The sequence below is a fragment of the Methylobacterium sp. 275MFSha3.1 genome (genome assembly GCF_900108435.1).
GTDB lineage: Bacteria > Pseudomonadota > Alphaproteobacteria > Rhizobiales > Beijerinckiaceae > Methylobacterium.
Window position 1 is genome coordinate 1 of sequence record NZ_FNWP01000028.1, and the last position, 56,028, is coordinate 56,028.

Sequence of the window (56,028 nt, forward strand, 5' to 3'; positions counted from 1 at the left end):
CGCTGGTCTTGTTGTCGAGCACCAGGTCGCCCCGGTCGGTGATCAGGGTCAGCACGGCGTGGCCCTCGCCCTTCTCGTCGATCACCACGGTCATGCGCATCGCCCGCCGCGGCAGGCCGGCCTCGGCCAGCATGTGGCGCTTGAGCAGCTGGAAGTCCTCGCAGTCGCCGATGCCGTCCTCGGCCAGGTCCCAGCGGTCGGCCACGTGCAGGTGGTCCTGGTCGGTCATCGGCTCGATCGCCTTGTTGACCCGCCGGTTCACCGACACGATCGTCGCCCAGGTCGCCGGCGTCAGGCTGATCCGGGCCGGCTCGCCCCGGTCCAGCGCGCACTCCGCCGCGTAATTCTGACAGAACGTCACCCACGCCGCGATCGGCTTGGCGTCGCCCAGGATCTTGGCGCCCACGTCCGCGGGCAGGCTCGCCAGCGTCTGCGCCTGAACCGGAGCGGCGAGGCCGAGCAGCGTCGCCGCTCCGACCAGCATCCCCCGAACCGTCCTGAGAAGCGCCGCGCCCATCGAACCCGTCCCCGTTGTTGAGGACAGGATTGCGCCGCAGAGCCTCCGCGGCGCTGAAGCGGATGCGCGCAATTTTACCGATCCGCCGGCGCGGGCCCGCTCACGCGCGACAGCGTCGACGGGAGACTTGAGAACCCCTGTAAATCGGCGGCTTCGGCTTCGGAAACCGGAAACCTTGAGGGTTCGTCACCCGGGGACCCGAGCCTTCAGGAGCGCCGCCGCCATCGCGGGCGCAGCGGGGCGCGCCAGGACTGCGCTAGGCCGACCGATGTCGCGCTGCCCTGTGTCGCCTCGCTGCGCCCGCGATCACAAGGTGGAAACGCTCAGCCCGCCGTCTGGTCGAGCTTGCGCTCGGCCTCGCCCTTCAGCTCCGGGAAGTCCGCCTGCGTGTAGGCGCGGCCCCGGTGCGGGTCCTCGGTGATGCCCTCGTGCTCCAGGCGGCGCAGCTGCACCCGCCGGATCTTGCCCGAGATCGTCTTGGGCAGATCGGTGACGAATTCGAGCCCGCGCAGGCGCTTGAAGGTCGCGAGCCGGGCGTTGGTGAAGCGGAAGATGTCGAGCGCCGTCTCGGGTCCGGGGCTCGCTCCGGCCACCAGGGACACGTAGGCCTTCGGGATGGTGTGACGCATCGGGTCGGGCACCGGCACCACCGCCGCCTCGGCCACGGCCGGGTGCTCGATCAGCACGCTCTCCAGCTCGAAGGGGCTGATCCGGTAGCCCGACGACTTGAACACGTCGTCGGCGCGGCCGACGAAGGTGTAGCAGCCCTGCTCGTCCACGAAGGCGACGTCGCCGGTGTGGTAGAGGTCGCCGGCCGCGCCCGACAGGTTGCCCTGGCCGTCGTCGTAGCCCTGCATCAGGCCGGCGGGCCGGTGGGCCCCGAGTTCGAGGCAGACCTCGCCCTCGGTGGCCGGCTGACCGTCGAGGTCGAGGACGCGCACCCGGTAGCCCGGGAGAGGCCGGCCCAGGGCGCCCGGCACCACCGGCTGCCCCGGCGTGTTGGCCATGAGCGCGGTGGTCTCGGTCTGGCCGTAGCCGTCGCGGATCGTGAGGCCCCAGGCGCTCTTCACGCGCTCGATCACCTCGGGATTCAGGGGCTCGCCCGCCGCGCAGACCTCGCGCAGGGCGAGCCGCTTCCCGGACAAGTCCTCCTGGATGATCATCCGCCAGACGGTCGGCGGCGCGCAGAGCGTGGTGGCGCCGGTGCGCTCCAGCTGCGCCAGCAGCGCGGCCGCGTTGAACGGCGCCTGGTTGATCACCAGGATCGTCGCGCCGGCATTCCAGGGCGCGAAGAACGAGGACCACGCGTGCTTCGCCCAGCCCGGCGAGGAGACGTTGCAGTGCACGTCCCCCGGCTGCAGCCCGAGCCAGTACATGGTCGAGAGCGCGCCCACCGGGTAGGAGCGGTGGCTGTGGCGCACCAGCTTCGGCTTCGCCGTGGTGCCGGAGGTGAAGTAGAGGAGCAGCGGGTCGTCGGCGGCGGTCGGGGCGTCCGGCGCGAAGCTGTCCGAGGCCGTGAAGGCGTCGTCGTAGGCCGCCCAGCCCTCCGTCGGAGCCCCGATGACGAGGCGAACGGCGCCGCCCGTGTCGAGGCCGGCGAACCGTGCGATCTGCTCCGGCCCGGCCACGATCGCCCGCGGGCGGCCGCGGGCGAGGCGGTCGGCGAGCTCGTCGGCGGTGAGCAGCGTGGTCGCCGGGATGACCACGGCGCCGAGCTTCATCGCGGCCAGCATGGTCTCCCACAGGGCCGGCACGTTGCCGAGCAGAAGGAGCAGGTGGTCACCGCGCTTCAGGCCGAGCTGACGCAGGTGGTTGGCCACCTGATTGGACCGTGCCGCGAGCTCGCCGAAGCTGAGGCTCTGCTCGGCCCCGCTGCCAGCCTCGACGATCCGCAGGGCGGCGCGGTCGCGGCTCTCGGGGCCGGCGAGGACGGCGTCGAACCAGTCGAGCGCCCAGTTGAACGGCACCGGGTCCGGCCACGCGAAGGCCGCGACGGCGGCGGCGTAGTCGGTGCGATGGGCCAGCAGAAGGTCGCGGGCCTCCCGGAAGCTCGGCATGGTCGTTCCCCCTCGTCCTCGTTGACCGATCCCGACCCGGCGTCTTCAGGCCGGGATCAGATCCTCACCGGCCTCGCCCTGCGCGAGACGCTGAACCATGGCGGCGTGGAAGTCGCGGATCTGCCCGGCAATCGCCCCAACACTGCGGTCGTTGCGGGCGAAATCGTCGGCGTTCAGCGCGATCAGGCCGGCCGTGTAGCCGGCCTCGTTGTGTTCGAACGGATCCGCGTAGAGCCATGCCCACCAATCGCGGGGCGGGATCAGGCTGGCGCCGGGCTTGACCCGCAGCGCCGCCAGGAAACGGAAATGGCGCGTCAGCTCTTTCCGCCAGACCGACCGCGTCCGTTGGGGCACGAAGGCGAGCAGCTTCACGAGGTGCTCGTTGATGGTCTCCTCGCGCCCGCGCGCCTTCTGGGCGACGATTGCGCGCGGGAAGGCCATCTCGAACCGGACTTCGTCGTGGTCCAGCACATCCATCGCCTGGTCCCCGCTCAGGTGTTCTCGAACCGGGGCGGCCGCTTCTCTACGAAGGCGGCCATACCCTCCTTCTGGTCCTTGGTGGCGAACATGGCGTGGAACACCCGCCGCTCGAACCGGATGCCCTCGGTCAGCGTGGTCTCGTAGGACCGGTTGACCGCCTCCTTGGTCATCATCGCGATCGGCAGCGACATCGACGCGATGGTCTCGGCCGCCTTCAGTGCCTCGTCGAGGAGCTGGTCGGCCGCGATCACGCGCGAGACGAGGCCGGCACGCTCGGCCTCGGCGGCGTCCATCATCCGCCCGGTCAGGCACATCTCCATGGCCTTGGCCTTGCCGACGAAGCGGGTCAGCCGCTGGCTGCCGCCGATCCCCGGCATCACGCCGAGCTTGATCTCGGGCTGGCCGAACTGCGCCGTGTCGGCCGCCAGGATGATGTCGCACATCATGGCGAGTTCGCAGCCACCGCCGAGCGCGTAGCCCGCCACCGCGGCGATGATCGGCTTGCGCACGGCGACGAACCGGTCCCAGTCGGCGAACCGGTCGCCGGAATACATCTCCGCGTAGGTGGCGTGCTGCATCTCCTTGATGTCGGCGCCGGCCGCGAAGGCCTTCGCCGAGCCGGTGAGGACGATGCAGCCGATCCCCGGATCCGCATCCGCCTCGGTCGCCGCCCGGATCACCTCGCGGGTGAGCTGCGCGTTGAGGGCGTTCAGGGCCTTCGGCCGGTTGAGGGTGATCAGCAGGACGCGCCCGCGCGTCTCCGTCAGGATCGTCTCGTACGTGTCGCTCACGACTCGCCTCCCTGCCCGCGGAGCATACGGATGATCGCGGAAAAGTCCTCTCCCCCGTGGCCCGCGCCCTCGAACAGGCCGTAGATCTGCGCGGCCTCCGCGCCCAGCGGCGTCGCCGCCCCCGCGGCGATGGCGGCGGCCTGGGCGAGTCGGAGGTCCTTGAGCATCAGCGCGGCGGCGAAGCCCGGCTTGTAGCCGTTGTTGGCCGGCGAGGTCGGCACCGGGCCCGGCACCGGGCAGTAGGTGGTCAGTGACCAGCACTGACCCGAGGAGACCGAGGCCACGTCGTAGAGCGCCTGGTGCGACAGGCCGAGCTTCTCGCCGAGCGCGAAGGCCTCGCTGACGCCGATCATCGAGATGCCGAGGATCATGTTGTTGCAGATCTTGGCCGCCTGCCCGGCGCCGGCATCGCCGCAATGGAACACGTTCTTGCCCATCACCTTCAGCAGCGGCTCGGCCTTGGCGAAGGCGGCCGCGGCGCCGCCGGCCATGAAAGTCAGCGTCCCGGCCTTCGCGCCGCCGGTGCCGCCGGAGACCGGCGCGTCCACCGACAGGCAGCCCTGCGCCTCGGCGAGGGCGTGGGCCTTGCGGGCGCTCTCGACGTCGACCGTGGAGGAATCGATCAGGAGCGTGCCAGCGGGCAGGGCCTCGGCGAGCTGCGTCCAGACCTCGACCACGTGCCGCCCGGCGGGCAGCATGGTGATGACGGCGTCCGCCCCTTGGGCCGCCTCCAGGGCCGAGCCGGTGACAGCGACGCCTCCGGCGCGCGCCGCCTCCAGCGAGGCCGGCACCAGGTCGAAGCCGCGCACGGTGTGGCCCGCCTTCACGAGGTTGGCCGCCATGGGCCCGCCCATGTTGCCGAGACCGATGAACCCGATGGTCTGCGCCATCCTGCTTCTCCCTTGATTGCTGTCGTTCGCGTCTTCCACCCGCGTCCTCATCCTGAAGTGACCGGGACGCGGGTCTCGAAGGAGGGCTCCAGGAATCACGGCGGCTTCTGGAGCCCTCCTTCGAGGCCTACGCTACGCTTCGGCACCTCAGGATGAGGGTGTGGGTGGGAACGAGCGACGCGTCATCACACCGGCCCCGTGCGCGATTCCGAAAAAACCGGCTCCGCCCGCTTCTCCAGCCAGCGGGCGATCCGCGCCGGATCGACCGCGTCGAGGGTCGGTGGGTTCCAGCGCGGGCTCTTGTCCTTGTCGATCACCGCGGCGCGGATGCCTTCGCGGAAATCGCCCTCCGCCAGCAGCGCCAGCGAGGCGTGGAACTCGCGCTCCAGGCAGGCTTCCAGGTTCGGCGCGCCGCGGCCGAGCCGCAGGAGGCACAGCGTCAGGACGAGGCTCGACGGCGCCTTGGTCAGGAGCGTCGCCCGGGTCGCGGCGGCGAAGTCCGAGCCGTCCGCCGCCAGGGCCGACAGGATCTCGTCCACCATGTCGAAGGCGAAGCAGCGGTCGATCACCGCCCGGTGCGCGGCGAGCGGTGCCGGCTCCGGATCACGGGCGAGCCGTGCGATCGCGTCCCGCACGCCCGCCTGCCCGGCATCCGGGTCGAGCGCCACGAGGGCGTCGATCAGGTCAGGCAGACCCGCGGAGGGCACCAGGGCGTCGGCCAGCCGGCAGAAGATCGCGTCGGCGGCGCCGACCGGCTCGCCGGTCAGGCCGAGATAGGTGCCGAGTTCCCCGGGCGCGCGCGGCAGCAGCCACGTTCCGCCGACATCCGGCAGGTAGCCGATGCCGGTCTCCGGCATGGCGACGCGGGAACGCTCGGTGACGATCCGGTGCGTGGCGTGGCCCGCGAGCCCGACACCCCCGCCCATGGTGATGCCGTCCATGACCGCCACGAAGGGCTTCTCGTAGGCCGCGATGCGCGCATCGAGCCTGTACTCGTCCCGCCAGAAGGTCTCGGCGAAGGCGGTGTCGGGGCTGTTGTAGAGGGAGCGCAGGTCGCCGCCGGCGCACAGGCCGCGCTCGCCCTCCCCGGTGAGCAGCACCGCGGCGATGCCCGGATCGGCCGAGAACCGGTCGAGCGCCCGGTCGATCTCGCCGACCATGCCGTGGGTCAGGGCATTGAGGGCCTTCGGCCGGTTGAGCCGCAGTCGGCCCAGGGCGCCGACCCGCTCGACGATCACGTCGCTCATCGGCGCCCCCCGGTCAGCCCGCGGGCGATGATCAGCCGCATGATCTCGTTGGTCCCCTCGAGGATCTGGTGCACGCGCAGGTCGCGGACGATCTTCTCCACGCCGTACTCGGCGAGGTAGCCGTAGCCGCCGTGAAGCTGGAGCGCCTGGTTGGCGACCTCGAAGGCCGCGTCGGTGACGTGGCGCTTGGCCATCGCGCAGAGCTGGGTCGCGGCCGGGTCCTTGGCGTCGAGCGCGGCGGCCGCGTGCCGCAGGAAGGTGCGCGACACCTCCAGGCTCGTCGCCATGTCGGCGAGCCGGAACTGCAGCGCCTGGAAGTCGGTGAGCCTCGCCCCGAAGGCGCGGCGGTCGCCCATGTAGGCGAGCGCCTTGTCGAGGGCCGCCTGCGCGCCGCCCAGCGAGCAGGCGGCGATGTTCAGCCGGCCGCCGTCGAGGCCGCTCATGGCGATCTTGAAGCCCTGGCCCTCGGCGCCGAGGCGGTTGCCCACCGGCACGCGGCATCCGTCGAAGCGCACCGCGCGGGTCGGCTGGGCGTTCCAGCCCATCTTGCGCTCGTCGGCCCCGAAGGACAGGCCGGGCGTGCCCTTCTCGACCACGATCGCGGAGATCCCCGCCGGGCCGGCCTCGCCGGTGCGGACCATGCAGACGTAGAGGTCGCTGGCGCCGGCGCCCGAGATGAACTGCTTCTCGCCGGAGAGCACGTAATGGTCGCCGTCCCGCTCGGCGCGGGTGCGGAGCGCCGCGGCGTCGGAGCCCGAGCCCGGCTCGGTGAGGCAGTAGCTGGCGATCCGCTCCATGCCCATGAGCGATGGCAGCCAGCGGCGGCGCTGATCCTCGTCGCCGTAGGCGTCGATCATCCAGGCGCACATGTTGTGGATCGACAGGAACGCCGCCACGGTCGGGCAGCCGGTGCTGAGCGCCTCGAAGATCAGCGTCGCGTCGAGGCGCGACAGGCCGGAACCGCCGACATCCTCGCGGACGTAGATGCCCGCCATGCCGAGGGCGGCCGCTTCCCGCAGGGTCTCGACCGGGAAGGTCTTGTCGCGGTCCCAGTCGAGGGCGTGCGGCGCGATGTGCTCGGCCGCGAAGCCGAGGGCCATCTCGCGGATCGCGGTCCGGTCCTCGTCGAGCCCGAAACTCATGGGCGTGGCTCCAAAGGTCCAAACGGGCGTTTTCCCCCTCTCCCTTGCGGGGAGGGTTCAGGGATGGGGGTGGTTCAGGCTCGAGCGTGCCGGTGCCTTCTGCACCACCCCCACCTCCGGCTCCTCCCCACAAGGGGGAGGAGAGAAAAAGCGGCGCTACCGCATCGTCGGGATGGAGAATTCCGCCCCGCTCTTGATGCCGCTCGGCCAGCGCTGCGTCACGGTCTTGGTCTTGGTGTAGAAGCGGATCGAGTCCGGCCCGTGCTGGTTCAGGTCGCCGAAGCCCGAGCGCTTCCAGCCGCCGAAGGTGTGGTAGGCGATCGGGACCGGGATCGGCACGTTCACGCCGACCATGCCGACGTTCACCCGGGCGGTGAAGTCGCGGGCCGCGTCGCCGTCCTGGGTGAAAATCGCGACGCCGTTGCCGTACTGGTGGGTCGAGGGCAGCGCCAAAGCCTCCTCGTAATCCTTGGCCCGCACCACCGAGAGCACCGGGCCGAAGATCTCTTCCTTGTAGATCGTCATGTCGGGCGTCACGCGGTCGAACAGCGAGCCGCCCATGTAGAAGCCGTTCTCGTAGCCCTGGAGCTTGAAGCCGCGGCCGTCGACGGCGAGTTGCGCGCCCTCGGCGACGCCCTTGTCGATGTAGCTCGCGACCTTCTGAACGGCCTCCCGGGTGACGAGCGGGCCGTAATCGGCCGAGCCGTCGTGCGAGGGACCGATCTTGAGCGACTCGACCCGCGGGACCAGCTTCTCCATCAGGCGGTCGGCGGTCTGCTCGCCCACCGGCACCGCCACCGAGATGGCCATGCAGCGCTCGCCGGCCGAGCCGTAGCCGGCGCCGATCAGCGCGTCGACCGCCTGGCCCATATCGGCGTCCGGCATGATGATCATGTGGTTCTTGGCGCCGCCGAAGCACTGGGCGCGCTTCCCCGTCTCGGCGGCGCGCACGTAGATGTACTCGGCGATGTGCGAGGAGCCGACGAAGCCCACCGCCTTGATGTCCTCGTCGTCGAGGATCGCGTCGACCGCCTCCTTGTCGCCGTTGACGACGTTGAGGATGCCCGGCGGCAGGCCCGCCTCCAGGAAGATCTCGGCGATACGGATCGGCACGCTCGGGTCGCGCTCGGACGGCTTCAGGATGAAGGCGTTGCCGCAGGCGATGGCCGGGGCGCATTTCCACAGCGGGATCATGGCCGGGAAGTTGAACGGCGTGATGCCGGCGACGACACCCAGCGGCTGGCGCAGGGAGTAGACGTCGATCCCGGGACCCGCCCCTTCCGTGTACTCGCCCTTGAGCAGGTGCGGGATGCCGCAGGCGAACTCCACGACCTCGACGCCGCGCTGGATGTCGCCCTTGGCGTCCGGCACGGTCTTGCCGTGCTCGGAGGCCAGCAGCTCGGCCAGCGAATCGTTCTCGCCGCGGATGAGCTCGAGGAAGCGCATCATCACGCGGGCGCGCTTCTGCGGATTGGTCGCCGCCCAGGCCGGCTGGGCCGCTGCGGCGTTCTCGACCGCGGCGCGCATCTCGGCCTTGCTGGCGAGCGCGACCTTGGCCTGCACCTCGCCGGTCGAGGGGTGGAACACGTCGGCGAACCGCCCGCTCTCGCCGCCGACGTTCCGGCCGCCGATGTAATGCCCGATCGTGCGCATGCGCGCCTCCCTGTGATGTGGCGTTCGATTTTGGCGCACCCTATCAGGATCGCTTGAGCGATAAAGCCGGATGCGCTTACAGCCGTCGTGCATCGATGCACAGCGAGGGTGCGATCATGGCCAGGACGGGGCCCAACTGGGACGACCTCCGCTTCTTCCTCGCCGTGGCGCGGACCGGAACGCTGAGCGCCGCCGGGACCCGTACCGGCACCGAGCACACCACCGTCGGGCGCCGGATCCGCGCCCTGGAGGAAGGGCTCGGCGCCCGGCTGTTCCACCGCAGCAACCTCGGCTACGCGCTCACCGAGGATGGCGCGAACCTGCTCGGCGTCGCCGAGGCCATGGAGAGCGCGTTCCTGTCGGCGAGCGCCGCCACGGAGGCCGCCCAGGCGGTCTCCGGCACGGTGCGGATCGGCGCGCCGGACGGGTTCGGCAGCGTATTCCTGGCCCCCCGGATGCACCGGCTCACCGCGCGCCATCCGGGGCTGGAGGTGGAGATCATGGCGACCGCCCGGATCTTCAGCCTGTCGAAGCGCGAGGCCGACATCGTCATCAGCCTGTCCGGCCCGCAGCAGGCGCGGGTGGTGGCGCGCCGGCTGACCGATTACCGGCTGCTCGTCTACGCGGCCGAAGCCTACCTCGCCGGGACCGGGCCGATCGCGGAGGTCGGAGATCTCTCGGGGCATGCCTTCGTCGGCTACATCGAGGACATGCTGTTCACGCGCGAGCTGAACTATCTCGGCGCCCTGGGCCCGCCGGTCTCGGCGCGTCTGCGCTCCACGAACCTCCTGGCCCAGGTCCACGCGACGCTCGGCGGCGCAGGCCTCTGCGTGCTGCCGGCCTTCATCGCGGCGGCCCATCCGGGGCTCGTGCCGGTGCTGCCCGGAGCGGTGTCCCTGACCCGCTCGTTCCACATGCACATCCACGAGGATCACCGGAAGGCCGCCCATATCCGCGCCGTGGCGGGCTTCATCGCGGGCGAGGTGGAGGCCGCCGCCGCGCTCTTCGCCGGGCCGGCAGTGTAAGCACCGGCAGTTTCGCCCGGCGGGCGCAGGTCCTAAGATCGTCGTTCCGGCGCACCAGCAGAGGCGCCGGGTGGGAGAAGCAAGAGTATGGTCGCCTCGATCGCCCTGCCCCGGCTGATGCGCGTCGGCGCCGGCGCCTCGCGGCTCCTGCCGGAGGTGCTCGGCCAGCTCGGCCTGTCGCGGCCCTTCGTAGTCACCGATCCCTATCTCGCCGGCAGCGGCCGCACCGACACGCTGCTCGAGCGCCTCACCAAGGCGGGCGCGAAGGCCACGATCTTCTCCGAGACCGTGCCGGACCCGACCGTGGCGTCCGTGGAGGCGGCGCTGGCGGCCCTCCAAGCGGGCGATTTCGACTGCGTGGTCGGCTTCGGCGGCGGCAGCCCCATGGACACCGCCAAGGCGGTGGCGGTGCTCGCCCGCCACGGCGGCCACATGCGCGACTACAAGGCGCCGCGCCAGCAGGACGAGCCCGGCCTGCCGATCGTGGCGATCCCGACCACCGCCGGCACCGGCTCGGAGGCGACCCGCTTCACCATCGTGACCGACGAGGCCTCGGACGAGAAGATGCTCTGCATCGGCCTCGCCTACCTGCCGGTGGCGGCCCTGGTCGATTACGAGCTGACGCTCACCAAGCCGAAGCGGCTCACCGCCGATACCGGCATCGACGCCCTGACCCACGCGATCGAGGCCTACGTCTCGCGCAAGTCGAACCTGTTCTCGGACGGGCTGGCGCTGCAGGCGATGCGGTTGATCGCCCCGAACCTGCGCCGGGTCTGGACCGATCCGGGCGACCGGGCGGCCCGCGAGGCTATGATGCTCGGCGCGACCCAGGCCGGCATCGCCTTCTCGAACGCCTCCGTGGCGCTCGTCCACGGCATGAGCCGGCCGATCGGCGCCCATTTCCACGTGGCCCACGGGCTCTCGAACGCGATGCTGCTGCCGGCGGTCACGGCCTTCTCGGCCCCGGCCGCGATCGACCGCTACGCCGCCTGCGCCCGCGCCATGAAGATCGCCGGCCCGGACACCGACGACCGCTCCGCGGTGTCGGCCCTGGTGGCCGAGCTCGAGGCGCTGAACGACGACCTCGACGTGCCGGGACCGCGGGAATACGGCATCGACCCGGCCCGCTGGGAGGCGCTGCTGCCCACCATGGCGGCCCAGGCGCTGGCCTCCGGCTCCCCCGCCAACAACCCGGTGGAGCCCAGCGCCGACGAGATCGTGGCCCTGTACCGGCGCGTCTGGGCGGGGTGATACCCTCTCGAAGTAGAGCACATCCTGAGACGGGACATTCGACCCGCCGCCGTCTGTGCGAGCGGAGCGAAGCAATCCAGGGACGCGCCGCCCCGGGTCGCTGCGCTGCGCTCGCGATGACGGGGTGAGACCTACTTCGCCGCCGTCAGCGGGCAGCCGCTCTCGGCCGGGGAGGCGAAGGCCTCCTTACCGGGGATCGTCGAGATCAGCTTGTAGAGGTCCCACGGACCCTTCGACTCGGCCGGCTTCTTGACCTCGAACAGGTACATGTCGTGGACCATGCGGCCGTTCGGCTGCACGATCCCGCCATGGGCGAAGACGTCGTCCACCGGCAGCTCCTTGAGCTTGGCGTTGACCGCGTCGGTCTCGTCGGTGCCGGCCGCCTTGACGGCCTTCAGGTAGGACAGGACCGCCGAGTAGGTGCCGGCCTGGATCATGTTGGGCATCCGGCCGGTGCGCTTCATGTAGCGCTGGCCGAAGGCGCGGGTCTCGTCGTTGGCGTCCCAGTACCAGCCCTCGGTGAGCGTCAGGCCCTGGGCGACCTTGAGGCCGAGCCCGTGCACCTCCGAGAGGGTGAACAGCAGCGCCGCGAGCTTCTGGCCGCCCTCGACGATGCCGTACTCGGCCGCCTGCTTGATCGCGTTCGAGGTGTCGAGGCCGGCATTGGCGAGCCCGATCACCTTGGCCTTCGAGCCCTGCGCCTGGAGCAGGAACGACGAGAAGTCCTGGTTCGAGAGCGGGTGCCGGACGCTGCCCAGCACCTTGCCGCCGTTGGCGAGCACGACCTTGCTGGTGTCGGCCTCCAGCGCCGAGCCGAAGGCGTAGTCGGCGGTGAGGAAGAACCACGTGTTGCCGCCCGCCCGGGTCAGCGCGCCGCCGGTGCCCACCGCCAGCGCCCGCGTGTCGAACGCCCAATGGTAGCCGTAGGGCGAGCACGCCTTGCCGGTGAGGTCGCTGGTCGCGGCCCCGGTGGTGATGGTGATCTTCTTCTTCTCCTTGGACAGGCCCTGGACCGCCAGCGCCACCGAGGAGGTGGTCAGCTCCATGATCGCGTCGACATTGTCGCGGTCGTACCATTGCCGGGCGATCGCCGAGGCGATGTCGGGCTTGTTCTGGTGGTCGGCCGTAAGGATCTCGATCGGCACGCTGCCGATCTTGCCGCCCATGTCCTCCACCGCCATCCGGGCGGCCTCGACCGAGCCCTGGCCGCCGTACTCGGCGTAGAGGCCGGACTGGTCGTTGAGGACGCCGATCCGTATGGCGTTGTCCGAGAAGCTTCCCTGCGCGGCCGCCGGAGCGGAGCCGAGCGCGGTCCCCGCGAGAGCGGCCGCCATCACCGCGCCGCCGATTGTCCTGATCATGTCTCCCCCCGGTTCACCCGAGTGCCCGCTTCTGAGGCGGTTCCGGCGGCACGATAGGGGACGACCCGGCGCCGCGCCACGGCCGAGGTCGGGGGGGAGCTGAAGGATTCCGCGGATTGTGACGCGGTTCCGATCGACCCGTTTCCGGACCGGCGACAACGGCAGAGGTTATAATACCTTAACCATAATTACACGAATCCCCGCGCAGGTTCCCGTCATGGACGGCAATCCGGCCGTCTCCGGCGCGTGGCGATGCGATGAACCCAGCCCGTTTCGCCGTCCTCGGAATCGCCCTCGCGGCGGGCACCGGGGCGGCCTTCCTGATGAGCGGCGGCGATCCGCCACCGCCGCCACCGCCGCCGACGGCCGAGGCGCCGCCGCAGCCGACGACCGACGTGCTCGTGGCCGCCATCGACATGCCCATGGGCCAGGTGCTCCGGGCCGCGGACCTGCGCTGGCAGCCCTGGCCGGACGGCGCCGTGGCCAACGGCTACATGACCCGCAAGATCAACCCCAAGGCCCTCGAGGAGACCGTCGGTGCGTCCGTGCGCTCGGGCTTCCTGACGGGCGAGCCGATCCGCGCGCAGAAGCTGGTGCGCCCGGAGAGCGGGTTCATGGCGGCGATCCTGCCGCCCGGCATGCGCGCGGTCGCCATCGTCACCGACAGCCGCGGAACCAACTCGGCCGGCGGCTTCATCCTGCCGAACGACCGTGTCGACGTGATCCGCACCTTCCGCGACGAGTCCAATTCGCGGGCCAACAACAGCGACGTGCAGCTCTCCCAGACGATCCTCACCGACATCCGCGTCCTGGCGATCGGTCAGCTGGTCCAAGAGAAGAACGGCACCAACGTCGTCACCGGCGAGACCGCGACGCTGGCCGTGACGCCCGCACAGGCCGAGACCCTGGCGCTCGCCCAGAAGGTCGGCGCCCTGACGCTCTCCCTGCGCAGCCTCGCCGATGCCGGGCTGCCGCCGGAAGCCGTACCGCTGGCCGACGCGTCCGCCGCGCAGATGCCCGAACCCGCCCTGACCGTGGTGCGCTTCGGCGTCGCGCGGCAGCAGACGCCGTGACCGCCATGACCGCTTCGCTGTCCCTCACGCGCCCGACGCGGCGCCCCGACCGCGGCCCGCGCCGTTGCTCGGCCGGCGCCCTCGCGCTGCTCGTCGCCCTGACCGGGCCGGCCTCTTCCCAGGACCGCCAGACCTTCGGCCCGGCGCCGATCCTCACGGTCGGAGCCGCGGAAGCGAGCTCGACCCGGCGGGTCGAGCTGACCGCGGGCCGGTCCGTCATCGTCGACCTGCCGCGGGACGCCAAGGAGGTGTTCGTGGCCAACCCCGCGGTGGCCAACGCCGTGGTCCGCTCGACCCGCAAGGTCTTCGTGATCGGCATGGCGGACGGCGCGACCTCGATCTTCATCATGGATGCCGAGGGCCGCCAGATTGCCGCCCTCGACGTGACGGTGGCGCGGGACCTGAACCTCGGGACCCTGCGCGAGCTGCTCAACCAGAGCATCCCGGGCGGACGCTTCGACGTGCGCTCCTCGGGCGCCTCGGTGCTCCTGTCGGGAGCGGTCAACTCCTCGGCGGACGCGCAGCAGGCGATCGACATCGCCAACGCCTTCGTCGGCCTTGGCGGCGCCGGGGCCGCGGGAGCGGCGGGCGCGGCCAGCGGCGGCGTCGCCGCCGGCTCGCGGGGCGCGGTGATCAACAACCTCACGATCCGCAACAAGGACCAGGTGATGCTCCGCGTCACCGTGGTGGAGGTGTCCCGCAACGTCCTGAAGCAGTTCGGGATCAACATGGCCGGCAACTGGTCGGCTCTGAACCCGGTCGGAAACCTGGGGCAGACGCTCGTGAACGGCGGCACCGCGGCGGCCACGCAGGTCCCGGCGTACATCCCGAATGTTATCACCAACAACCTGCCCTTCCCGATCAACACGAACACGCCGACCGGGAATCTGGTCCAGGCCTCCGTGCAGGGGGGCGGCTTCTCGCTCCAGGCGACCCTGAAGGCGTTCGAGCAGGCCGGCGTCTCGCGCATCCTGGCGGAGCCAACGCTGACCGCCATCTCGGGCGAGGCCGCCAAGTTCCTGGCCGGCGGCGAGTTCGCGGTGCCGGCCTCGGCAACCTGCGCCGTCGGCGGCGTCTGCTCGCCCGGCATCACATACAAGCCCTACGGCGTCGCCCTGTCGTTCACACCGACGGTGTTGGCCGACAACCGGATCTCGATCCGCGTCGCCACGGACGTGACCGAGATCGATACGCAGCAGAGCTTCAACTATGTGATCGGCAACACCTCGGTCGCAGTGCCGGGCACCCGGGTGCGCCGCTCCGAGACCACCGTCGAGCTGCCCTCCGGCGGTGTGATGATGACTGCCGGCCTGATCCAGCAGTTCAACAAGCAGGCGATCGCCGGCCTGCCCGGCCTGATCAACCTCCCGATCCTCGGCGCGCTGTTCCGCTCCCGCGACTACCAGCGCCAGGAGACCGAGCTGATGATCATGTGCACGCCCTACATCGCCCGGCCGATGGAGGCGAAGCAGGTCAGCCGGCCCGACGACAACTTCGTCGACTCCAGCGACGGCCAAGCCGTGCTGCTCGGCCAGATCAACCGCATCTACGGCAAGGTCGCCCCGCCGGGCGCGGCCGCCGCGGCGCCGCTCGGCCGCACCTACCGCGGCCGCGTCGGCTTCATCGTCGAGTAGCGCCCCGCCGCGCCTCCCAGGATCGGACCCATGACCGGACCCACGACCGGACGTCACCCGCCCGCACTGCCGCGCCGCGCCGCGAGCGTGCTCGCCGCCTGCGCTCTCTCCGCCCTCGCGGCGGCCTGCAAGACCGATCCCGTCACGACTGGCGGCATCGACGTCACGGATTACCGCGCGCGCCACCCGATCGTGCTGACCGACGGGCCCCGCAGCCTCGACGTGTTCCCGACCGGCACGGGCCATCTGGACCCGCGCCAGGCGACCGATGTCGACGCCTTCATGCTGGAGTACCGGCGCTACGGCCGCGGAACCCTTCTGATGCAGGTGCCCCAGGGCGTCCCGCCCGACCAGGTCGCCGCCGTGCAGCGGACGGCCTCGGTTCTCGGCCGGCTCGGCACGCAGAACGGCGTCAACGCCCGCGAGATCGCCGTCAGCGGCTACACGGTGGCGGCGCCGACCCTCGCCGCGCCGATCCGGCTGAGCTTCCAGCGCATGCAGGCCAAGGTGGCCGACGCCTGCGGCCTCTGGCCTCAGGACCTCGGGGCCGGCAATTTCGCGACCGACTACAACAACCGGCCGAGCTGGAACCTGGGCTGCGCCATGCAGTCCAACGTCGCCGCGCAGGTCGCCGACCCGGTCGACCTCGTGCGCGGCCGGCCCGAGGGCCGCATCGACACGGTCAAGCGCGTCCGGGACATTGGCCAGTTGCGGGACGGCAAGGATCCGTCAACCACATGGCGGCAAGATGGTCAGACCGCCGTGAAGGCCCAGGTCACGAACTGAGACAGCCGGCGCCGGGGATGGGCAGCCCCGCCGCCGATCGCAACGCCGCACCCCGCACGCGAACCCGAAAGCGCCGTCATGGCAGAGCTGTCCGAGACAACCGAGCGCACGATCGCCCCGGTGCCCCGGATCACCATCCAGGCCTTCTGCGAGACCGGCGAGACCGCGGCGATGATCGAGGGCGCGGCCCTCGACCGGCGCATGCAGAAGGCGCAGGTCAAGGTCCGGATGGGCGGCGGGGCCGCGGCGATCGAGGCGTACCGGCACGCGCCGACGCCCAACGTCATCGTCCTCGAGATCCAGGGCGCGCGCTCGCGGCCGATCGAGTGCCTCGACGCCCTGGCCGAGGTCTGCGACGAGGGGACCCGCGTCCTGGTGATCGGTCACGTCAACGACGTGATGCTTTACCGCCAGCTGATCCAGCGCGGGGTGTCCGATTACCTGATGGCGCCGGTCGAGCCCCTGACGCTCATCGCGGCGATCTCCGACCTGTTCACGGCCCCGGGCGTCAAGCCGGTGGGCCGGACCGTGGCGGTCTACGGCGTCAAGGGCGGCATCGGCGCCTCGACCGTGGCGCATAATTTCGCGTGGTCGGTGGCCCGGGGCCAGGGCGTCCAGACGGTGATCGCCGATCTCGACATCGCCTTCGGCACCGCCTCGCTCAACTTCAACCAGGACCCGCCCCAGGGCATCGCCGAGGCGGTGTTCGCCCCCGAGCGGCTGGACTCCGCCCTCGTCGAGCGGCTGCTGTCCAAGTGCAGCGACAACCTGAGCCTGCTCTCGGCCCCGGCGAGCCTCGACCGGACCATCGACCTGTCCGAGCCGGCCTTCGACACCCTGATCGAGCACATGCGGGCGAGCGTCCCGTGCGTGGTCCTCGACATCCCCCACCAGTGGAACGCGTGGACGAAGCGCGTCCTCACGGCGGCCGACGAGATCCTGATCGTGACCGGGCCCGACCTCGCCTGCCTGCGCAACGCCAAGAACCTCCTCTGCGCGCTGAAGCACGGTCGCCCGAACGACCAGCCGCCCCGCATCGTGCTGAACGGCGTCGGCGTGCCCAAGCGCCCCGAGATCGGCACCGCCGAGTTCGCCAAGGCCCTGGAGGCGCCGGTGGCCCTGACGATCCCGTTCGAGCCGACCCTGTTCGGCACGGCCGCCAACAACGGCCAGATGATCGCCGAGATCCAGGCGGGCTCGAAGGTGGCGGAGCTGTTCAACGACCTGGCGGCCATGACCCTCGGACGTCCCGAGAGCCGGCGGGGCCGTCCGAGCCTGCTGGAGCCGCTGCTCGCCAAGCTTTCCGGCCGCAAGGCATCCTGATGCGGACGCGATCCCTCACCCGGCCGGTGCCGCGGGTCAGCGTCGGGGCTCTGACCCATGTTCGGTAGGCGACAGTCCGGCGGCGCGTCGGCGCCGCCCCCGCCGATGCCGCAGATGCGGACCCCGGCCCCGGCCACGCCGGTGCTGCGCGACGCGCCGGCGCCCGCGCCGGCCCAGCGCCCGGCGCCGGCGGCCCCGGTCGTCGTCGAGACCGCGCGCTCGGAGGATTACTACCGCACCAAGAGCCTGATCTTCGGCGCCCTGATCGAGGCGATCGACCTGACGCAGCTCTCGCGCCTCGACGCCGAGACCGCGCGCGAGGAGATCCGCGACATCGTCACGGAGATCATCGGGCTCAAGAACATCGTCCTGTCGATCTCCGAGCAGGAGGAACTGCTCGACGACATCTGCAACGACGTGCTGGGCTACGGCCCGCTGGAGCCGCTGCTCGCCCGCGACGACATCGCCGACATCATGGTCAACGGCGCCCACCGGACCTTCATCGAGGTCAACGGCAAGATCCAGCTGACCAGCGTGCGGTTCCGCGACAACCAGCAGCTGATGAACATCTGCCAGCGCATCGTCAGCCAGGTCGGCCGGCGCGTCGACGACGCCTCGCCGATCTGCGACGCGCGCCTGCCGGACGGGTCCCGCGTCAACGTGATCGCGCCGCCCCTCGCCATCGACGGCCCAGCGCTCACGATCCGCAAGTTCAAGAAGGACAAGCTGACCCTGGAGCAGCTCGTGCGCTTCGGGGCGATCTCGCCCGAGGGCGCCGAGGTCCTCAAGATCATCGGCCAGTCGCGCTGCAACGTGGTCATCTCGGGCGGCACGGGCTCCGGCAAGACCACGCTGCTCAACTGCCTAACCGCCTTCATCGAGCACGACGAGCGGGTCATCACCTGCGAGGACGCGGCCGAGCTGCAGCTCCAGCAGCCGCACGTCGTGCGCCTGGAGACGCGGCCGCCCAACATGGAGGGCCAGGGCCAGGTCACCATGCGCGACCTCGTCAAGAACTGCCTGCGCATGCGCCCGGAGCGGATCATCGTCGGCGAGGTGCGCGGACCGGAGGCCTTCGACCTGCTCCAGGCGATGAACACCGGCCACGACGGCTCCATGGGCACGCTCCACGCCAACAGCCCGCGCGAGTGCCTGTCGCGTATCGAATCGATGATCTCGATGGGCGGCTTCACCCTGCCGTCGCGGACTCTGCGCGAGATGATCTGCGGCTCGATCGACGTCGTGATCCAGGCGATGCGGCTGCGCGACGGCTCCCGGCGCATCACCCACATCACCGAGGTGCTCGGCATGGAGGGCGACGTCATCACCACCCAGGACGTGTTCCTCTACGACATCGTCGGCGAGGACGCGAACGGCAAGCTGATCGGGCGTCACCGCTCCACCGGCGTCGGCCGGCCGAAATTCTGGGAGCGCGCCCGCTACTACGGCCTCGAACAGCGGCTCGGCGAGGCGCTCGACGCCGCCGAGGTCGTCGACCGGAACTGAGCCGATGGCGGACGCCTCCAACCTGCCGATCGCCGCCGGCCTCGCCGGCATCGCGGTGGCCGCCATCGCCTACGTGGCGGTCCTGCCCCTGCTCGGCGGCGAGCGCCGGGCCACCAAGCGCCTGAAGACGATCAGCGTCTCCGCCTCGGGGGCGGCGACCCGGGGCGTCGCCGTCAACCGGCGCGAGCAGGTCGCCAAGACGCTGAGCGAGATCGAGGCGAAGGCCAAGGGCGCCTCGAAGGCCAGCGTGGAATTGAAGCTCGCCCGCGCCGGCCTCGGCTGGACGAAGCAGACCTTCTACGGGGTCTCGGCCCTGAGCGGGGTCGTCTTCGGGCTCCTGCTCTTCGTCATCACCGACAACGCCCTGGCGGCGCTCGGCGCCGCCTTCGCGGGCGGCTTCGGCCTGCCGGCCTACCTGCTGCGCCACCTGCGGCTCAAGCGCATCGCGAAGTTCAACAAGGAGCTGCCCAACGCCGTCGACGTGGTGGTCCGCGGCATCCGCACCGGCATCCCGGTGGGCGACTGCTTCCGCATGGTCTCGCGCGAGGCCGAGGAGCCGGTGCGCAGCGAGTTCCGGACCGTGGTGGAGACGCAGGCGATGGGCCTGTCCCTCGGCGAGGCCTGCACGCGGCTGTTCGAGCGCGTGCCCACCGCCGAGGTGAACTTCTTCGCCATCGTGATCAACATCCAGCAGCAGTCGGGCGGTAACCTCTCCGAGGCGCTGAACAACCTCTCCACGGTGCTGCGCGACCGCGCCAAGATGCGCGGCAAGGTCCAGGCGATGAGCATGGAGGCCAAGGCCTCGGCCTCGATCATCGCCTGCCTGCCCTTCGCTGTGGCGGGCATCACCGCGCTCACCAGCCCCGACTACATCTCGCTGCTCTGGACAACCGACACGGGCAAGATCGCCCTGGTCGGCGCGGCGATCTGGATGTCCATCGGCATCTTCACCATCAAGAAGATGATCGCCTTCGAGTTCTAGGCGCGGTGCGCCGTCTGCCGGATCCCGCCCGATGATCGACGCCATCGCCGAGAAGCTGTTCGATCCCCGCTTCATGGGTACGCTGCTGACCGCCGTCGCGGCGGCCGCGACCGCCTACGCGGTGGTGCAGCCCTTCCTGGAGACCGACCGCCTCGGCAAGCGGATGAAGCTCGTCAGCGACGAGCGCGAGCAGATCCGGCGGCGCGAGCGGCTGAGCGCGGAGCGGACCGGAAGCCGGGCGACGCTGCGCACGGAGCCGAAGGCCTACATGAAGTCGGTCGTCGAGAAGTACCAGCTGCGCCGCTGGCTCGGCACGGACACGGCCAAGCGCAAGCTGATGCAGGCAGGGTACCGCGGCCAGGGCGCGGAGACCGCCTTCCTGTTCTTCCGCCTCGTCGTGCCGGTCGCGGCTGTGATCGCGGCCCTGTTCTACCTGTTCGTGCTGGAGGTGCTCGACGCCTCGTACCTCATGCGGTTCGGGCTGGTGATCGGCGCGGCCTACATGGGCATCAAAGCGCCCGAGCTGTTCCTGGTGAACACCGCCAAGAAGCGCCAGACCGAGATCCGCAAGGCGTGGCCGGACGCCCTCGACCTCACGCTGATCTGCGTCGAATCCGGCATGGCGATCGAGAACGCGTTCCGGAAGGTGAGCACCGAGATCGCCACGTCCTCCGTCGTGCTGGCCGAGGAGCTCGCGCTGATGACCGCCGAGATGTCGTTCCTGCCCGACCGGCGTCAGGCCTACGAGAACCTCGTGATGCGCACCGGCCTCGAGCCGGTGAAGTCCGTGGCGACGGCGCTGATCCAGGCCGAGCGCTACGGCACGCCGGTCGGTCAGGCGCTGCGGGTTCTGAGCCAGGAGAGCCGCGACATGCGCATGAACGAGGCCGAGAAGAAGGCGGCCGGGCTGCCGCCGAAGCTCACCGTGCCGATGATCCTGTTCTTCCTGCCCGTGCTGTTCGTCGTCATCATCACCCCGGCGGTCATCCAGATCATGCGGACGCAGTGACGGCCGGGATGGCGCAAGGAGAGGCTCAGCGGATGCGGCCGGGGCGGGTCGGCTCGAACACGATGCGGCGGTGGTAGGCGCACCAGCTCTTGCCGTCGGACACGGGGGCGCCGCAGCAGACGGCGCGGTCGTTCGGCTCGCCGATGATGTACTTGCACACGAAGGCGCCGGACTGCGCGAAGGGCACGCGCAGGTCGGCCGACGGCTCCTCGACGGTCTCGGCGTCGCCGATCTGGGACATGCGGACGAGTTGATTCATGGTGTCGATCGGCTCAATAAGCATCCTGCACGGTGGGTCGGGCGCCCGGGCAGACAGGGAAGGTTTGAACGCATCTCGTTCAGGCGACGTCCCCGTATCGCGTCCGCGAGCGGAACGTCCGGGGCGGCCAACACGATGCCGGCCGGACGGCCGACGCGATTGGCGTCATCATGGTGTCGTAACTGGGGTTACGGCTCTTTAAAACAAGACCAGCCTGCGCTGGATGCATCGGACCACGGTGCGGGATGCGTAGCTCATCCGATCCGGCGCGCGCTCGATTGGCATTGGCGCGGCTGACGAATCCGCCCGAACGCCGCCGTCCCGCGGTGGCCCAGGCGTGCAACGCTGGGCGACCTGTGGTTCTGTGAGTCCGCAACGCGAACAGAGCCGGATCCGCCGACCATGGCCCAAGCGCCCCTCGTGTCACCCGAATGGCTGCACGACCGCCTCGCGGCCCCCGACATCGTCGTGCTCGACGCCTCCTGGTACCTCCCCGCAGCGGGCCGCGATCCCGAGGCCGAGTTCCGCACCGCCCACATACCCGGCGCCCGCCGCTTCGATCTCGACGCCATGAGCGACACCGAGTCGAACCTGCCGCACATGCTGCCACGGCCCGAGGTGTTCGCGGCGCGGATGCGCGCGCTCGGCGTCGGCGACGGCATGCAGATCGTCGTCTACGACGGGCAGGGGCTGTTCTCCGCCCCGCGTGTCTGGTGGATGCTCAAGGCCTTCGGCGTGCGCGACGCGCTGGTGCTGGACGGCGGCCTGCCGGCCTGGGTGGCGGCGGGCTACCCGACCGAGGAGGGCGACCCGCGTCAGCCCGAGCGGCGGCACTTCACCGCCCGCTTCGACCACGGCGCCGTGGCGGACGCGGACGACGTCGCCCGCGCCCTGGACAGCGGCTCGGCGCAGGTCGTCGACGCCCGCTCGGGGACGCGGTTCCGCGGCGAGGAGCCGGAGCCCCGCCCCGGCGTCCGGCCGGGGCACATGCCCGGCGCGCGCAACCTGCACTACGCGGCCCTCCAGCGCGACGGCCGGATGAAGAGCCCCGAGGAGTTGAAGGCGGTCTTCGCCGAGAACGGCGTCGATCCGGACCGGCCGATCGTGACCACCTGCGGCTCCGGCGTGACCGCTGCGATCATCGCGCTGGCGCTGGAGACCATGGGCCGCCCGGCGCGGGGGCTCTACGACGGCTCCTGGTCGGAATGGGGCGCCGACCCGGCCCGGGCGGTGGCGACGGGCGCGCCGTAGCGCGCGGCGATCAGACGCCGCGGAGGCGGGCGAGGTCAATGTCCGCCGCCCGCAGGCCCGTCGCGGCTAGGCCGGCCGCACCGCGCGGCGCTTGTCGGCGGCGCTCCACTGCATCAGGCCGACCATCACCGCGATGGTGGCGACGTAGACCAGCCCCTGGAGGGCGGTCGGCCGGTCGGTGTAGCCGACCAGGGCGTGCAGGACGCGGCCCGGCCAGGAATTCTCGGCGATCACGCCGGAGCTGTTCCAGAGGGTGTATCCGAGAACCTCGACCACCCCGGCATTCGCCAGGAACTGCGCCGCCTGCGCGGCGAGGCCGGCCGCGAGGAAGATGATCAGGACGCTGGTCACCGAGAAGACGTAGCGGCTCGGAATCGAGGCGAGCCCGAGATAGGTCACCGCCGAGAGGAGCGCTCCGGCGCCGATGCCGGCGACCGCACCGAACTGGATGTCGGCGCCCGAGGTGCCCGAGGCCACGAGGCCGTAGAGGAACAGGACCAGCTCGGCCCCCTCGCGCAGGATCGCGGCGCCGATCACGATCGACAGGGCCGCTGCCTCCCGCTCGCCCGAGCGCACCGCCGCGCCGGCGGCGCGCAGTTCGCCCGCCAGCTCCTTGCCGTGCTTGCTCATCCAGGTGTTGTGCCAGATCAGCAGCAGCACCGCGACGATCAGGACCGCGGCGTTCAGGATGTCCTGCCCGCTGCCCTCGAACGCGTCCGAGATCTTCTCGGCGAACAGCGCCACCAGGGCGGCGCCCGCGAGGCCGCCGGCGATGCCGAGCAGGACCCAGCGCATCCGGCCCGGGATGCCGCGGGTGGCGGCCAGCACGATGGAGATGATGAGGCCCGCCTCGATGACTTCGCGGAAGGCGATGACGAAGGCGCCGATCATGGCGGTCTCCAGGGTTTGTGAGGTCGTGTGACGCGGCGCGCGCGGACCGCGCGCTACCAGATCCAGAACAGGAGCACCCAGTTGGCCACCGAGAGGGCGGCCGCGCCGGCGATGCAGGCCGAGGCCGCCACCCGGCGGAGGCCGCCGGCGGCGAGACCCGCCACCCGCCAGGCCAGCCAGACGCTCCACAGGCTGGCGCCGGCGAGCAGGCCCGCGCGGATCTCCGCCACGTAGGGGATCACGATGCCGTCGCCGCGCAGGAACGTCACGGTGAGCGCCGACAGGCCCAGGAACACGCCGCAGCCCGCGACCGGGATCAGGGTCTGGGTCAGGTGGTGGAAGCGCCGGAGCGACCAGCCGCCGAGGCTCAGGGTCGCGAGCGCCACGATCCCCGACAGGGCGAGCCCGAGGACGAGCGTCGCGGCGCCGATGTAGGCCAGCAGCAGCCCGCCGTCGAGGAGCGTCATGACGTCGTTGCGGTCGGGGTAGTTCGTCAGCACGAACCAGGGCGCCGAGTGCTCCAGGGGCCACGTCGTCCCGCGCTCGATGAGCCACGTGGCCGCCCATTGCTTGGCATCGACGAACCAGGGGCTCGAGGACCACTGGAAGGCGCCCACCGCCAACGCCAGCATGCCGAACAGGATCAGCATGGTCTGGTCGAGGCTGGGCTCCGCGCCGGCCACGTGGACGATCTCGTGGTTGGGCGAGCGCAGGGCGAGGCGCACGGCGCCGCGGTGGCCGCTGCAGCGGCCGCACATGTGGCAGGCGCCCGCGCCGCGCATGGTCTTGACCGGCACGAGGGGCGCGCAGTTGAAGGACTCGGTGCCGCCGACGGGTTTGGGCGAGTCCGCCCAGGCGGCGCGGTCGACCTGGAAGCTCACCGGCGCGAGCTTCGACAGCACCGCGAAGACGCCGTTGACCGGGCAGAGGTAGCGGCACCAGACGCGCTTGTTGCGCCCGTACAGCAGCCCGACCACGATCGCCGCCAGGGTCGAGCCGCCGAGCACCGCGAGGACCGGCTTCGGGTAGCCGTAGACGCTGGTCATCTGCCCGTAGACGGTGGTTCCGGCGAAGGCGACGAACGGCCAGCCCTGCCAGGTGATCCAGCGCGGCACGGCGTAGCCGCGGCTCCACCGGCTCGCGAACTCGCTGAGGGCCCCCTCCGGGCAGAGCACGCCGCACCAGGCCCGGCCGACCAGCACCATGCTGACCAGCACGAACGGCCACCAGATCCCCCAGAAGGCGAACTGCGCGGCGAGCGTCAGGTTGGTCCAGATGTGGGCGGCGTTGTCGGGCAGCGGCAGCAGGGCCGGCACGATCACCAGCACCGCGTAGACGGCGACGATCAGCCACTGCACGGACCGGATGATCCAGCCGTACCGGCGCAGCGCGTCGCCGAACCGGGCGAGCCGCGCGTCGACCGCGGAGCGGCGCGGCGTGACGTCGGCGAGGGCCAGGGAGCCGGGCGCTGTCGTGAACGCGCTCATTTGGCCACCAGGGTCGCCTTCGCCTCCGGGTGGAAATCGTCGAACACTTGGTAGGTGCCGGCATCGAGGGTGCGGAACACGATCGCCGAGGTCGAGCCCGCGGCCAGCGCCTTCTCGCGCCGCAGTTCCGTGCTCTCGAACTCCACCGGCGTCTGGCCGGTGTTCGAGATCTCCAGCTTGAACCGGGTGTTGGCCGGAACCTCGATTACCGTCGGGATGATCACGCCGTCGCGCATCTCCACCTTGATGACCGGCATGTCGTCCGCCCGCGCGGGCACGGCGGCCGACGCGGCGGCGACCAGCAGCAGCGGTAGGGCTCGGAGGAGGGAGCGCGGCAGGCGGGACACGGTCAGCTCCGGCACTCTCAGTAGGCGCCCTTCTTGCCGACGCCGGCGAAGGTGAAGTCCTGGGTGATCTCGAAGGGCTCGAACCACGGGCCGACGCCCGTCTCCTTGTCGACGTGGCGGCCGAAATGGCTGTCCTTGCCGGGCGGCGCGACGGTGACCTTCAGACGGTAGCGACCCGGGCCGAACAGCTTGACGTTGTCGCCATAATGCGGCCCGTCGTTGGCGACCATCGGCATCAGCATGCCCGACACCGTCTGGTCGGTGGGCTTGTCGCCGTCGAGCTTCACCGCCTCGAAGCGGATGTCGAGCGCCGGCACCCAGTCCCCTTCCGCGAAGCCGTTGCGGTTGTCCTTGGCGGCGCGGATATCGGTCTCGAGGTGGATGTCCGACTTGGCGGCCTCGCGCATCATGCCGGGCGGATCCATCTCGATCGGCTGCAGATAGACGGCCGCGACCTCCAGGCCGTTGCGCGTGACGTGCGGACCGATCGGCACCTCCTTGGCGGCCGCGGCACCGGCGAACGCCAGGAGCGAGGCCGCGGCGAGGCCGCGGAGAACCGGGAGGATGTGCGAGGCGTGCATGCGACCGCACATAATCCAGGCCGCGGGAAGTTCAAACCGGAATCGCACGACAGTCAAATAATAACAATTCTAATCTGCCCGTCAGCTGCATCGACATTACGGTATTCGCATGTCGTTGCATCGAAAAAGGTCGATCACGACGCACTTTCACGAAGCTATTCGCGGTGCGATGCCCTCTGGATCTTGACGAATCCAACGCGGGCTGGATCGTCACGCCAGTGCCATGCGACGAACCGAGGATGCGAGGCGGCGAGGCCATGGATCGCACGATGGCCCGCGATCACGAGCGCGCGACCCGGCTTGCGCGGCCCCGTGACGCGTTTTAGCAAATGCTATACTTTTCTGTGAGTCGGATGAGATCCCGTTCCGTGTCCCTGGTCCGCACCGCGGCGCTCGTCCTGGCCGTCCCTCTCCTGGCGCCCGCCGCCGCGCGGGCGGCCGACATCTCCCCGCCGCGCCCCGCCGAGGCGCCGTCCTACACCGACTGGTCGGGGGGCTATGTCGGCCTCGAGGGCAGTGCCGGCGGGTCCTACGGCGCCTACAATTTCGGTCCGACGACGATCGGCGCCCGGTCGGTCCCGGCCTTCAAGAGCGGCGATTCCACCGGCCGCAGCGACCAGGGCAAGAACGCCACGACGGCGGTCGGCGGCCTGTTCGGCGGCTGGAACTGGCAGGCCGGGCCGTGGGTCTACGGCGTCGAGGCGAGTCTCGACGCGGCGAATCTGAAGCGGCCCGTCCCCTCGACGATCGCGGGCTTCGGCTACGCGGACGTGGACCCGGCCTTCAACATCGTGCGCGCCAAGACGGATCTCTACGGCACCCTGCGCGCCCGGCTCGGCTACAGCTTCGACCGCTACCTGATCTACGGCACCTTCGGCCTCGCAGGGGCGAACGCACGCATCCTGGCGAATTACCCGGACCTCGACACGGGCGGCCAGACCACCGCGCGGCGGGACCTCGGCTACGTCGGCTTCACCCTCGGCGCGGGCGTGCAGTACGCCATCACCGACAGCCTCGCGCTGGGCATCGACTACCGCTACATCGATCTCGGAGGCAGCCGGCGCTTCCCGCTGGGCACGGTGCCCGGCGACGCGGGCGGGCCGGTCACGACCCGGGCGCGCTTCACGTCCAACGAGCTGTTCGCGCGGCTGATGTGGTTTCCGGACGGGCTGAAGGTCCCTCCGGACCGGGACGAGACCGCCCCGCACGATCCCGACAACGGCGATACCGGCCGCTTCTCGCTCCACGGCCAGACGACGCTGATCGCGCAGGGCGTTCCCGGCTTCCGCTCGCCCTACGAGGGTGCGCAGAGCCTGATCCCCCATCAGGCCCGGCAGACCACGACGGCCACGATCTTCCTCGGCCTCAAGCTCACCGATAGCACCGAGGTCTACTACAATCCCGAGTTCAGCCAGGGCTTCGGCCTGTCGCGGACGCTGGGCGTCGCCGGCTTCGTCAACGGCGAGGCGCAGAAGGCCGGCGCCCCGTTCCCGAAGCTGCGCTCGAACCGCTACTACGTGAAGCAGACCTTCGGGCTGGGCGGCGAGACCGTCGAGGTACCGGACGGCCCGAACCAAGTGGCCACCCGTTACGACGCCGAGCGGATCACGCTGATCGCCGGCAAGTTCGCGCTGGGCGACTTCTTCGACGGCAACATCTACGCGCACGACCCGCGCGTGGACTTCTTCAACTGGTCGCTCTGGGGTGCCTCGGCCTGGGATTTCCCGGCCAATCTCCCGGGCTTCACGCAGGGCGTCTACGCCGAGTACAACCGGCCCGAGTTTGCGATCCGCGCCGCCTACACGCAGGTGCCCAAGGAGCCGTCGAGCGACGTGCTCGACCCGCGGGTGTTCCGGCGCGCCGGGCTGAACGTCGAGTTCGAGGAGCGCCACGTCCTCCCCTGGCTCGATCAGCCCGGCAAGATCCGCATCGGGCTGTTCTCGAATGTCGGCGTCTCGGCCAACAACCGCGACGTCGTCACCCTGACGCAGCTCGGCCTGTTCGACGACATCAACGACGCCGTCGCGGCGACCCGCCGCCCCCGCCGCAAGACCGGCGGCTACATCAACCTGGAGCAGGCGCTGACGCCCGAACTCGGGCTGTTCGCCCGGGCGAGCCTGAACGACGGGCGCACCGAGAACATCTCGTTCACCGACATCGACCGGAGCTTCTCCGGCGGCCTGTCGCTGAAGGGCAAGGCCTGGGACCGCCCCGACGACACGATCGGCATCGGCGCTGCCGTGAACGGGCTCTCGCCCTCGCACCGGGCCGCCTTCGCGGCCGGCTATCTCGGGCTGCTGATCGGCGACGGGCGTCTCAACTACGGCACCGAGCGCGCGCTGGAGACCTACTACGCCCTGAACCTCACGAAGTTCGTCACCCTGACCTTCGACTACCAGTTCATCGACAATCCCGGATACAATCGCGACCGCGGGCCGGCGCACTTCTTCGCCTCGCGGCTGCACGCCGATTTCTGATCGGCGCCGGTGAGACGGCCTCCGGCCGGAGCGTTCGGACGCGATGCGTATTCGCGAGCGAAGCGATCCGGTCCGGGCTCCGGACGACACGCCCCCTGGGTCGCTGCGCTCGCGACGACGGCGGCATCGCCCGATGGCGCGGCCCTGCTCACTCCGCCGCCTCGGTCGCGGTCGCCCCGAAGATCGCCTCGAAGGCGGCGCGGAGCTGCATGTCGACCTCGGCCATGCTCACCGGCAGGCCGAGATCGACGAGGCTTGTCACGCCGTGCTCCCGGACGCCGCACGGCACGATCCCGTCGAAATGCGCGAGGTCGGGCTCCACGTTCAGGCTGATGCCGTGGAAGCTGACCCAGCGGCGAACCCGGATGCCGATCGCCGCGATCTTGTCTTCGACGCCGGGCCCCTTTTCGGGCCGGCGCACCCAGACGCCGACCCGGTCCTCGCGGCGCTCGGCGCGGACGTTGAAGGCGGCCAGCGTCTCGATCAGCCACGCCTCCAGGCTCGCCACGTAGGCGCGCAGGTCGCGGCTGCGCCGGTCGAGGTCGAGCATCACGTAGGCCACCCGCTGGCCGGGACCGTGATAGGTGTACTGCCCGCCCCGCCCCGTCGCGTGGACCGGGAACCGGTCCGGCGCGACGAGATCCTCCGGCCGGGCAGACGTGCCCGCCGTGTAGAGCGGCGGGTGTTCCAGCAGCCAGACGCATTCGGGCGCCGCGCCGCGGGCGATCGCCTCCGCGCGCGCCTCCATCCAGGCGAGGGCGGCGGCGTAATCCACCGCCGCGTCACTCACGCGCCAGCCCACCGGGCCGGCGACCGGATCGGTGCCGGGCCGCTTCGGGAAGGCGGGCGGGCTGACCGTGAGGCGGGGCGCGTTTACCAAGAGTTCACCATCCTGCGTCGATGGTCGAAGCCTTCAACATCCGCGGCCGGCGGTTGCAAGGTTCCGGCTGCGAGACGGGATGGCGGACGGTGGCGGTCTTCGAGACCCTGAAGGTCGATCTGACGGTGGTGCTGGGCCGGGCCCGCATGCCGCTGCACATGCTCCTCCGGATGGGCCGCGGCGCCGTGATCGAGCTCGAAGCCAGCGACAGCGACATGGTCGAGATCCTGGCCAACGACCACCCGATCGCGCGCGGGCAGATCGTGGTGACGGGCGACCGCATCTCCGTGGAGGTGACCGAGCTGATCCGCAAGGCGGCCTCGATCGTCGAGCCGGGCGTCAGCATCGGCGACGGCGCGGCGCCTTTCCTGGAGGGCGGCTACGATTCCCCGTGACTGCGCTTGTCGGCGGCCGGACGATCTGTTATCCGCTGCGCCGCGCGACACGAAAGCGGCCCCGGGTTCTCCCGCGGCGCGCGACGGTCGAGCGAACGGACCGGTCTTCGCGTCCGATGCGGCCATGGCGGAATTGGTAGACGCGCTAGCTTGAGGTGCTAGTCCCGAGAGGGGTGGAGGTTCGAGTCCTCTTGGCCGCACCACATTGTTTTGGTTGCCCGGATCTTCGGCAACCCGGATGTGGCGCATGACAGGGCGGTGCGCCGCCGATCACGATACACCATTATCTGAGCCGACACGCCGGGCGCAGACGCCTGCGCCCGGCCAGGGGTTGCGCGAGAACCGCGCGCATCATTCCGCGCCGGGACGTCGCGGGATCGGCGGAGGCCGGCCACCGTCCCGATCAGGGAGCCGACGGAGCACCGGAAGCCCGCAGCAGGGCGGCCTCCCTGTACTCGCGCGGGGTCAGGCCGTGGCGGTCCTTGAACCGGCGGGAGAAGTGCGCCTGGCTGGTGAACCCGCAGCCGTAGGCGAGCATCCCGATCGACAGGTGCAGGCAGGCTGGGTCGGACAGCCGCTTGGCCGCCGCCGCCAGCCGGCGCTCCCAGATCCAGTCGGAGATGTGCTGGCCGCGCTCGTGGAACAGCTCCTGAAGCCGGCGCAGCGAGACCCCCGTGGCGGCCGCGAGCTGGGGAGGGTCCAGTCCCGGATCGTCCAGATGGGCCTCGACATGTGCCTTCGCGCGCTGAACGACGACGCTGCCGTGGACGGGGCGAGGCACATCCTGCGCGAGCCGCTCGGCGAGGCTCGCCACGATCAGGTCGACCGCGATCGCCGACATGCGCTCGGCGGCGTCGGGCGTGAGCTGGTGCCGCACCCGGATCAGGTCGTGGATGAAGCCGGTCGCCAGCGTGGCCGACGCGAGGTCCGCCCCGACCGACAGGCCGGTGTAGAGCCCTGTCGAGCCGAGCACGCCTTCCAAGCGCTCCCGCGGCAGCTCCAGGAATAGGGCCTGGCTGTCCCTGTGGGTCGTCAGCACGGAGGGGCGATGGTCGAGCACGACCATGTCGCCCGGCCGCTGCACGGCCTCCCGGCCGTCCTGAACGCTCGTCGACAGGCCCGCGAGCTTGAACAGCACCACGACCATCCCGGCCCTGTCGTGGCGCCGGGCCGCGCTGGGCGTCGTCTCGCATCGCAGGGCGCTCTGCGTCAGGCGCGAGAGGTACAGCGCGCCGATCTCCGCGACGTCGAGCCTGCCCCGGAACGGCCCGTCGTCGAGGCGCTCGACCTCGATCGGCACGAGCCGCTCCCCGAGAAGGTCTCGCCAGAGCTTGAAGCCGCTCCGGGGGTGGAGACCCTCCGTCGAAAACACTGTCTGCATAGGCAATATCTGAAGTCGCGGCTGCGCCGTTCGGCCGCGCAGCGATCGTTGAATACCGATCGCTGCGTATCTTTAGATACACTTTCACGCTCGGACGATCCAACAATACCGTTAATTCCGAAACAATTATATCTCAACGGACAGATCAGAGGCTATCCTCGGTCAAAACGACGATAAACGCCCGCCCCGACCACATCGGGAAGACGGGATCGACACGTATCGGCAGCCGAGCCGCGTCTTCGGGCGATCCCGAGTACACGGGGCACGGCACCCTCGGACGAGCGCCCGCTGTTCACCGGCGCGACGGCGGCGCTCAGCCTGAGCGGACCGCAACCCGGCCCTGCTCCGGCCCTGCATTGACTTCGCAGCCGCACACACGCATATCGGCGATGCAGCGTCAGCGGCCGCCACGGCCCGCTTGAGGGGGCTGCGTGACGGATCGGGCGCTACCTGGCGTGATCCGGCCCCCCTCTTCATAACGTGCATGCACCCGGGCCGCCCCATCACGCGGGCTGCCCCCTGCCAACGGACCGGCTCATACACGGCACAGCTCGCGATCGACGCGAGGCGCCCGGCCGGCCCTGCTGCATCGGATACATCCTTGACCCAATTCACCGATTTCGGCCTCGCCCAGCCCGTGCTGCGGGCGCTTAGCGAGGCCGGCTACGTCGCGCCGACCCCGATCCAGGCCCAGGCGATCCCGCCGGCCATGGCGGGCCGCGACCTCTGCGGCATCGCCCAGACCGGCACCGGCAAGACCGCGGCCTTCGCGCTGCCGATCCTGCACCGCCTCTCGCTCTCGGACCGCCGCGCGCCGCGCCGCGGCTGTCGGGTGCTGGTGCTCTCGCCGACCCGCGAGCTCGCCAACCAGATCGCCGAGTCGTTCACCGATTACGGTCTGCACCTGTCCTACACCACGACGGTGGTGTTCGGCGGCGTCACCATCAGCCGCCAGGAGCGGGCGCTGGCGCCGGGCGTCGACGTCCTCGTCGCCACCCCCGGCCGGCTGATCGACCTCGTCGACCGCCGCTCGCTGACCCTGGAGGGCGTCGAGATCCTCGTCCTCGACGAGGCCGACCAGATGCTCGACCTCGGCTTCATCCACGCCCTCAAGCGCATCGTGAAGATGCTGCCGCAGAAGCGCCAGAGCCTGTTCTTCTCGGCCACCATGCCCAAGAACATCGCGGGCCTGGCGTCCCAGTACCTCACCGATCCGGTCCAGGTCGCGGTGACGCCGGTCGCCACCACGGCCGAGCGGGTCGAGCAGGAGGTGATCTTCGTCCATACCGGCGCCAAGCAGGCGCTGCTGGGGCACATCCTGCGCGATCCGGCGATCGAGCGCGTGCTCGTCTTCACCCGGACGAAGCACGGGGCGGACCGGGTCGTGCGCGGCCTCGACAAGGTCGGCATCGCGGCTGCCGCGATCCACGGCAACAAGAGCCAGCCCCAGCGCGAGCGGGCGCTGGCCGCCTTCAAGGACGGCTCCTGCCGGGTCTTGGTCGCCACCGACATCGCGGCCCGCGGCATCGACGTCGAGGGCGTGAGCCACGTGGTCAACTTCGACCTGCCGAACGTGCCGGAGAGCTACGTCCACCGGATCGGCCGCACGGCCCGCGCCGGCGCCGACGGCCTCGCCATCTCGTTCTGCAACGACGAGGAGAAGACCTACCTGCGCGACATCGAGCGCGTGACCCGGCAGAAGGTCCCGGTGGCGGGCTTCCCCGAGGGCTTCACCCCGCCGTCCCGCCAGGAGGCCGCCGAGATCGCCCGCGAGGAGGAGCGCCGGCCCGAGCGTCCGCAGCAGCGCCCCGGCGGCGGCCGCCAGGGCCAGCGGCCCCGGCAGCAGCAGGGCCGTCCCCAGCAGGGCCGGCCCGAGGGCGGCCGCGGCTTCGGCGGTCCCGGCCAGGGCGCGCCCCGGCAGGGCCGACCCCAGGACGGCCGCGGCGACAACCGCGGTGACAATCGCGGCCACGCCCCGCAGGGCCGCGACGCCCGCGCGGACCGGCCCGCCCGCCCGCAGGGCGAGCGCCCGAACCAGGGTCGCCCGAGCCGCGACGCCCGGCCCCAGCGCGCCGATGCCCGTCCGCGCAGCGGCGGTGGCGGCGGCGAGGGTCGCAGCATCGGCTGGCTGGAGCGGGCGCCCCGTTCCTGAGCGAAGATGGCCTGAGTGACGATCGAGCCGCCCGGGACGGATCCGTCCCGGGCGGCTTCGTTTCCGGTGACCGCGCCGGACGAGCGGCGAAACCGCAACCGGATGACGGCTCGACCCTCCGTGTGAACCCGGCGCGGCGATCGGGAGCGGGTCGCCGCGCGCGGAGCCGTTCAGTTCGCCCGTGAGACCTCGACGAGGTTGTCGGAGAACGAGGGCGCGTGGCCCATATCGGTGAAGGCGCCGGACGAGATGCTGTTCACCGTGCCCTCGTTGAGCTGGCGCCAGTAGCCCAGCGTCGCCACCACGATCCCGGCCTTCACGTCGTCGGTGATGCGGGCCACACCTTTGAAGGCGCCGCGGTCGTTGGCGACCTGGACCCGGTCGCCGTCCCGGATGCCGCGCGCGTCGGCGTCGGCTTGGCTGATCATCACGAACTGCTCGCCCTGGCCCTTCTGCTTGTCCTCCATGTTGGCGTAGCAGGAGTTCAGGAAGTAGTGGCTCTTGGGCGAGACGATGTTGAGCGGGTAGCGCTTGGCGAGCTCCGGATCGTTCGTGTGCGACTCGCGCGGGCCGAGGTAGTCCGGCAGCGGGTCGAGCGCCTCGCCGGGCTGGAAGCCCTCGTACATCTGCCGGAACGGCGGGGCGACGAAGTTGGTGGCGCCCTCGACCTTCAGCATGCACTTGCCGGTCGGTGTCGGGAAGTTGCCCTCCCGGTGCGGCGCCCGGTCGTCCGGCGTGCCGACCTTGAGCCGGGCGAAGCCGTGCTCGCGCATGTACTGGAGGTCGATGCCCTCGCAGGCCGGCGATGACCAGTCGACGTAGTGCTCAAGGCACTCGCTGTCGCTCCACTTGAAGTTCTCCTCCTCGAAGCCGAGCCGGGCGGCGAGCTGTCGGAAGATCTCGTTGTTGGGGATCGCCTCGCCCGGCGCCTCGGCGCACTTGGTGTTGTAGGTCAGGTAGAGGTGCCCCCAGGAGAGGATCATGTCCTCCATCTCGGCGCCCATGGTGGCGGGCAGCAGGATGTCGGCGTAGGAGGCCGTGTCCGAGATGAAGTGCTCGGCCGAGACCATGAACAGGTCCTCGCGCATCAGCCCCTCGACGATCTTGTCGGTCTCGGGCGCCTGCGTCACGGGGTTCGAGTTCCAGCACATCATCGACATGATCGGCGGGTCGAGCTGCATCTCGCCGGTGAGCGCCCGGCCGATCTGAAGGTTCGAGACGACCCGGGTGCCCTCCGGGATCAGGTCCGGGCGGCAGATGACGTCGAACTTGTACGGGTGCTCCCAGACGCCGAACTGCGTGATGCCGCCGCCGACATGGCGCCACGCGCCGGTCAGCGCCGGGATGCAGGTCACCGCCCGGATGGTCTGGCCGCCGCCGTAGTGCCGCTCCAGCGCCACGCCGATGCGGATGCCCACAGGCTGCTCGGTCGCCATCTCGCGGGCGAGCTTCCGGATGTCGTCGGCGGAGACGCCGGTGATCGCCGCGGCCCATTCGGGCGTGCGCGTGCTGGCCCGCTCCTTCAGCTCCGCGAAGCCGACCGTGTGGTTGTCGACGTAGTCCTGGTCGACGAGGCCCTGTTCGATGATCGAGTTGATCAGCGCCATGGCGAGCGCGCCGTCGGTGCCGGGCTTCGGCGCGATGTGCCAGTCGGCGGCCTTGGCGGTGCGCGACGCGTAGGCGTCGATCACCACGACCTTGGCGCCCTGCTTCTGGGCGTCCTTCACGATCGCCCAGTGGTGCAGGTTGGTGCTGACCGAGTTGCAGGCCCAGATCACGATGTACTTGGAGTGGATGTAGCTGTCCGGGTCGAGGCCCGCGGTCGGGCCGACGGTGAGGAGCCACGCGGTGCAGGAGCCCTCGCCGCAGAAGGTGCGCTCAGTGACGGTGGCGCCCATGCGGTTGAAGAACGCGTCGCCGCCGTTCAGCCCGTGCACGAGGCCCTGGTTGCCTAGGTAGCTGTAGGGCGCGATGGCCTGCGGCCCGTACTGGTCGATGATCGCCTTCCAGCGGGTGACGATGCTGTCCAGCGCCTCGTCCCAGGTGATCCGCTCGAACTGCTTGGAGCCCTTCGGGCCGACCCGCTTCATCGGGTAGAGCAGCCGGTCGGGGTGGTAGTGGCGCTTCTCGTAATCCTTCAGCTTCACGCAGAGACCGCCGCGGGTCATCGGGTGGTCCGGGTTGCCGCGCACGCTCAGGAGCTCGCCGCCCTTCACCTCGAACAGCATCGAGCACGTGTCGGGGCAATCGTGCGGGCAGCCTCCGTAGAAGACCTCCGAGTAGGCCTCGGGCTGGACGATCTCGTTCATACTCTCTTCCTCACCGGCCGCGGGCGTCCCGTTATTGTTCAGGCGTCCCGGAACCCGATCGGCGAAGCGTACAATGAGACGAAGAAAAATTCTAACTCGAATCCCGGCGGCCGATCGCGCACGCGCGCCGCTCGGTGGCCCGTCCGCCCCGCGGCACCCTCACCGCCCCGCCTTCCCTTGCGCGGGCGCGCCCCCATCTGAGGGATGGACGAAGCGGGGGCCTGCGACATGCGGTTCGAACTCTACAGGGACGCCAAGGGCGAGTGGCGCTGGCGCCTGCGGGCGCGCAACGGCGAGGTGATCGCCGATTCGGGCGAAGGCTATGTCCGCCGCGAGGATTGCGAGCACGGCATCGCGTTGGTCCGCCAGAGCGCCGAGGCGCGCATCGAGGACATGACGACGAAGATCGCCTGACCCCGCGCGTCTCAACCTGCGATCAACCCTGTCCGAAACGTCGCAGCGGTTAAGCTGCAACGCTTCCGCTCGCCCACGCGTTGCAGCGGTTCGGACCGAGCGGAGCCCGTCGCCCTGCGCGGTTCGTCGACCAGGACGAATGACACAAAGGGAGTCGAGACCGTGCTGAGGAAATTCCTGCTCGCGGCCCTGCTGGCGCTGGGCTTCGCGGCCGCGGCGCCGGAGGGCGCGTCCGCCGCGCCCATCGGCCCGGGGCTGGCTCTGCCCGCCGAAGCCGCGCCGGCGGTGGCCGAGAAGGCCCAGTACTACTACCGTCGCCGGTTCTACGGCCCGCGGCCCTACTGGCGCCGCCCGTACTACGGCCGCCGGTTCTACTACGGCCCGCGGCCCTACTACCGTCGTCCCTACTGGCGCCGTCGGTTCTACTACTGATCGGCTCTCCGACCTGACCGGCCCGGCGGCTCCAGCGAGCCGCCGGGCTTTTTCACACCCCGATTCGGGGTGCGCGACCGCGAGCCTTGCTTTATCGTGCCGGGAACGGGACCGCCGACGGCAGATCGGCGCGCCCGAGAGGAAGCCCGATGAACGATATTGCGCAACGCGCCGAGCCCGCGGCGGCGACGCCGGACCTCTGGCAATCCATCCCGCTCGAATGCATCCTGAGCGCGGTCGCCGTTCTGCTGGCGGCGGGGCTCAAGCTCGCCGGCGTGATGTCCTGACGGCGTGCGGGGGGCGGATGGACGGCATGCAGCACGTCGCACTCTCACCGGCCGGAGGCGCGCCGCCCGCTGAGGTCGATCTGCCCAAGGGCGATCTCACGGTGCGCACCATCGCCATGCCGGCCGACACCAACGCCAACGGCGACATCTTCGGCGGCTGGGTGCTGTCGCAGATGGACCAGGCCGGCGGCATCGCGGGCGTCGACCGGGCGCAGGGCCGGGTGGTCACCGTAGCGCTGGAGTCGATGACCTTCATCCGGCCGGTCCGGGTCGGCGACGTGCTGTGCGTCTACACCCGGGTGTCGCATGTCGGCCGGACCTCGATGAAGATCGAGGTCGAGGCCTGGGCACGGCGGTTCTGCACCCAGGTCCGCGAGCGGGTCACGCAGGCCACCTTCACCTTCGTGGCCATCGACGAGGACGGCCGGCCGCGGCAGATCCCGCCGGCCGTGCCGTCCCCGTCCGCGACGACTACTTGATCACCCCGCAGGCGACGCGGTCGCCGGCACCGCCGATCGGCTGGGTGTTGTGGTCGTCCTCGTTGGCGTGGATGATCAGCGCCGCGCCGTCCCCGTCCTTCAGGCCACCCTCGCCGTTCAGCGGCGTCTCGCTGGAGACCTCGGCATTGGCCGAGCCGTCCTGCGCCGCGTAGAGGTTCGGCAGGTCGCCCTCGTCGGGGCCCTCCGCGTTGAGCAGCCCGTGCTTGCTCTGGTCGTGGTTCACATGCGCCTTGGAGTTCATGAACTTCGGGTCCGAGCAGTCGCCCACGGCGTGGAAATGCATCCCGTGCCAGCCGGGCGGCAGGCCGCCGGGCTGGATCGTCACGCGCAGGACCAGGGCATTTGCCCCGTCGCGGATCGCCAGCGTGCCGATCGGGTCGCCCTTCGCGTTCTTGATCGGCGCCGTGTAGGTCTCTGCCGGTTTGGCCGCCTCCTTGGGAGGCTCCTGTGCCAGGGCGCCGCCGGCGGCGGCGGTCCCGAGCAGTGCGAGCAGCGGCAGGGTGCGGGTCATGCGGTGGCTCTCCTTTACGGCCCGGTCTAGTTAGGGAGCGCGCCGGCCTTCGACAGGGCGGCGGCCCGAAACCTCCGCCGCAGATCTGCCGGAACCGCACGAAGCCCCGATGACCCGAGACCGGACCAGCCCGGACCGCGCGGCCCCCGCGGACGATCCCGCGGAGAACCCTGCGCCGCGGCGCGCCGACCTGTACCTCGTGGCGCACGGCCATTTCGAGAGCCGGGCCCGGGCCCAGGCGGCGATCCGTGCCGGGCTCGTGCGGGTCGACGGGCGCCCGCTCGCGCGCGCCTCGGACCCGATCGCCCCGGGCGCGCGGGTCGAGGCGGAAGCCGAGCATCCCTACGCGTCCCGCGGCGGCCTCAAGCTCGCCGCCGCCCTGGACGCGTTCGGCGTCGATCCGGCCGGCCGCGTCGCCCTCGACGTCGGCGCCTCGACGGGTGGCTTCACCGACGTGCTGCTCGCCCGCGGGGCGCGCCACGTCCACGCCCTCGACGTGGGCCGGGGGCAGCTCCATCCGCGCCTCGCCGGGGACCCGCGCGTGACCAACCGCGAGAGCACCGACATCCGCGACCTCGGCGCGGACGCCCTCGTGCCGCCCCCCGAGCTGGCGAGCGTGGACGTGAGCTTCATCGGCCTGCGCCTCGTGCTGCCGGTCCTCCCGGGCCTGTTGAGGCCGGGATCGGCGATCGTCGCGCTGATCAAACCGCAATTCGAGGCCGGCCGCGCCCGGGTCGGCCGCGGCGGGCTCGTGCGCGATCCGGCGGTCCACGCCGAGGTCTGCGCGGCCGTCCGCGGGACTCTGGAGGGGCTCGGCGCGGCGATCCTGGGCCTGATCGACTCGCCGGTGCCGGGCGGCGACGGCAACGCCGAGTTCCTGATCGGCGCGAGGTTGCGGTGAGCGAGACAACAGATAGCGAGACGGTCAAGATCCGGGGGCTCGGCGCCCGCGGCGACGGGATCGCCGAGGACGGCACCCCGGTGCCCTACACGCTGCCCGGGGAGCGCGCGGAGATCCGCCGCGAGGCGCGCCGCGCCGCGCTGCTCGGCGTCGCGCAGGCCTCGCCCGACCGGGTGGAGCCGTTCTGCCCCTACTACATGCGCTGCGGCGGCTGCCGCACCCAGCACCTCGCGCGGCCCGCGGAGCTCGCCTGGAAGCGCGACCTCGTCGCCCAGGCCCTGTCCCAGGCGCGCCTCGACGTGACGCCCGGGCCGGCCGTCGACGCCCACGGGGCGGGCCGCCGCCGCCTTACCCTGCACGTGCGCGAGATCGGCGGCCGGGCCGAGGCCGGGCTGATGGCGGCGCGCAGCCACGCGCTGGTGCCGATCGACCATTGCCCGATCACCGTGCCGGCGCTCCACCCGGCCCCGGAGGTCGCGCGCCGCCTCGCCGCCCCGCTGGGCCACGGGCGCAAGCCCCTCGACGTCGCCGTGACGGCCACCGACCAGGGCCTGGACGTCGACCTGCGCGGTCACGGACCGGTCAGCGCCGGCGTCGGCGCCGCGCTGGTGCGGATCGCCGGCGAACTCGGCCTCGCCCGGCTCTCCTTGCACGGCGAGCGCCTGATGGAGGCCGAGCCGGTCTCGGTCACGGCGGACGGCCCCGCCGCGGCGACGCGCCTCTACCCGGCCCCCGGCGGCTTCCTGCAGGCGACCGCGGCCGGTCAGGCGACGCTCTGCGACCTGACCCTGGCGGCCCTCGGCCCCCGCATCCGGCGCGTCGCCGACCTGTTCGCGGGCTGCGGGCCGCTGACGCTGGCGATCGCCCGGACGGCCGCGGTCCACGCCGTCGAATCCGATGCCGCGGCCCTCGCGGGCCTCGAGCGGGCCGCGCGCGCCGCCGCGGGCCTGCGCAAGATCAGCAGCGAGCGCCGCGACCTGTTCCGCCGGCCCCTGCTACCCCCCGAACTCGACGCCTTCGACGCGGTGGTGTTCGACCCGCCCCGGGCCGGCGCGGAGGCCCAGGCCCGCCAGCTTGCCGCCGCCCGCGTGCCCCTGGTGATCGGCATCGCCTGCGACGCCGGAACCTTCGCGCGGGACGCGGCGACGCTGGTCGCCGGCGGGTACCGGCTGGAGACCGTCACGCCGGTCGACCAGTTCCGCCATTCGGGCCATGTCGAGATGGTCGGGGTGTTCCGGCGCGAGACCGCGCGGCGGCGCTAGGCCACGCAACCGGCGGCCACGTTTCCCGTTCTCCCGGCGACGGGAGACCTTCCATGATCCGCGGATTCCTCGGTACCGCGACGCTCGGTGCGCTGAGCCTCGCCCTCATCACCCCGCTCGCGGCGCAGACGCGAGCGCCCGACCAGACCGGCACGGGCGGCGGCCCGGTCTCGACCATCACGGCGCCGAACACCAACAGCCTCGGCGTCACCAAGCCGCCCGGCACGTCCCTCGGCCCCGGCGAGGTGCCGACCCCGGAGCAGCGGCGGCGCGAGCGCGCTCTGACCGACAAGATCGAAGGCAGCATCTGCGACGGCTGCAACTGAGATCGGGTCGGGGTCGCTCGGGCCGGGTTCCCGCTCAGGCCATCGCCTGTCCGGGTTGCGGTGTTCGACCGGGCCGTGCCCCGCAAACGGCTCTCCATTCGGCGCGACCTCGGGCGGCGCGGAACTTCAGATCGCGATCGCTCCGGCCTGCGGGCCCCGCGGGTCCGCCGAGGGGCTTGGCCAAACCGCCGGCTCGATACAGCAGCGACCGGCGAACAGGATTGTTGCCAGCGCATATTTCCATATTGGTTGCAAATATATCCATCTTCATAATCCAATATCCTATCTTAAAGCCAGTCTTTTTGTAGATATACTCCAAATATTGATCTTCAAATTCACGGATATGGCGCTCCTTAGAGCGGATCATTGCTCAAAAATCGTGTTCTCGTTTATTGATTCGCAACTTGATGCTTCGTAAGACTTGCGCGTCGCGGGTCCTAGCCTGGGGGCGGCGACGTACAGCCGCGACTTCAAGTGAAGGAAACGCCGCCATGGCCCTCGTGAAGAAAGCCGCCCTGTCGGGATCGCACGCGCGGGTCCGGAAGGGCGAGCCGGCCAGTCTGAGCCAGCTCGGGCGCCTCAACGAGGAGAGCCGGCGCAAGGCCCGGACCTTCGCCAAGCAGCAGAAGGCGGCGGAGCGCATCGCGGCGGCGACAACCCAGCTCGCCAGCGGCGTCGCCGAGGCCTCGTCGGCGGCCGAGGAGCTGCGCAAGGCGATGGAGCAGATCGCCGCCGGCGCCGAGGAGGCGGCCGGGGCCTCCGAGCAGTCGCAGCGCGCCGTCACGACCGTGTCGGAGGTGATCGGCACCGCCCGCACCGAGGCCGAGACCTCGCGCCAGAAATCGGAGGCGCTCCAGGGACTCATCGCCGGCGTGAGCCAGCAGATCCGGCTCAGCGTCGGCTCGATCGCCACGGCGGCCGAGCGTCAGGCGGCCTCGGTCACGCTGATCGTCGAGCTGGAGCGGCAGGCGGCCAATATCGGCGACATCGTCCGCGCCGTCGCTCGCATCGCCGACCAGACCAATCTCCTGGCCCTGAACGCCGCCATCGAGGCGGCCCGGGCCGGCCAGCACGGCAAGGGCTTCGCAGTGGTCGCCGACGAGGTCCGCACCTTGGCGGAGACCTCCGAGCGCAGCGCCCAGGAGATCCAGGCCCTGATCGGCCGGATCCAGGAAGACGTGAAGGTCATCGCCGAGGGCATCAACCGCGCGGCCGAGGGCGCGCGCCAAGAGGTCGCGCGGGGCGAGACGATCACCGCCCAGCTCGAGGCGGTGCGGCAGGCCATGGTCGAGATCATGCGCGGCGCCGAGACCATCGCCCGGGTGGCCGTCGAGTCTGAGAAGGCCGTGGTCGAGGCGCAGAAGGGGTCCGAGCTGATCGCTGCGGCGGCCGAGGAGCAATCCTCCGCCTGCCAGCAATCGCTCAAGACCATCGAGCAGCAGACCACCGCCCTCGGGGAGAGCGAGCAGGCTGCCACCGAGCTCGCGACCCTGGCGGACGAGCTGAAGAACGCCACCGACGTCGGCAAGAGCGCCGAGGAGGTCGCCTCGGCGGCCGAGGAGCTGTCCTCGGCGGTGGAGGAGATCAACCGGGCCGCCGCGCAGATCACCACGGCGCTCGACCAGATCGACCGGGGCGCCCAGCAGCAGACGGCGGCCGCGCAGCAATCGGCGGCCGCGATCGCGCAGATCGAGAAGGGAGCGCTCCTCGCCCAGGACAGCGCCCGCGACGCCCTGGAGAAGGGCGGCCTGATCACGAGCCAGCTTCAGGAGAACCGGGCCGCGGTGGACGGACTGGTCGCGGGCGTCGGCAACGCCCTCGCGGAGACCGACCGGAGCCGAGAGCAGATCAACGCTCTGGAGCAGGTGAGCCGGAAGATCGACAAGATCGTCGACGCGATCACCACGGTGGCGATCCAGACCAACATGCTGGCGGTGAACGGCTCGATCGAGGCGGCCCGGGCCGGCGAGTTCGGCAAGGGCTTCATGGTGGTGTCCACCGACATCCGCAACCTCGCCCGGGATTCCTCGGAGAACGCGGAGCGGATCAAGGACCTCGTGAAGGCGATCCAGGACCAGATCGTGGTGGTGCGCCGGGACCTGGAGGCGATCTCCGCGGCGGCCGCCGCCGAGGTCGAGAAGAACCGGGCGATCACCCGCAACCTCGAGACCACCGCCGACGACATGGGCGTGGTGCTCGACGGCAACCGGCAGATCCTCCAGGGCGCCGACCTGATCATCCGCAACGTCGAGGAGGCGAAGCGCGGCGTCGACCAGATCGCCACGGCGGCCCGCCAGGGCGGCCAGGCGGTGAACGAGGCGCAGCAGGCCGCCCGCGAGCAGGCGAACGGCGCAGAGGAACTCGCCGCCGCCATCGAGGAGGTCGCGTCGCTGGCCGACGAACTCCAGAACCAGGACTGAGACGCGCCCGGCCGGGACGGCCCCACCCGAATCCTGCTCAGCCCGGAGCCCGCCATGTCCAACGACGCCCCAGCCTCGGCCGCGACCGACCGGTCGGAGACCGCCTCCGCGCTCCAGTTCGTGACCTTCCACGTCGCCCGCGAAACCTACGCGGTGCCCCTCGCGGAGGTGCAGGAGATCATCCGCCTGCCCGACATGGTCGACGTTCCGCTGGCACCCCCCGCCCTGGTGGGACTGGCCAACCTGCGCGGCTCGGTCCTGCCGGTGGCGAGCCTGCGGCGGCTGTTCGAGCTGCCCGACCGGGTCCACGACGACGCCGCCCGGGTGGTCGTGGTCGGCCAGGGGTCCGGCGACGGCAGCGGCGCTGGCGGGACCTCCGGCTTCGTGGTCGACCGGATGGCGAGCGTGATCACCGCCGAGCCCGGGGAGATCGAGGGGACCGACGGCCTCACCGCCACCGCGGCGACCGAGCTGCTCGCGGGCGTGATCAAGCGGCCGGCCGGCATCGTGCTGATCATCGATCTCGGGCGCCTGCTGCAGCGCAGCGGGTCCGGGCGCGCCGGCGCAGAGGGCGGGTCGGGCGGACGGAACGCGGTCGGGCCGATCGAGGCCGGCGGCGCGGCCTCGGCGCGGCCGGAGGGCGAGGCCGGGCTCTCCGACGAGATCCAGCTCGTGTCCTTCGAGCTCGCGGGCCAGGAATACGCCCTGCCGATCGAGCAGGTGCAGGAGATCGTCCAGGTCCCCGACCGCGTCAGCGAGCTGCCGAAGGCCGAGCGCCACGTCATCGGTGTGATCAACCTGCGCGACCGGCTGCTGCCCCTGGTCAGCCTGCGGGCGCTGTTCGGGCTGCCGGGCGTGCCCCTGGGAGAGCAGAACCGGATCGTGGTGGTCGCCTCCCGGGAATCCGCCGGCTCCGTCGGCATCGTCACCGACACGGTGAAGGAGGTGCTGCGGGTGCCCCGCGCGGTGGTCGACCCGCTGCCCGACCTGCTCGCGCAGGGCGACGCGCTGCGCGAGGTCGAGGCGATCTGCCGGCTCGGCGGCGGCAAGCGGCTGGTCTCGATTCTGTCGGCCGCCCGCCTGTTCGCCACCACCGGGATCGCCGGCGGCCTCGCCGGCCTCGGAGCCGCAGAGGAGGGCCCCGTGCAGGAACGTCAGACCGCGACCGCGCCGACGCGCGCCGACGAGGAGGAGCAGTTCGTCGTCTTCCGCCTGGCAGACGAGGAGTACAGCGTGCCGATCGACGCCGTGCACGAGATCGTCCGCGTCCCCGAGCAGCTCACCCACGTGCCGCGGACGCCCGGCTTCATCGAGGGCATCGTCAACCTGCGGGGGGCGGTGCTGCCGGTGGTCGACCAGCGCCGCCGCTTCCGGCTCCCGGAGGCCGCGCGCAACGACCGCCAGCGCATCATGGTCTTCGCGATCGCGGGGGTGCGGACCGGCTTCATCGTCGACTCGGTCTCGGAGGTCCTGAAGATCCCCCGCTCGGCCATCGTGCCGGCGCCGGACCTCGCGAAGGACGACGACAGCGCCGTGGAGCGGGTCGCCAACCTCGCCGCCGCCAAGCGGATCATCCTGATGGTGAACGTCGACCGGCTCCTCAGCCGGCACGAGGTCGCGGATCTGCAGGCGGCCTGAGCCGCCGTCTCCGGGCCCGGTCCGAGGCCGCTCCTGCCACGCAACCCGCCATGCCCAAGCTCCTGATCGTCGACGACTCCGCCCTGATGCGCAAACACCTTCGCCTGATCTTCGAGGAGACGGGCCAGTTCGAGGTGCGCACGGCGCGCAACGGCCGCGACGCCCTGGACCAGATCGACAGCTTCGAGCCCGACGTGGTCACCCTCGACATCAACATGCCCGAGATGGACGGGCTCACCTGCCTCGGCGAGATCATGGCGGTGCGCCCGCGCCCGGTGGTCATGGTCTCGTCGCTGACCCGCGAGAGCGCCGCCGTGACCCTGGAGGCGATGCAGCTCGGCGCCGTCGATTACGTGGAGAAGCCCGGCGGCACCGTCTCCCTCAACATCGGCGAGGTCCGGGACGAGATGGTCGCCAAGGTCCGCGTCGCGGCCCGGGCCAAGCCCCGCCGCGCCCGCGGCCTCCTCGACCGGGTCCGGCGCGGGCGCGGCGAGATCGCGAAGCGCCGCCCGGCGCCCCGAGCCGCGGCCCGCGTCGAGGGCTGCGTCCTGATCGGCGTGTCGACCGGGGGGACCGCGGACGCTGGAGGAGATCCTGCCGGAGCTTCCGGCCGACCTGCCCTGGCCGGTCGTGATCGCCCAGCACATGCCGGGCTCCTTCACGGGGGCCTTCGCCCAGCGCCTGGACCGCCTCTGCGCCCTGGAGGTGGTGGAGGTGACCGCCCCGGTCCCCCTCGCGGCGGGCCGCGTCTACATCGGCCGGGGCGACGCCGACGTGGTGATCGAGCGCCGGCTCGGCCGGCTCGCGGTCGCCACCGTCCCGAGCGACCCGGCCCTGCGCTGGCACCCCAGCGTCGACCGCCTCGTCCGCAGCGCCCGGGATCACCTGCCGCCCGAGGCCCTGATCGGCGTCGAACTCACCGGCATGGGCGACGACGGCGCCGCCGCCCTGGCGGCCCTGCGGGCTGCCGGCGGCCGCACCATCGCGGAGGCCGAGTCGAGCGCCGTCGTGTTCGGCATGCCGGCCGAGCTGATCCGCCTCGGCGGCGCGACCCTGACGCTGCCCGCCCGCTCCATCCCGGCGCAGCTCGTCGGCTGGCTCTCCTGAGATCGACACCGAGACTGCCATGGCCCTGGTCCGCAAGCACCCCGCCCTCCCCGCGCCGGCGGAAGCCCCGGAGGATCCCCGGATCGCCCTGGAGGGCCCGACGGCCGCCGGGCGCCGCGACGCGGCCCATCGCCTGGCCGCCGATCCCGACGCCGCCGGCCTGCTGGCCGACCGCCTCGCCCGCGAGGCGGACCGGAGCGTCGGCGAGGCGATCCTCGGCGCCCTCGGCCGCATCGGCACCCCGGCGGCGGCCGAGCGCCTGTTCGGCCTGCTGGGCTCGGAGGACGTCTGGCTGCGCAACGCCGCGATCGAGACGCTGCAGGAGATGGACGCGGCGGTGCTCTGCGCCCTCGAGCGGGCCCTCGCCGATCCCGACAGCGACCGCCGGATCTTCGCGGTGAACGTGCTGGTCTCCCTGCGCCACCCGGCGGCCGCGACCTACGCCCGCCGGGTCCTGGCCGAGGACGGGCACGTCAACGTCTGCGCCGCCGCCCTCGACGTGCTCGCCGAGATCGGCACGCCCGAGATGGTGCCGGAGCTTGAGGCCGCCGCCGCCCGCTTCCCCGACGCGCCGTTCCTGCGCTTCGCGGCCAGGGCCGCCTGCCGCCGCATCACCTGACCGGCGGCCGGCATGACCGCACCGTTCCCGCCGCCGACGCCCGTCGTCACCGATGCCGACTTCGTCCGCTTCCGCGACTTCTTCTACCGCAAGACCGGCATCATGTTCGCCGACAACAAGCGCTACTTCGTCGACAAGCGCCTGCAGGAGCGGATGCTCGCGAGCGCGCTGCCGGTCTTCCGCGACTACTTCAACACCCTGCGATTCCAGGCCAGCGGCCAGGAGTTCCAGACGCTCGTCAACCTGATGACCGTCAACGAGACCTACTTCTACCGCGAGGAGTACCAGTTCCGCTGCCTCGTCCGGTCGATCCTCCCGGAGGTTACCCGGCGCAAGCGGCCGGGCGAGCCGGTGCGGATCTGGTCGGTGCCCTGCTCGACCGGCGAGGAGCCCTACTCGATCGCCTTCCAGCTCCTCGACACGTGGCCGGAGGTCGACCGGTACGACATCGAGATCGTCGCCTCGGACATCGACACCGCCGTGCTCGACCAAGCCAAGCGCGGCCTCTACGGCGACCGCGCGGTCCAGCACGTCCCCCGGGCGACCCTGGAGCGCTACACCCGGCGGGTGCAGGGCGCCCACGAGGTGATCCCGGACATCCGCGAGTCGATCGCCTTCGCGCAGGTCAACCTCTCGGACCCGCTCTCGACCCGGCAGTTCCGCGGCTTCGACGTCGTGTTCTGCCGCAACCTGCTGATCTACTTCGACGACGCGTCCCGCCGCGGCGCCGCCCAGACGCTCTACGAGGCGCTCGATCCGGGCGGCTTCGTCTGCCTCGGCCATTCCGAGTCGATGAGCCGGATCTCCGCGCTGTTCGACCTCCGGAAGTTCGCGGAGGCGATCGTCTACCAGAAGCCCCTGAGCGCGGAGGCCTGACATGGCCAGGATCCTCGTCGTCGACGACGCCACCACGGTGCGCCTGTACTACCGCGACGTGCTGGAAGAGGCCGGCTTCGCGGTCGAGGAGGCCGTGAACGGCTACGAGGGCCTGGAGAAGGCCGTCGCCGAGGGCTTCGACCTCGTCCTCGTCGACGTGAACATGCCCAAGATGGACGGCTACGCCTTCCTGCGGCAGGGCCGGACCATGCCGGAGCTCCAGGCGGTGCCGGCCGTGATGATCTCCACGGAGAGCGCCGGCGCCGACCGCGCGCGGGCCTTCGCGGCGGGCGCCAACCTCTACCTCGTCAAGCCGGTGCGCCCGGACGCCCTCGTCGCGGTCGCCACCGTGATGGCCGGAGCCGCACCGTGACCAACGCCCTGCTCGCCCAGTTCATCCCCGAGGCCCGCGAGCTCCTGGAGCGCGCGGGGAGCGGCATGCTGGCCCTGGAGAAGTCGCCGGGCGCAGAATCCCTCGACGACGTCTTCCGGGCGGTGCACACCCTCAAGGGCACGTCCGGCCTGTTCGAGATCGCGCCGCTGACCCATCTGGTCCACGCGGCCGAGGACCTTCTGGTCGAGGTCCGGGCCGGCACGCTCGTCCTGGAACCCGCGATCGTGGACGGGCTCCTCGACAGCCTCGATCTGGTCGGCCACTGGATCGACGTCCTGGAGAGCCGCGCGGTCCTGCCGGACGACGCCGACGCCGTCATGGCGGGCCGGGTGACGGCCCTGCGGGCGTGGCTCCCCGCGGCGATCGAGGCCACCGTCGCGCGGGCCGATTACGGGCCGCCGGACTGGCTCGCCGACCTCCCCGAGGCGGACCGGCAGGCCGCCTGGAGGCGCGCCTCGGCATCGGGCGCCCCCCTGACCGCCTGGCACTACGAGCCCGACGAGACCTGCTTCTTCCGCGGCGACGACCCGGCCCATCTTGTGGCGCAGGCCCCGGGCCTCGTCGCGCTGCGGGTACGGCCGCGCACCGCAACACCGTCGCCGGAGACCTGCGACCCGGTGCTGAGCTGGCTCCGCTTCGAGGTTCTGTGCGTCGCCGACGCCGAGGCGGTCGCCGATCATCTGCGCTACGTCGCCGATCAGGTCCGGGTCGGCGCGATCCGGCCGGACGACCTGATCGTTTTGACCGGGACGGAGGATGAGGCCGAGGTGTTCGGCGACTTCGCCGCGCGGGCCGGGACGCTCCTCGCCGAGGACGCCCGGGCGGACCTCGCCGCCGCCGCCGCCGCCCTGCTGGGGATCGTCGGCGCCGGGACCCGGCAGGCCTGCGCCCTGCGCTGGATCGCGGCGCTGGCCGCCACGGCGGAGACCGAGACGCTGCGCCGCCTCGCCGCCGACCTCGGCGGCCCGCGGCCGGCCTCGGGTTCGCCGCCGACCGATCGGCCGCCCGCAGAGGCGCCCGCCCCGGACCTCGCCCTGCGCCAGCAGGCCGAGGCGATCCTCGCCGCGCAGGCCGAGATGCTGGCCGTGCCGACGGACCCGGCCGTCGCGGAGGGCCGGTTCGAGTCCGTGCGCACGGTGGTGCGGCGCTGCCTGCCGCATCTGGTGCCCGGCCGGGCCGCCGCCCTGGAAGCAGCCCTGGGCCGAGCGCGCGCGGGCGCCACCGAGACCCTCGGCGCCGTCCTCCGCGGCGTGGCGAGCGGCGCGGCCGCCGCACCGCCGATGCCGACACCCTCCGGAGAGCCCGCGCCGCGGCCCACCGCGGCCCCGCCGCCGGCGACCGAGCCGCGCGATGCCCCGGAGGGATCCGGCCCTGACGCCAAGGGTCCGGCGCGCATGCTGCGGGTCGAGCAGGGCAAGGTCGACGCCCTGATGAACTTCGCGGCCGAGCTGACGGTCGCCAAGAACGGGCTCGCCTATCTCGCCGGACGCGTCGAGCAGGTCAGCGGCTCGCGCCAGCTCGGTCGGGAGATCAAGGAGCAGTACGCGGTCATCGACCGGATCGCCCAGAGCTTGCAGGTCGGCGTCATGGCGATCCGCATGATGCCGGTGAGCCAGGTTTTCCAGCGCTTCCCCCGGCTCGTCCGCGACATCACGCGCAAGCTCGGCAAGGAGGTCGAGCTGGTGATCCTGGGCGAGGAGACCGAGGCCGACAAGAACGTGCTGGAGAGCCTCGCCGACCCGCTGATCCACATGGTCCGCAACGCTCTCGATCACGGCATCGAGATCCCCGCGATCCGGATCGCCGCCGGGAAGCCGGCGCGCGGCACCCTGCGGCTCGCGGCGCGGCAGGAGAACGACAACGTCATCATCGAGGTGGCCGATGACGGCCGCGGCATCGACCCGGAGGCGGTCCGCGAGAAGGCGCTGCGCAGCGGTCTGATCGGCCCGGATCAGGCCGCCCAGATGACCGCGGAGGATCTCGTCAACCTCGTCTTCGCGCCCGGCTTCTCGACGCGGGATCAGGTCTCGGACCTCTCGGGTCGGGGCGTCGGGATGGACGTCGTGCGCAGCGCGGTGCGCAGGGCGGGCGGCGACGTCTGGCTCGCGAGCCAGCCGGGCGCGGGCACCTGCGTGACCGTGCAGCTGCCCCTGACCATGGCGGTGACCCGCATCGTCACCGTGGTGGCGCGGGGCCAGCAATACGGGGTCGCCATGGACGCGGTGGCCGAGACCGTGAAGGTTCCGCGGGACCAGATCCACCGGATCAAGCAGCGCGAGACCTTCGTCCTGCGGGACGCGATGATCCCCCTGATCCGGCTCGCCGACAGCCTGGGCCTCCCGGCGGCCTTGGACGCGCCGCCGGAGGAGGAGGCCGTCATGGTCGCCCGTGTCGGACGCGAGCGGGTCGGCATCGTGGTCGACGGCTTCCGCGAGCGCATGGAGGTCATCGTGCGGCCCCTCGACGGTCTCCTCGCCGGCCTCGCGGGCTTCTCCGGGACGGCGCTCCTCGGCGACGGAAGGGTTCTCCTCGTCCTCAACCTGTCGGATCTGCTCTGATGGCCCTCGAACACAGCGGCGCCCGCATCCGGCTCTCGGGCCACTGCCCGGTCGAGGATGCCGAGCCGCTGCTCGATATCCTGCGCGCCACCCCGGAGGCCGTCGTCGACCTCACCGGCGCGGCGTGGCTCCACACGGCGGTCCTCCAGGTGCTGATGGTCGCGGCACCCGCCCTCCGCGGCCGGCCGGCCGGAGCCGTGCCGGCGGCCTGCCTGGCCGCGCTGCCCGAGGCCGCCGCGGAAGGCGCCGCGGAGGCCGAGCGCGGATGACCGAGCCGGGGACCGGGCGCATCCTCGCCGTGGCGAACCGCAAGGGCGGCACCGCCAAGACCACGACGGCCGTGAATCTCGCCGCAAGCCTCGCGGAGCGCGGCCGGCGGGTGCTGCTCGTCGACCTCGACAGCCAGGGCCATGCCGGCCTCGGCTTCGGCGTGCGGGCGAGGCCCGGCAAGCCGACGGTGCACGACCTGTTCCGCGGCACCGGGGTGACGGATCTCGGGCGCGCCGTGCGGCGCACCGCCGTGCCGAACGTGGACGTGCTGCCGGCCGATCGCGGCTTCTCGGGCCCCGACGGCGCCGTCGCGCCCCTCGGACTCGCGGCGGCGCTGAAGTCCCTGGCGACGGATTACGCGGTGATCCTGATCGACACCGCACCGACGGCCGACGCCCTGCTGATCAGCGCCCTGGCGAGCGCGCACCACGTCCTGGTTCCGACACAGCTCAGCCACCTCGCGGTGGACGGCGTCGGGCAGTTTTCGCGCGCGTTCTTCCGGGTGGCGACGAGCCTCAATCCCGGTCTGCGCGGCCTCTCGATCGTGCCGGTGCAGGTGGATCTCCGGATCACGATGCAGCGGGAGGCCCTCGAGCAGCTCGCGAGCCGGTTCGGCCGGGAGCGCCTCCTGGCTGGGATCCGCACGGACATCGCTCTGGCGGAGGCCTTCGGATGCGGACGGCCGGTTCGGTACGTGAAGCCCCGTGCGCGGGCGGTGCAGGACTTCGAGCTGTTATGCGACCACGTCATGGAAAAATGCATTGCCGGGCAGATTGGAACGATTAAAACTTAGCCGTTAGCACAGACATGGAGTTCAGAGCGAGAAATGAATACGATATTACTGGTGGACGACTCACCGACCATTCTTTCGAGCATGTCAGGAATACTTCGCAGTTCGGGATATGAAACCGAACAGGCTGCCGATGCCGAGACGGCACTCGCGAAGGTCAAGGCAGGCCTGAAGCCGGCCCTCGTGATCACGGACTTCCACATGCCCGGCATGGACGGCGTCCAGTTGATCCAGGAGTTGCGGAAGCTCGCGCCGACCCGCTTCACGCCGATGCTCGTTCTCACGACGGAATCGCAGCAGGAGAAGCGCGACGGCGCGCGTCAGGCGGGGGCGACCGGCTGGCTGGTGAAGCCGGTCCAGGCCGACAAGCTGCTGCAGGTCCTCACACAGGTCGCCCCCGCGATTCAGCGCCGCGCCGCCTGATCCGGGCGACCCCTCTCCGCTGAAGCCCGCTCCGCTGAAGCCCGCTCCGCGGGCCTCGGCCTCGCCCGGCCCCGCGCCACCGCTTCCGACCGAATGACCGTTCCCGCGATGCAGATTGCTGCCCGTCCCTCCGCGAAGACCGAGCTGCGGACGCTCCTGCTCAGTGCCGCGGCCGGCGGCGCGATCGGGGCCGTGCCGCTGATCCTGGGGATCGCGCAGCCGGCGCAGCTCCTCTTCGCGGCCGCCGCCGCGCTCTGCGGGGGCCTCGTGACCCGCGGGCTGCAACCGTCCTGCCGCGCGGTCGAGCCGGATGCCCCGCCGATGGCGGTCACGCTTCGGGCCGAACCGGCGGCCGCCCCGGCGCACGGAGCGGCCTGCGCCGAGGCCGTGGCCCGGGATCTCGGCGACCTCGACCCCTATTTCGCCGTGACGGGCGAGCAGCTGCGCAGCATCGTCGCGCAGACCGAGGCGGCCGCCGCCGCGATCCTCGCCTCGCTGGAGAGGCTCGACGGCGCCCAGGCGCGCAGCGCCGCCTGCATCGGCGGCGCGCACGACCGCATCGTCGGCTTCGCCGAGCAGAGCGACGCCGCGCTGCAATCCCTGGCGGCGGCCCTCGGCGCCTATCTCGACCGGCGCTTGAACGAGACCCGCGAGGAACGCGGCCCCGTCGAGGTGGCCGTCGGGCAGATGCGCGGGCTCGATGCCCTGATCCTCAGCCTCGAGAAGGTCGGGGCGGCGACCCGGATGCTGGCGCTCAACGCCAACATCGAGGCGGCCCGCGCCGGGGCCCACGGAGCCGGCTTCCGGGTCATCGCCCGGGAGCTCCAGGATCTCGCGCAGACCTCCCAGACCGCGATGGCCGAGGCGCGCGTGCAGGTGGCGGACGCGCAGCAGACGATCAGCCGGGTGCTGATCGCCGATCGCGGGGACGACGCGACCCGCACCGAGCAGGAGCGCCTCCGCGCGCTGATGGCCGAACTCGGCGGGATCGCCGAGACGACCACCCGGGTCCTCCTCGGGATGGCGCGGACGGACCTCGCCGAGGTCAAGGCGCAGAATGCGGCGGTGGGCGACGAGGTGCTGTCGGTCTTCGGCCAAGTTCAGTTCCAGGACGTCGTCCGCCAGCAGATCGAGGCGGTCGATGCCGCCAACGCGGCGCTGCAGCTCTGCCTCGACGGCCTGCGCCGGCGGCTAATCGGCACCGGGCCGGGGCGGGCGAGCGCGCCGGCGGCGATCCTCGAGACCGCGCGAGCGCGCTACGTCACCCAGATCCAGCGCCGCGTCGACGCCCAGGCCCTCGACCAAGTCGTCGACCAAGCCCTCGACCCGGTAGCGCCCGACATCGAGCTGTTCTGACGGGGCGGGCCGCGATGTCACGGAAGCGTCAGAAAACAGCGCCACATCCGCGGCACAGCTTGCATCGACCGTCGCGGTGCCGGATGCGGGCTGCGGCCCCGCGCTGTCCCGTGACCGATCCGCATCCGAGACCTGTACGTGATCTTCATCCACCAGCCCGCCGTCGGCGCCGGAGCCACGCTGCTTGAGCGCCGCGTCATCGATCTCCAGGACACGATCCCCGAGGACACGGTCTGGCTCGATCTGATCCGCCCGAGCCGCGAGGAGGAACTGAAGGTCGAGTCGTTCGCGGGCATCGAGGTGCCGACCCGCGAGGAGATGAAGGACATCGAGCCCTCGGAGCTGCTCTACGTCGAGGACGGCGCCCGTTACATGACCGGCCGGGTGCTCTCGAAGGTCAGCGACGCCGAGGAGCCGGGGCTGGCCGGCATCACCTTCATCCTGCGCGGCAACCGGCTGGTGACGGTGCGCCACGAGGAGCCGCAGGCCTTCCGCATGTACACGCAGCGCGCCGGGCGCTCGATGGGCAACGGCGGCGCCTCGACACCCTCGGGCGAATCGATCCTGGCCGGGCTGATCGAGGCGGTGATCGACCGGGCCGCCGACGTTCTGCAGCTCCAGGGCGAGCGCATCGACCGCCTGTCGGGCAAGATCTTCGAAGTGCAGGAGGACCCCTCCGCCCGCAACACCGCGCTGCAGGACACGCTGCGGGCGCTGGGCCGGCACGGCGATCTCATCTCCAAACAGCGCGAGAGCCTCGTCTCCATGGAGCGGATCCTGCTCTCGCTGTCGGCGACTTACCGGACCAACAAGGCCCCGCGCGACCTGCGCGAGGACGTGCGCTCGACCCTGCGGGATCTTCAGTCCCTCGAGGAGCACGCAACCTTCCTGTCGACGAAGATCCAATTCCTGCTCGACGCGACCTTGGGGCTCGTCAACCTCGAGCAGAACAACATCATCAAGCTGTTCTCGGTCATGGCCGTTGTCTTCATGCCCCCGACGCTGATCGCGTCGATCTACGGCATGAATTTTAAGTCCATACCGGAACTAGATTTCGCCTTCGGATATCCGATGGCGCTGATCATGATGGTCGTGGCCGCCGTATTTCCCTACTTCTTCTTTCGGTGGAAGAAGTGGCTCTGACAACAAATGCTGGTATAGAGCCGACAGAATCTTAAGACCTCTGCGGGAGCATGGTGGGGCCTGAAGGCGCGGCGCGGCCGCGTAGACGGAACCTCCCATGCGCTTCTCCCTCAAGACGGTCCTCGCCGGTGCCATCGGCCTGCTCGCCCTCGCCGCCGTCGGCCAGGGCATCGCCAGCGTCGTGAGCCTGTCGGAGATCGAGCGGAACGCCGCGGCGATCTCGCAGCAGGCCCTGCCCGCGCAGAACCAGGCCGAGGCCATCGGGACGGCCGTGCGGGACGCGCGCCTGCGGCTCTACCGGCTCGCGGTGGCCTCGCCCGACGCGGCGGCCCTGGACAGGAACCAGACGGCGCTGACCGACGCCCTCGGCGAGTTGTCCGGCCTCCGGCAAGCCTATCAGGACCGCCTGACGAGCCCGCAGGCCCGGGCGATCTACGAGCGCTTCACCAACGCGTGGAACGCCTACCAGAACATCCAGCTGCAGGTGGTCGAGCTGATGATCGCGGGCGACCAGCCGGGCGCCGTCGCACTCGTGCTGGATCCCGCGACGGGGGCGCAGAACGACGCCGCGGTGGCCAGCCTGACCGAGTCGATCGCGGCGGCGCGGGGCCAGACCGAGGCCAACGTCACCCAGACCGTGCAGGCGGCGACGCGGGCCAAGCTGATCGCGCTGATCGCCACGGTGGTGGGCCTCGCGGTCGCGGCGGCCGCGATGCTGTTCGCCCTGTTCGGGATCGCGCGGCCGATCCAGCGCATGACCGGCGCGATGGGCCGCCTCGCCGAGGGCGACGAGACCGTGCCGGTCCCGCATACGGGACGGCGCGACGAGATCGGCGCGATGGCGGCGGCCGTGCAGGTCTTCAAGGACAACCTGATCCACACCCGCGCCCTGGAGCGGGAGACCGCGCTGGCGCGCGAGGGCGCCGAGGCGCAGCGCCGGCGCGCGGTCCACGCCATGGCCGAGTCCTTCGAGGCCGCGGTCGGCGGCGTGCTGGCCCGGGTGGCGGACGCCGCCCTCGGCCTGCGGGCCGACGCCGAGGCGATGAGCGGTACGGCCACGCACACCGCGGAGCGCTCGGCCACGGTGGCGGGCGCCGCGCAGGAGGCCGCCCAGCATGTCGGCACGGTCGCGGCGGCCGCCGAGGAACTCGGCGCCTCGGTGCAGGAGATCGGCCGCCAGGTCGACGGGTCCGCCGAACTCGCCCGGAGCGCGGTGGTCCAGGCCGGCGACACGGCCGGCCTCGTGCAGGAACTGAGCACCGCCGCGGGCCGGATCGGCGACGTCGTGCGCCTCATCACCGACATCGCCGGCCAGACGAACCTGCTGGCGCTGAACGCCACGATCGAGGCGGCCCGCGCCGGCGATGCGGGGCGCGGTTTCGCGGTGGTCGCCAGCGAGGTGAAGCAGCTCGCCGCCCAGACCGCCCGGGCCACCGAGGAGATCGCCGGTCAGGTCGGCCGTATCCAGGGCGCGACCGGGCAGACCGTGGACGCGATCGACGGGATCACGGCGCGCATCCGCGAGATCGACGGGGTGGCGACCTCGATCGCGGCCGCCGTCGAGCAGCAGGGCGCGGCGACCCGGGAGATCGCCCGGAACGTGGCCGAGGCGGCGTCCGGGACCGGCGCGGTCACCGGGACGATCGACGCGGTGGCGCGGGCGGCCGACGACACGGGCACGGCCGCCTCGCGGATGCTGGCCTCGGCGTCGAGTCTCTCGGAGGAGGCCGCCGAGCTGCGCCGGGAGATCGACGCCTTCCTGCACACCGTGCGCGCGGCCTGAGGCTCGGCCTCAGGCTCAGCCGGGGCTCGACAGCTTCATCAGGACGAGCCCGGAGCCGATCAGGCCGGCCGCGAGGATCCGGCTGGCGCTCGCCTGCTCCCCCAGCACGGCGATGCCGACCAGGAAGGCGCCGACCGCGCCGATTCCGGTCCAGATCGTGTAGGCGGTGCCCAGGGGCAGCGTGCGCATGGCCAGCGCTAGGAAGCCGACGCTGCCGGCCATCGACACGGCCATGATGGCGGTCGGCCAGAGGCGCGTGAAGCCCTCCGACTGCTTCATCGCGAAGGCCCAGACGACCTCCAGCACGCCCGCGGTGACGAGATAGATCCAGGCCACGGCGGCCCTCCCGAAAGGGCCGGGCCGTCCCGGACTTGTGCCCCGCGCGGCGGGGGGAGGACGTGGCCTCGCGGCGGGTCAGCTAGCGATGATCGGCCGAGCCCGCAAGCGCGGCGGCCGCGGATCCCTCAGGCCACCGCGGCGAGGTGCTTGACCTCGGCCTTGGCCACCACCTTGCCGACCGGCGGCGCCTTGCAGGTCTCCGCCTCGGGCGCCAGGACCGGCGGCTGCACCCAGCGGCCGGCATCGAGGTCGGCGATCCGGCCGTTGATCTCGCGGATGACGTAGCGCGAGAACGGGTAGACGTGGAGGTAGATCACCATGTTGGTGACCACGGCCTCCAGGGCGGCCGGGTTGCGGCGGGCGGTCTCCAGGAACACGCTCCAGAAGTGCTTGGCGAGTTCCGGACGCCGCACGGTCATCCGCCAGCACACCCGCAGCAGCGAGTAGAGATCGTGGGCGATGTGGCCCCAGTTGAGCTTCTGGGCGGCGAATTTCGGCCGCTTCACCCGCCGGGCGACCACCCGGACCCGGTCGAAGAAGTT

53 protein-coding genes, 1 tRNA gene and 1 pseudogene (1 of these 55 only partly in view) are annotated in these 56,028 nt (G+C 71.4%); 35 read left to right on the forward strand and 20 right to left on the reverse strand.

Annotated elements, in window-relative coordinates; translation table 11 throughout:
• The 8 genes from BLW78_RS25835 to BLW78_RS25870 all read right to left on the reverse strand — a co-directional run.
• Positions 1-484: transglutaminase-like cysteine peptidase (locus BLW78_RS25835; protein ID WP_170855249.1), on the reverse strand; the 484-nt coding region annotated here is incomplete at its 3' end.
• Positions 485-840: 356 nt separating this feature from the next.
• On the reverse strand, positions 841-2,574 hold the full coding sequence (locus BLW78_RS25840) for an AMP-binding protein (protein WP_091682981.1): 1,734 nt from the start codon (positions 2,572-2,574) through the stop codon (positions 841-843).
• A 45-nt stretch (positions 2,575-2,619) separates the two neighbouring features.
• Entirely contained in the window at positions 2,620-3,051 is a 432-nt protein-coding gene (locus BLW78_RS25845) for a hypothetical protein (protein WP_091682983.1), read from the reverse strand.
• Between the two features lie 14 nt (positions 3,052-3,065).
• Entirely contained in the window at positions 3,066-3,845 is a 780-nt protein-coding gene (locus BLW78_RS25850; RefSeq protein WP_020095657.1) for an enoyl-CoA hydratase, read from the reverse strand.
• The gene (gene mmsB, locus BLW78_RS25855) at positions 3,842-4,735 is read right to left on the reverse strand and encodes a 3-hydroxyisobutyrate dehydrogenase (RefSeq protein ID WP_091682984.1); all 894 of its coding nucleotides are present in this window, start codon (positions 4,733-4,735) and stop codon (positions 3,842-3,844) included. Before mmsB ends, BLW78_RS25850 begins: the two co-directional genes overlap by 4 nt.
• 185 nt (positions 4,736-4,920) lie before the next feature.
• A complete protein-coding gene (locus BLW78_RS25860) occupies positions 4,921-5,982 on the reverse strand; it encodes an enoyl-CoA hydratase/isomerase family protein (protein WP_091682986.1) in 1,062 nt (353 codons plus the stop codon).
• Positions 5,979-7,124, reverse strand: coding sequence for an isobutyryl-CoA dehydrogenase (locus tag BLW78_RS25865; protein ID WP_091682987.1), 1,146 nt, complete (start codon positions 7,122-7,124; stop codon positions 5,979-5,981). The genes BLW78_RS25860 and BLW78_RS25865 overlap by 4 nt, the downstream gene beginning before the upstream one ends.
• 156 nt (positions 7,125-7,280) lie before the next feature.
• Entirely contained in the window at positions 7,281-8,777 is a 1,497-nt protein-coding gene (locus BLW78_RS25870; protein ID WP_020095653.1) for a CoA-acylating methylmalonate-semialdehyde dehydrogenase, read from the reverse strand.
• A gap of 116 nt (positions 8,778-8,893) precedes the next feature.
• Here BLW78_RS25870 and BLW78_RS25875 point away from each other — a divergent pair, with 116 nt between their 5' ends.
• The gene (locus BLW78_RS25875) at positions 8,894-9,802 is read left to right on the forward strand and encodes a LysR family transcriptional regulator (protein WP_244527060.1); all 909 of its coding nucleotides are present in this window, start codon (positions 8,894-8,896) and stop codon (positions 9,800-9,802) included.
• Positions 9,803-9,889: 87 nt separating this feature from the next.
• On the forward strand, positions 9,890-11,053 hold the full coding sequence (locus tag BLW78_RS25880; protein WP_091682990.1) for an iron-containing alcohol dehydrogenase: 1,164 nt from the start codon (positions 9,890-9,892) through the stop codon (positions 11,051-11,053).
• Between the two features lie 131 nt (positions 11,054-11,184).
• Here BLW78_RS25880 and BLW78_RS25885 read toward each other — a convergent pair whose 3' ends face one another.
• The gene (locus BLW78_RS25885) at positions 11,185-12,390 is read right to left on the reverse strand and encodes an ABC transporter substrate-binding protein (RefSeq protein ID WP_170855253.1); all 1,206 of its coding nucleotides are present in this window, start codon (positions 12,388-12,390) and stop codon (positions 11,185-11,187) included.
• A 281-nt stretch (positions 12,391-12,671) separates the two neighbouring features.
• Here BLW78_RS25885 and cpaB point away from each other — a divergent pair, with 281 nt between their 5' ends.
• From cpaB to BLW78_RS25920, 7 genes are all read left to right on the forward strand, one after another.
• Positions 12,672-13,487 (forward strand): Flp pilus assembly protein CpaB, encoded by an 816-nt coding sequence (gene cpaB, locus BLW78_RS25890; protein ID WP_020095649.1) that lies wholly within the window; start codon positions 12,672-12,674, stop codon positions 13,485-13,487.
• A gap of 5 nt (positions 13,488-13,492) precedes the next feature.
• A complete protein-coding gene (locus BLW78_RS25895) occupies positions 13,493-15,121 on the forward strand; it encodes a type II and III secretion system protein family protein (protein ID WP_020095648.1) in 1,629 nt (542 codons plus the stop codon).
• Between the two features lie 30 nt (positions 15,122-15,151).
• Positions 15,152-15,907 (forward strand): CpaD family pilus assembly protein, encoded by a 756-nt coding sequence (locus BLW78_RS25900; protein ID WP_170855250.1) that lies wholly within the window; start codon positions 15,152-15,154, stop codon positions 15,905-15,907.
• A gap of 78 nt (positions 15,908-15,985) precedes the next feature.
• The gene (locus tag BLW78_RS25905; RefSeq protein WP_091682992.1) at positions 15,986-17,230 is read left to right on the forward strand and encodes a CpaE/TadZ family protein; all 1,245 of its coding nucleotides are present in this window, start codon (positions 15,986-15,988) and stop codon (positions 17,228-17,230) included.
• 114 nt (positions 17,231-17,344) lie between these two features.
• Positions 17,345-18,736, forward strand: coding sequence for a TadA family conjugal transfer-associated ATPase (locus BLW78_RS25910; protein ID WP_020095645.1), 1,392 nt, complete (start codon positions 17,345-17,347; stop codon positions 18,734-18,736).
• Positions 18,737-18,740: 4 nt separating this feature from the next.
• On the forward strand, positions 18,741-19,718 hold the full coding sequence (locus tag BLW78_RS25915) for a type II secretion system F family protein (protein WP_020095644.1): 978 nt from the start codon (positions 18,741-18,743) through the stop codon (positions 19,716-19,718).
• 31 nt (positions 19,719-19,749) lie between these two features.
• Positions 19,750-20,727 (forward strand): type II secretion system F family protein, encoded by a 978-nt coding sequence (locus BLW78_RS25920; RefSeq protein WP_091682994.1) that lies wholly within the window; start codon positions 19,750-19,752, stop codon positions 20,725-20,727.
• A 25-nt stretch (positions 20,728-20,752) separates the two neighbouring features.
• Here BLW78_RS25920 and BLW78_RS25925 read toward each other — a convergent pair whose 3' ends face one another.
• On the reverse strand, positions 20,753-21,010 hold the full coding sequence (locus BLW78_RS25925; RefSeq protein ID WP_012320730.1) for a GcrA family cell cycle regulator: 258 nt from the start codon (positions 21,008-21,010) through the stop codon (positions 20,753-20,755).
• A gap of 378 nt (positions 21,011-21,388) precedes the next feature.
• Here BLW78_RS25925 and sseA point away from each other — a divergent pair, with 378 nt between their 5' ends.
• The gene (sseA, locus tag BLW78_RS25930; RefSeq protein WP_056526232.1) at positions 21,389-22,237 is read left to right on the forward strand and encodes a 3-mercaptopyruvate sulfurtransferase; all 849 of its coding nucleotides are present in this window, start codon (positions 21,389-21,391) and stop codon (positions 22,235-22,237) included.
• Positions 22,238-22,303: 66 nt separating this feature from the next.
• On the opposite strand, the gene BLW78_RS25935 is transcribed toward sseA, so the two are convergent.
• Genes BLW78_RS25935 through BLW78_RS25950 form a run of 4 tightly spaced genes read right to left on the reverse strand, consistent with a single transcriptional unit; the run spans position 22,304 to position 25,543 of the window.
• Complete coding sequence (locus BLW78_RS25935) at positions 22,304-23,128, reverse strand: FTR1 family iron permease (RefSeq protein WP_042672594.1); 825 nt, start codon at positions 23,126-23,128, stop codon at positions 22,304-22,306.
• A 53-nt stretch (positions 23,129-23,181) separates the two neighbouring features.
• Complete coding sequence (locus BLW78_RS25940; RefSeq protein WP_020095638.1) at positions 23,182-24,615, reverse strand: 4Fe-4S binding protein; 1,434 nt, start codon at positions 24,613-24,615, stop codon at positions 23,182-23,184.
• On the reverse strand, positions 24,612-24,962 hold the full coding sequence (locus tag BLW78_RS25945; RefSeq protein ID WP_091683039.1) for a cupredoxin domain-containing protein: 351 nt from the start codon (positions 24,960-24,962) through the stop codon (positions 24,612-24,614). The genes BLW78_RS25940 and BLW78_RS25945 overlap by 4 nt, the downstream gene beginning before the upstream one ends.
• A gap of 17 nt (positions 24,963-24,979) precedes the next feature.
• Entirely contained in the window at positions 24,980-25,543 is a 564-nt protein-coding gene (locus tag BLW78_RS25950; protein WP_210186901.1) for an iron transporter, read from the reverse strand.
• 353 nt (positions 25,544-25,896) lie between these two features.
• Between BLW78_RS25950 and BLW78_RS25955 the strand changes: the two genes are divergently transcribed.
• Positions 25,897-28,020: a carbohydrate porin gene (locus BLW78_RS25955; protein ID WP_170855251.1), complete on the forward strand. Its 2,124-nt coding sequence runs from the start codon at positions 25,897-25,899 to the stop codon at positions 28,018-28,020.
• 148 nt (positions 28,021-28,168) lie between these two features.
• Here the strand turns inward: BLW78_RS25955 and lipB are convergent, their stop codons facing one another.
• On the reverse strand, positions 28,169-28,900 hold the full coding sequence (lipB, locus tag BLW78_RS25960) for a lipoyl(octanoyl) transferase LipB (RefSeq protein WP_091682998.1): 732 nt from the start codon (positions 28,898-28,900) through the stop codon (positions 28,169-28,171).
• Positions 28,901-28,989: 89 nt separating this feature from the next.
• Here lipB and BLW78_RS25965 point away from each other — a divergent pair, with 89 nt between their 5' ends.
• Positions 28,990-29,295 (forward strand): FliM/FliN family flagellar motor switch protein, encoded by a 306-nt coding sequence (locus tag BLW78_RS25965; protein ID WP_020095633.1) that lies wholly within the window; start codon positions 28,990-28,992, stop codon positions 29,293-29,295.
• A 118-nt stretch (positions 29,296-29,413) separates the two neighbouring features.
• Positions 29,414-29,498, forward strand: a tRNA-Leu gene (locus BLW78_RS25970).
• A 200-nt stretch (positions 29,499-29,698) separates the two neighbouring features.
• Here BLW78_RS25970 and BLW78_RS25975 read toward each other — a convergent pair.
• Positions 29,699-30,676: a helix-turn-helix domain-containing protein gene (locus BLW78_RS25975; protein ID WP_091683000.1), complete on the reverse strand. Its 978-nt coding sequence runs from the start codon at positions 30,674-30,676 to the stop codon at positions 29,699-29,701.
• 601 nt (positions 30,677-31,277) lie between these two features.
• Here BLW78_RS25975 and BLW78_RS25980 point away from each other — a divergent pair.
• Positions 31,278-32,828, forward strand: coding sequence for a DEAD/DEAH box helicase (locus tag BLW78_RS25980; RefSeq protein ID WP_091683001.1), 1,551 nt, complete (start codon positions 31,278-31,280; stop codon positions 32,826-32,828).
• A 170-nt stretch (positions 32,829-32,998) separates the two neighbouring features.
• Here BLW78_RS25980 and BLW78_RS25985 read toward each other — a convergent pair whose 3' ends face one another.
• Positions 32,999-35,137, reverse strand: coding sequence for a molybdopterin-containing oxidoreductase family protein (locus tag BLW78_RS25985; protein ID WP_091683003.1), 2,139 nt, complete (start codon positions 35,135-35,137; stop codon positions 32,999-33,001).
• Positions 35,138-35,365: 228 nt separating this feature from the next.
• Here BLW78_RS25985 and BLW78_RS25990 point away from each other — a divergent pair, with 228 nt between their 5' ends.
• From BLW78_RS25990 to BLW78_RS26000, 4 genes are all read left to right on the forward strand, one after another.
• Positions 35,366-35,551, forward strand: coding sequence for a YegP family protein (locus tag BLW78_RS25990; protein ID WP_026605317.1), 186 nt, complete (start codon positions 35,366-35,368; stop codon positions 35,549-35,551).
• Between the two features lie 162 nt (positions 35,552-35,713).
• Positions 35,714-35,983 carry a hypothetical protein gene (locus BLW78_RS25995; RefSeq protein WP_020095628.1) on the forward strand — a complete coding sequence of 90 codons (270 nt, stop codon included), beginning with the start codon at positions 35,714-35,716 and terminating at the stop codon, positions 35,981-35,983.
• Positions 35,984-36,132: 149 nt separating this feature from the next.
• Positions 36,133-36,270, forward strand: coding sequence for a hypothetical protein (locus BLW78_RS31525; protein ID WP_165923092.1), 138 nt, complete (start codon positions 36,133-36,135; stop codon positions 36,268-36,270).
• A gap of 26 nt (positions 36,271-36,296) precedes the next feature.
• Entirely contained in the window at positions 36,297-36,749 is a 453-nt protein-coding gene (locus BLW78_RS26000; protein ID WP_020095626.1) for an acyl-CoA thioesterase, read from the forward strand.
• On the opposite strand, the gene BLW78_RS26005 is transcribed toward BLW78_RS26000, so the two are convergent.
• A complete protein-coding gene (locus BLW78_RS26005) occupies positions 36,742-37,281 on the reverse strand; it encodes a superoxide dismutase family protein (protein WP_020095625.1) in 540 nt (179 codons plus the stop codon). The two genes, BLW78_RS26000 and BLW78_RS26005, sit on opposite strands and share 8 nt — an antisense overlap.
• A 109-nt stretch (positions 37,282-37,390) precedes the next feature.
• Here BLW78_RS26005 and BLW78_RS26010 point away from each other — a divergent pair, with 109 nt between their 5' ends.
• From BLW78_RS26010 to BLW78_RS26085, 17 genes and pseudogenes are all read left to right on the forward strand, one after another.
• Positions 37,391-38,182, forward strand: a complete 792-nt coding sequence (locus tag BLW78_RS26010) for a TlyA family RNA methyltransferase (protein ID WP_170855252.1) — start codon at positions 37,391-37,393, stop codon at positions 38,180-38,182.
• Entirely contained in the window at positions 38,179-39,444 is a 1,266-nt protein-coding gene (locus BLW78_RS26015) for a class I SAM-dependent RNA methyltransferase (protein WP_091683005.1), read from the forward strand. Before BLW78_RS26010 ends, BLW78_RS26015 begins: the two co-directional genes overlap by 4 nt.
• A 53-nt stretch (positions 39,445-39,497) precedes the next feature.
• A complete protein-coding gene (locus BLW78_RS26020; RefSeq protein ID WP_091683006.1) occupies positions 39,498-39,770 on the forward strand; it encodes a hypothetical protein in 273 nt (90 codons plus the stop codon).
• A gap of 491 nt (positions 39,771-40,261) precedes the next feature.
• Entirely contained in the window at positions 40,262-42,190 is a 1,929-nt protein-coding gene (locus tag BLW78_RS26025) for a methyl-accepting chemotaxis protein (RefSeq protein ID WP_091683008.1), read from the forward strand.
• 54 nt (positions 42,191-42,244) lie between these two features.
• A complete protein-coding gene (locus BLW78_RS26030; protein WP_091683009.1) occupies positions 42,245-43,828 on the forward strand; it encodes a chemotaxis protein CheW in 1,584 nt (527 codons plus the stop codon).
• Between the two features lie 86 nt (positions 43,829-43,914).
• Positions 43,915-44,139, forward strand: a pseudogene (locus BLW78_RS32180) (response regulator); the annotation flags it as partial.
• A 304-nt stretch (positions 44,140-44,443) separates the two neighbouring features.
• On the forward strand, positions 44,444-44,935 hold the full coding sequence (locus BLW78_RS32185) for a CheB methylesterase domain-containing protein (RefSeq protein WP_348272468.1): 492 nt from the start codon (positions 44,444-44,446) through the stop codon (positions 44,933-44,935).
• A gap of 19 nt (positions 44,936-44,954) precedes the next feature.
• A complete protein-coding gene (locus tag BLW78_RS26040; protein WP_091683011.1) occupies positions 44,955-45,554 on the forward strand; it encodes a HEAT repeat domain-containing protein in 600 nt (199 codons plus the stop codon).
• Positions 45,555-45,566: 12 nt separating this feature from the next.
• Positions 45,567-46,430, forward strand: coding sequence for a CheR family methyltransferase (locus BLW78_RS26045; protein WP_020095616.1), 864 nt, complete (start codon positions 45,567-45,569; stop codon positions 46,428-46,430).
• Position 46,431: 1 nt separating this feature from the next.
• A complete protein-coding gene (locus BLW78_RS26050; RefSeq protein ID WP_091683012.1) occupies positions 46,432-46,803 on the forward strand; it encodes a response regulator transcription factor in 372 nt (123 codons plus the stop codon).
• The gene (locus tag BLW78_RS26055; RefSeq protein WP_091683014.1) at positions 46,800-49,382 is read left to right on the forward strand and encodes a chemotaxis protein CheA; all 2,583 of its coding nucleotides are present in this window, start codon (positions 46,800-46,802) and stop codon (positions 49,380-49,382) included. The genes BLW78_RS26050 and BLW78_RS26055 overlap by 4 nt, the downstream gene beginning before the upstream one ends.
• Complete coding sequence (locus BLW78_RS26060) at positions 49,382-49,651, forward strand: hypothetical protein (protein WP_042672513.1); 270 nt, start codon at positions 49,382-49,384, stop codon at positions 49,649-49,651. Before BLW78_RS26055 ends, BLW78_RS26060 begins: the two co-directional genes overlap by 1 nt.
• Positions 49,648-50,445: a ParA family protein gene (locus BLW78_RS26065; RefSeq protein WP_091683016.1), complete on the forward strand. Its 798-nt coding sequence runs from the start codon at positions 49,648-49,650 to the stop codon at positions 50,443-50,445. Before BLW78_RS26060 ends, BLW78_RS26065 begins: the two co-directional genes overlap by 4 nt.
• Before the next feature lie 51 nt (positions 50,446-50,496).
• Positions 50,497-50,865, forward strand: a complete 369-nt coding sequence (locus BLW78_RS26070) for a response regulator (RefSeq protein ID WP_085986780.1) — start codon at positions 50,497-50,499, stop codon at positions 50,863-50,865.
• A gap of 108 nt (positions 50,866-50,973) precedes the next feature.
• Positions 50,974-52,221, forward strand: coding sequence for a methyl-accepting chemotaxis protein (locus BLW78_RS26075; protein WP_139307749.1), 1,248 nt, complete (start codon positions 50,974-50,976; stop codon positions 52,219-52,221).
• A gap of 138 nt (positions 52,222-52,359) precedes the next feature.
• Positions 52,360-53,364: a magnesium transporter CorA family protein gene (locus BLW78_RS26080; protein WP_012320756.1), complete on the forward strand. Its 1,005-nt coding sequence runs from the start codon at positions 52,360-52,362 to the stop codon at positions 53,362-53,364.
• A gap of 97 nt (positions 53,365-53,461) precedes the next feature.
• Positions 53,462-55,147, forward strand: a complete 1,686-nt coding sequence (locus tag BLW78_RS26085) for a methyl-accepting chemotaxis protein (RefSeq protein ID WP_091683017.1) — start codon at positions 53,462-53,464, stop codon at positions 55,145-55,147.
• Between the two features lie 15 nt (positions 55,148-55,162).
• On the opposite strand, the gene BLW78_RS26090 is transcribed toward BLW78_RS26085, so the two are convergent.
• Both BLW78_RS26090 and BLW78_RS26095 read right to left on the reverse strand, forming a co-directional pair.
• Positions 55,163-55,483: a DMT family transporter gene (locus tag BLW78_RS26090; protein WP_091683019.1), complete on the reverse strand. Its 321-nt coding sequence runs from the start codon at positions 55,481-55,483 to the stop codon at positions 55,163-55,165.
• A gap of 128 nt (positions 55,484-55,611) precedes the next feature.
• Positions 55,612-56,028, reverse strand: partial view of a B12-binding domain-containing radical SAM protein gene (locus BLW78_RS26095; RefSeq protein ID WP_056526299.1) — the 3' end only. It continues 1,269 nt past the right edge of the window; 417 of the gene's 1,686 nt are visible here — the last part of the coding sequence; its start codon lies beyond the right edge, outside the window; it ends in the stop codon at positions 55,612-55,614.

What these genes read in the sequence shown, in the direction of transcription:
- BLW78_RS25840 (WP_091682981.1), bottom strand. Translation starts at nt 2,574, where the DNA reads ATGCCGAGCTTCCGGGAGGCCCGCGACCTTCTGCTGGCCCATCGCACC.
- BLW78_RS25845 (WP_091682983.1), bottom strand. Translation starts at nt 3,051, where the DNA reads ATGGATGTGCTGGACCACGACGAAGTCCGGTTCGAGATGGCCTTCCCG.
- mmsB (WP_091682984.1), bottom strand. Translation starts at nt 4,735, where the DNA reads ATGGCGCAGACCATCGGGTTCATCGGTCTCGGCAACATGGGCGGGCCC.
- BLW78_RS25860 (WP_091682986.1), bottom strand. Translation starts at nt 5,982, where the DNA reads ATGAGCGACGTGATCGTCGAGCGGGTCGGCGCCCTGGGCCGACTGCGG.
- BLW78_RS25865 (WP_091682987.1), bottom strand. Translation starts at nt 7,124, where the DNA reads ATGAGTTTCGGGCTCGACGAGGACCGGACCGCGATCCGCGAGATGGCC.
- BLW78_RS25870 (WP_020095653.1), bottom strand. Translation starts at nt 8,777, where the DNA reads ATGCGCACGATCGGGCATTACATCGGCGGCCGGAACGTCGGCGGCGAG.
- BLW78_RS25875 (WP_244527060.1), top strand. Translation starts at nt 8,894, where the DNA reads ATGGCCAGGACGGGGCCCAACTGGGACGACCTCCGCTTCTTCCTCGCC.
- BLW78_RS25880 (WP_091682990.1), top strand. Translation starts at nt 9,890, where the DNA reads ATGGTCGCCTCGATCGCCCTGCCCCGGCTGATGCGCGTCGGCGCCGGC.
- cpaB (WP_020095649.1), top strand. Translation starts at nt 12,672, where the DNA reads ATGAACCCAGCCCGTTTCGCCGTCCTCGGAATCGCCCTCGCGGCGGGC.
- BLW78_RS25895 (WP_020095648.1), top strand. Translation starts at nt 13,493, where the DNA reads ATGACCGCTTCGCTGTCCCTCACGCGCCCGACGCGGCGCCCCGACCGC.
- BLW78_RS25900 (WP_170855250.1), top strand. Translation starts at nt 15,152, where the DNA reads ATGACCGGACCCACGACCGGACGTCACCCGCCCGCACTGCCGCGCCGC.
- BLW78_RS25905 (WP_091682992.1), top strand. Translation starts at nt 15,986, where the DNA reads ATGGCAGAGCTGTCCGAGACAACCGAGCGCACGATCGCCCCGGTGCCC.
- BLW78_RS25910 (WP_020095645.1), top strand. Translation starts at nt 17,345, where the DNA reads ATGCGGACCCCGGCCCCGGCCACGCCGGTGCTGCGCGACGCGCCGGCG.
- BLW78_RS25915 (WP_020095644.1), top strand. Translation starts at nt 18,741, where the DNA reads ATGGCGGACGCCTCCAACCTGCCGATCGCCGCCGGCCTCGCCGGCATC.
- BLW78_RS25920 (WP_091682994.1), top strand. Translation starts at nt 19,750, where the DNA reads ATGATCGACGCCATCGCCGAGAAGCTGTTCGATCCCCGCTTCATGGGT.
- BLW78_RS25925 (WP_012320730.1), bottom strand. Translation starts at nt 21,010, where the DNA reads ATGCTTATTGAGCCGATCGACACCATGAATCAACTCGTCCGCATGTCC.
- sseA (WP_056526232.1), top strand. Translation starts at nt 21,389, where the DNA reads ATGGCCCAAGCGCCCCTCGTGTCACCCGAATGGCTGCACGACCGCCTC.
- BLW78_RS25935 (WP_042672594.1), bottom strand. Translation starts at nt 23,128, where the DNA reads ATGATCGGCGCCTTCGTCATCGCCTTCCGCGAAGTCATCGAGGCGGGC.
- BLW78_RS25940 (WP_020095638.1), bottom strand. Translation starts at nt 24,615, where the DNA reads ATGAGCGCGTTCACGACAGCGCCCGGCTCCCTGGCCCTCGCCGACGTC.
- BLW78_RS25950 (WP_210186901.1), bottom strand. Translation starts at nt 25,543, where the DNA reads ATGCACGCCTCGCACATCCTCCCGGTTCTCCGCGGCCTCGCCGCGGCC.
- BLW78_RS25955 (WP_170855251.1), top strand. Translation starts at nt 25,897, where the DNA reads ATGAGATCCCGTTCCGTGTCCCTGGTCCGCACCGCGGCGCTCGTCCTG.
- BLW78_RS25975 (WP_091683000.1), bottom strand. Translation starts at nt 30,676, where the DNA reads ATGCAGACAGTGTTTTCGACGGAGGGTCTCCACCCCCGGAGCGGCTTC.
- BLW78_RS25985 (WP_091683003.1), bottom strand. Translation starts at nt 35,137, where the DNA reads ATGAACGAGATCGTCCAGCCCGAGGCCTACTCGGAGGTCTTCTACGGA.
- BLW78_RS25990 (WP_026605317.1), top strand. Translation starts at nt 35,366, where the DNA reads ATGCGGTTCGAACTCTACAGGGACGCCAAGGGCGAGTGGCGCTGGCGC.
- BLW78_RS31525 (WP_165923092.1), top strand. Translation starts at nt 36,133, where the DNA reads ATGAACGATATTGCGCAACGCGCCGAGCCCGCGGCGGCGACGCCGGAC.
- BLW78_RS26000 (WP_020095626.1), top strand. Translation starts at nt 36,297, where the DNA reads ATGCAGCACGTCGCACTCTCACCGGCCGGAGGCGCGCCGCCCGCTGAG.
- BLW78_RS26005 (WP_020095625.1), bottom strand. Translation starts at nt 37,281, where the DNA reads ATGACCCGCACCCTGCCGCTGCTCGCACTGCTCGGGACCGCCGCCGCC.
- BLW78_RS26010 (WP_170855252.1), top strand. Translation starts at nt 37,391, where the DNA reads ATGACCCGAGACCGGACCAGCCCGGACCGCGCGGCCCCCGCGGACGAT.
- BLW78_RS26020 (WP_091683006.1), top strand. Translation starts at nt 39,498, where the DNA reads ATGATCCGCGGATTCCTCGGTACCGCGACGCTCGGTGCGCTGAGCCTC.
- BLW78_RS26025 (WP_091683008.1), top strand. Translation starts at nt 40,262, where the DNA reads ATGGCCCTCGTGAAGAAAGCCGCCCTGTCGGGATCGCACGCGCGGGTC.
- BLW78_RS26030 (WP_091683009.1), top strand. Translation starts at nt 42,245, where the DNA reads ATGTCCAACGACGCCCCAGCCTCGGCCGCGACCGACCGGTCGGAGACC.
- BLW78_RS26040 (WP_091683011.1), top strand. Translation starts at nt 44,955, where the DNA reads ATGGCCCTGGTCCGCAAGCACCCCGCCCTCCCCGCGCCGGCGGAAGCC.
- BLW78_RS26045 (WP_020095616.1), top strand. Translation starts at nt 45,567, where the DNA reads ATGACCGCACCGTTCCCGCCGCCGACGCCCGTCGTCACCGATGCCGAC.
- BLW78_RS26050 (WP_091683012.1), top strand. Translation starts at nt 46,432, where the DNA reads ATGGCCAGGATCCTCGTCGTCGACGACGCCACCACGGTGCGCCTGTAC.
- BLW78_RS26060 (WP_042672513.1), top strand. Translation starts at nt 49,382, where the DNA reads ATGGCCCTCGAACACAGCGGCGCCCGCATCCGGCTCTCGGGCCACTGC.
- BLW78_RS26065 (WP_091683016.1), top strand. Translation starts at nt 49,648, where the DNA reads ATGACCGAGCCGGGGACCGGGCGCATCCTCGCCGTGGCGAACCGCAAG.
- BLW78_RS26075 (WP_139307749.1), top strand. Translation starts at nt 50,974, where the DNA reads ATGCAGATTGCTGCCCGTCCCTCCGCGAAGACCGAGCTGCGGACGCTC.
- BLW78_RS26085 (WP_091683017.1), top strand. Translation starts at nt 53,462, where the DNA reads ATGCGCTTCTCCCTCAAGACGGTCCTCGCCGGTGCCATCGGCCTGCTC.